Origin of the sequence: Kribbella catacumbae DSM 19601, from assembly GCF_000372465.1 — a bacterium.
GTDB lineage: Bacteria > Actinomycetota > Actinomycetes > Propionibacteriales > Kribbellaceae > Kribbella > Kribbella catacumbae.
This window is the reverse complement of the sequence record NZ_AQUZ01000063.1, coordinates 1-48,787: the sequence shown is the minus strand read 5'-3', so window position 1 is coordinate 48,787 and position 48,787 is coordinate 1. Positions and strand designations below refer to the sequence as shown.

Here is a 48,787-nt window from a genome sequence, read left to right as displayed (position 1 = left end):
CCCCAGCCAGTCCACCAAAACCCTCCAAAGCCGGCCCCGGCCGACCCAAAGGCTCAACCAGCACCCCAGCCGTCCGCCACGACGTGATCAAGAAAGCCGCCTGATTGTGTACCGACCGACAGGAAGTAGTCGACCGTTCGGCCGCGCGCCACGCTCACGCAGGCCGCGGCCGGCCGCAGAACCGGCACTACTTCCTGTCGGTCGGGACACAACGCGAACCCCAGACCCATCTCACAACAGGCTCTACAACGCGGCATCGGTAACAGCACCGGCCATCGGCCGCCAGCAACCCGGCGTACCCGGCGTGATGGGTGGCATCCGGCCCTGTTGGCGTCGGCGACCCCGGCCGTGCGCCATACCGACACGCGGCCCGCCGACCCATCCCCGTATGCCGTGCGCCGACCGCGTACCTCACCCCGATACGGCGTACCGGCACGCGCTCCGCCTCCGCGCCTCGTACGCGATGCCGGGGCATGCGTCACACCCGCCCACCCCCAAACCCCACTTTGGGCACCCACTGAGCGTTCTACTGGCGGGTAGGTGGCTTCCCGGTGCACAAGGTGGGATTGGGATGGCTCGGCCTGGCCGAGTACGCCGGTGTGCTGCGAGCCGTGAGCACATTGCCGGGAGGGTCCGGACGCCCGTGCATACCCCTCTCCGGTCAGCAAGCGCTTCCCTCGGTGTGTCGGGGCATTGGTGCCGGGTAGTGCGTGCGCAGCCGTCCAATGTGTCGGGACCCCCGAGAGGGTGCGGCTCTCGGTGGGAGGGTCAGAAGCCGAGGGCCAGGCGGTGGTAGACCTGGTTCCAGCGGATCTCCTTCTGGAACTGGCGAGTCTCCGTCTTGGCGTCGATGGTCAGCAGTTCGGTGCGGAGCATCGTGGCCAGGTCGTCCAGTTCGTCGGAGGTGACCGATGACGACAACACGGTGTGGTGGGGTGCTCCGGCGGTCAGCCAGGATTCGGCCGACGTGCGGAAGTCCGGGCGGGGCTTCCAGACCGCGCGGGCAACAGGCAACCGGGGGAGCGGCTGGTCGGGCGCGACGACGTCGATCTCGTTGGCCACCAGGCGGAACCGGTCGCCGAGGTCGGCCAGACCGACCACCACGGCCGGGCCGGGGGCAGCGTCGAAGACCATCCGGACCGGATCCTCGCGGTCGCCGATGCCGAGCGGGTGGATCTCGATGGACGGCGTACCGGCCGCGATCGACGGACAGACCTCGAGCATGTGGGCGCCGAGAATCAGCTCCTCGCCCGGCACCAGGTGATACGTGTAGTCCTCCATGAAGGACGTACCGCCCGGTCGGCCGGCGCCGATGACCTTGAGGGTGCGGAGCAGGACCGACGTCTTCCAGTCGCCCTCGCCGCCGAACCCGTAGCCGTCGGCCATCAAGCGCTGGACGGCCATCCCCGGGAGCTGACGCAGTCCACCCAGGTCCTCGAAGTTGGTGGTGAAGGCGGTGAAGTCGCCGGCGTCGAGGAAGCCACGCAGGCCGGCCTCGAGCCGGGCGGCATAGCGCAACGAGTCGTGGCGATCGCCATCGGCACGCAGCTCGGGCGCGAGCCGGTACACATCGTCGTACTCCTTGACGAGTTCGTCGATGTCGCTGTCCGGTACCGCGTCGACCGCGGCGACGAGATCGTTGACCGAGTACGTGTTGACCGAGACCCCGAAACGGCGCTGGGCCTCGACCTTGTCGCCTTCGGTCACGGCGACGTCGCGCATGTTGTCGCCGAAGCGGGCCACCTTCATCGACCGCAACGCGGCCAGGCCGGTCGCGGCGCGGGCCCAGCCGCCGATCCGCGCGGTGACCGCCGGGTCGCTGACGTGACCGGCGACGGTGGTCCGCGGGATGCCGAGCCGGGTCTGGATGTAGCCGAACTCGCGGTCGCCGTGGGCGGCCTGGTTCAGGTTCATGAAGTCCATGTCCAGGTCGGCCCAGGGAAGCGCGGCGTTGGCCTGCGTGTGCAGGTGCAGCAGCGGCACCTGCAGGGCTTCCAGGCCGGCGATCCACATCTTGGCCGGCGAGAACGTGTGCATCCAGGCGATCACGCCGATGCAGTCCTCGGCCGCGTTCGCCTTCAGGAAGGTGTGCCGGATCGCGTCGGAGTCGGTGACGACCGGGTACCAGACGACCTCGGCGTCGAGCTCGGCCGAGTCGTTCAGGGCGGCGACGATCTGCTGGGACTGGACGGCGACCTGGTTGAGGGTTTCGGGCCCGTACAGGCCCTGGCTTCCGGTCAGGAACCAGATCTGCGGTCGGCGGGAGGGTTTCATGATGGCTCCAGGGCTCAGCGCTGACCGTAAACGGTCTGGTAGCGGGTGTAGAGGCTGTCGATGTGGCCGGAGTCGATCGGGGTGAGGTCCCCGCCCGACCGGGCGATGTGGACCGTGCGGGCGACGTCCTCGCACATGACCGCGGCCTTGACGGCGGCCCGGGGATCCTTGCCGACGGTGAAGACGCCGTGATTGCGCATCAGGACCGCCGGCGAGCGGGACCCGGCCAGCGTCTCGACGATGCCCCGGCCGATCGAGTCGTCTCCGATCAGGGCGAACGGTCCGACCGGGATCTCGCCGCCGAACTCGTCGGCCATCGCGGTCAGGACACAGGGGATCGGCTCGTTGCGAGCGGCCCAGGCGGTGGCGTACGGCGAATGGGTGTGCACCACTCCGCCGATGTCAGGCCTGGCCCGGTACACGTACGCGTGCGCGGCGGTGTCGCTGGACGGCGACATCTCTCCCTCGACCAGGTTGCCGTCGAGATCGCACACGACGATCGTGGCGGGCGCGAGGTCGTCGTACGAGATGCCGCTCGGCTTGATGACGAAGAGGTCCTCGCCGGGCACCCGGCCGGAGATGTTGCCCGCCGTCCAGGCGACGAGTCCGTACCTGACCAGTTCCGTGTGCAGGGCGGATACCTGGCTTCGCAGTTCGGCGACAGCTGCTGACGCACTCATCACCCGATCACCTCATTCTTGAGTTTGTGGAGGCGGTGCAGTACTCCGTTGCCGCCGTCCGCCTCACCGGCGAACCAGTCGTGAAGTTCGCGGTACTCGGCGTACAGCAGGTCGTAGCGGTCGGCCCGGGCGGTGTCGGGCCGGTAAGCGAACTCGAGCCGTCGCCCCATTGACGCCGCTGCCGCCGGCACGTCCGGATAGGTGCCGGCGGCAACGGCTGCATGGATGGCCGAGCCGAGCGCCGGGCCTTGTTCGGAGGCGACCACGGAGATCGGACGGCGGAGAACGTCGGAGTAGATCTGCATCAGCAGCCGGTTCTTCAGCAGGCCGCCCGCGACGATGAACTCCTCGACGGCGACGCCCTTCTCCTCGAACGCCTGGACGATGCGCCGGGTGCCGAAGGCGGTGCCCTCGATCAGCGCGCGGTAGCCGTCCTCGGGGCGCGTCGCCAGGGTCTGCCCGACCAGGACGGCCGACAGATCGTGGTCGACCAGGATGGACCGGTTGCCGTTGTGCCAGTCGAGTGCGATCAGGCCATGAGCGCCGACCGCCTGCTCAGCGGCGAGCTCCTCCAGATAGGTGTGCACGGAGACACCACGTCGCTCGGCCTCGGCGACGTACGCCGGGGGAACGCAGTTGTCCACGAACCAGCCGAAGATGTCGCCGACCGCCGACTGGCCGGCCTCATAGCCCCAGAGCCCGTCGATGATGCCGCCGTCGACCACGCCACACATGCCGGGTACTTCGGCCAGCTGGTCCGACGACATGACGTGGCAGGTCGACGTACCCATGATCGCCACCAACTGCCCGGGGCGCGTGGCATCGGCGGCCGCGGCCGTCACGTGAGCATCCACGTTGCCTGCGGCAATCGCTATGCCGGCCGGCAGACCGGTCCACTCCGCGGCTTGCGGGGTGAGTTGCCCGGCCAGTGCGCCGAGCGGAAGCAGTTCGTTCGCCAGCTTGTCCGTGAAGTCGGCGAAGGCCGGATCGAGGGCGATCAGATAGTCCCGGGACGGGTAGCCGTCCTCGGTCCGGATCCCCTTGTAGCCGGCCGTGCACACATTGCGGGACTCGGTGCCGGTGAGCTGCCAGATGATCCAGTCGGCGGCTTCGATCCACCGGTCGCTGCGCGTGTAGACCTCCGGCTCTTCCTGCAGCAACTGAAGGCCCTTGGCGAACTCCCACTCGGAGGAGATCCTGCCGCCGTACCGGGTAAGCCAGGACTCGCCCCGCTCCTCGGCGAGCTTGTTGATGAGGTCCGCGTGCGGCTGGGCGGCGTGATGCTTCCAGAGCTTCGGCCAGGCGTGCGGCCGGTCCGCGAGATCCTCCAGGTCGCACAGCGGCGTGCCATCGGCGAGTGTCGGCAGCACCGTGCAAGCGGTGAAGTCCGTCCCGATGCCGATGACCGCGGCCGGGTCCACACCGGAGACAGCCAGGGCCTTCGGTACTGCGCGGCGGAGTACGTCGAGCCAGTCCTCCGGCGACTGCAGAGCCCAGCTCGGCCCCAGCCGGACGTCAGATCCCGGCAGGGAACTCTCGATCACGCCGTGGGAGTACTCATGAACCGCGCTGCCGAGCTCCTCGCCATCGGAAACCCGGACGACGACAGCTCGCCCCGACAGGGTGCCGAAGTCGATGCCGACGACGAACTGCTGCGCCGGGCCGATCTTGTTAGCGTTCACAATCTACTCCCGCGCTGCGGTTGGGATGGACAGGGGACAAGGGCTCAGGCGGGTGGTGCCGCGGTACTCGCGCGCGGCATCAGAGTCGCCGGGACGACCACGCGTCGCTGCCGGACCGGCGGATCTCCTTGGAGCTGGTCGAGTAGCAGTTCGATGCTGTGCCGGCCGACCAGCGCGAAGTCCTGACGCACGGTCGTCAACGGTGGACTGAAGAACTCGGCCTCCGGCAGGTCGTCGAACCCGATCACGCTGACCTGCTCGGGGACCCGGATACCTCGTTCGGACAGCGACCGGAGCAAGCCGAGGGCCATCTGGTCGTTGGCGACGAAGACCGCGGTCGCCTCAGGTGGCAGCCGGAGTCCGGCCTGATAGCCAGATCGCGGACTCCAGTCTCCGGTCAATGCCTCGGGCACCGATCGGCCGGCCGCTTCGAGGGTCTCGCGCCAGCCCTTGAGGCGGCCTTCCGCCTCGAGCCAGTCGTCCGGACCTGCGACGTGCCAGACCGTCTCATGACCGAGATCGAGCAGATGCTGTACTGCGAGCCGAGCGCCGCCGACCTGGTCGACGCTGACGACCGGAACCTTCCGTGCCCGGCCGCCTTCGACAGCGACCGCCGGGATGTCGTCCGGCACGCTGCTCAGCGCCTGGGCGGCTTGCCGCTGCGGAGCCACCACGATGATCCCGTCGATGCCCTGGCCGAGAGGTTCCGGCGGTAGCCCAGCTCCTCGATCGCCCGCAGGATCCGCTTCCGGGTGTTCGGGTGGACGTTCGGCAGGTCGTTGAGAACCCGCGAGACGGTCTGGTGCGAGACACCGGCGACCCGCGCCACGTCGGCCATCACCGGCGGCCGTGACGCTCTCGCTCGCATCGATCAGTTCTCCTCGTCAGACGGCGTACCCGCTCAACTGTGAACGCTAACACCCGCTGGGTCAAGTCCCCTCGCCGGACCTGTTTCACAGAGTGGGAATCCGATTGCCCACGGGATCCACTAGTCCAGCCGGAGCATCCGCGAGCCGTGGGGTTCGAGTTCGAGTTCGAGGACAGGGGTGGCCGGGAGAAGTGTTTTGCCGGTCCACAGGTCGGTGATGGTGTCCGACGGGGTTGCGCCCATCGAGCGAAGTGGGATGGTCAGTTGGCGTGGTTGGTCGCCCAGCCAGAAGACGGCCGCGTAGCGAGATCCCGGGCGCGCGGTCGCGGATGCTGTCCAGACGATCAGCTCGCCGTCACGTAGTACCTCGCGATTGTCTTTTGTTGCCGACAGCACCTCGAGTACGTCGGCGTTGGTGAGCAGGTCGATCGTGGCCGGCGGGGATGTCGGCAGGTCGCCGCCGACCATCAGCGGGGACCGCGCGATCGTCCACAGGTTGATCATGGTTCGCTGCTCGGCCGGGGTCAGCCGGCACAACCGGTCGTCGCCGCGTTCGGCGCGGATGCCGATCCGGCCGAGGGGCAGCATGTCGGCGTCGGCCCAGCCGCCGGGTCCTGAGTGCAGGGCCCATCGGGCCAGGCGGGTGAACTGTGCTTCGAGGTCCTCCCAACGGTCCCAGAGGTCGTCGGAGATCCGCCACATCGACGAGTGCTTGCGCAGATGTGGGAGGTTGGCCATCGACAGTTCGCGGCCCGGCGACAGGCTCAGCTCGATCGGCCGCCCGGCTCGCTGGATGGCCAGGGAATAGGCCTCGATCTCCCTTGCCTGGTAGGGATACAGGAAGTCGTCGCCCTTGATGAAGTCGACGCCCCAGCTCGCCAGCAGCCGAACCTGGGCGTCGTAGTACTCCTGGGCCCCGGGATGGTCGTGGTTGAGGCCGTAGTTGTTCGGGTTCCACGGACACACCGACGCGGTATCGGCGATCTCGCGGGCGGTCCACGGCGTACCGGCGACGGGCAGGTCACGTTCGACCGCCTGGCGCGGGATGCCACGCATCATGTGGACGCCGAACCGCAGGCCCAGCTCGTGGATCTCGGCGGAGAGGGGCGCGAAACCCTTCCCACCAACGGCGGACGGGAAGCGGTTGGGTGCCGGGAGCAACTGACCGTGGTCGTCGAGGACAAGCACCGGATCATCGTTGTAACCGTGCGCCTTGGCCGCCGGTTCGTACCAGCAGATGTCGACCACCACGGTGTCCCAGCCGTACGGCAGCAGCTGCGAAGCCATGAACCGGGCGTTCGCGAGCACCTCCTGCTCCGTCACGGTGGATCCGTAACAGTCCCAGCTGTTCCATCCCATCGGCGGCCGCATCGCCGCGCTCACAGGTCCAGCTCGATCGTCGCGAAGGAGTGCGGCGGAAGTGTTACTCGGAGACCACGCGGGTCGGTCACGATCTCCGTCAACGCAGTCGGCACGACAACCTGCGGATCGCCGGCGGAGTTGTGAGCCTGCAGTTCAGGTGCCGTCAGCAACCGACCACGATGGTCGCGAACTGTCGCTCCCCGCAGATCCAGCACTACGTCCGCCGCCGCGGTGGGATCGAGATTCGTCACCGACACCAACGCCCGACCGCCCTTGACACTTGCCGATGCCGAGAGCAACTCCAGCTGCTTCCCGTCGAGCGTGTACGGCGCCTGGCGGTCAACCACGTGCACCGGCACGGCCGTGGCGTCGTGATGACCCTTGTTCATCTCGAACACGTGGTACGTCGGCGTGAGCACCAGGCCGGTGTCGTCGGTCAGCAGCATCGCCTGCAGGACGTTCACCGTCTGCGCGATGTTCGCCATCACCAGCCGCTCGGCGTGCCGGTGGAAGATGTCGAAGTGCAGGCTGGCCACCAACGCGTCTCGCAGCGCGTTCTGCTGGTACAGGAAACCGGGGTTCGTGCCCGGCTCGACGTCCCACCAGGTGCCCCACTCGTCGAGCACGAGGCCGATCTTGCGCTGCGGGTCGTAGGCGTCCATCACCGTCGAGTGTCCGGTGAGGACCCGGTCGATGTCCTGGGCCTTGATCATGGTCCGGTAGTAGTCGTCGAGACCGAACTCGGTAGCGCTGCCCTTGTGCTCCCACGTCCCGGGCACGGTGTAGTAGTGCACCGAGATCGCCTGGAAGAGGTCGCGCGGCGTGCCACCGAGCTTGCTGATCGACTTCATCAGGCCTTCGGTCCAGGCGAGGTCGTGGTCGGAGGCACCGGCGGCGATCCGGTAGAGCCTGTTCCCGTCGTGGTTCTTGCAGAAGGTGGCGTACTGGCGGGCCAGGTCGACGTACGCTTCGGCGGTCAGGTTGCCGCCGCAGCCCCAGGCCTCGTTGCCGATTCCCCAGAACGGCACCTGCCAGGGTTCGTCGCGACCGTTGGCCTTGCGGAGCCGGACCATCGGGCTGTCGCCGCCGCGGGTCAGATACTCGACCCAGTCGCTCATCTCCTGGACGGTCCCGCTGCCGACATTGCCGTTCACGTACGGCTCGGCGCCGAGCAGTTCGCACAGGGCCATGAACTCGTGGGTGCCGAAGTGGTTGTTCTCCACTACGTTGCCCCAGTTGGTGTTGACCATTCCGGGCCGGTCGGCGCGCGGGCCGATGCCGTTCATCCAGTGGTACTCGTCGGCGAAGCAGCCGCCCGGCCAGCGCAGGTTGGGGATGTTCAGCGCCCGCAGCGCCTCGACCACGTCGAGCCGGATCCCGCCCTCGTTCGGCAGGTCGGAGGACTCCCCGACGTAGAAGCCGTCGTAGACACAGCGCCCGAGGTGCTCGGCGAAGTGGCCGTACAGATGGCGGCTGATGGTCGGGCCGGGCACGTCGAGGTCGATCACGACCCGCGAGGCTGACGCGTTGGACAAGATTCGTCTCCTAAGACTGTGAGCGGGGCCGGCGACGGGTGATCGGGGTGCTCGCCGGGCTGGCCAATCCGAGCTGACCGAGGAACTGTTCCAGCGCGAAGGCCGCCATGCCGAGGGCGACCGGGTTGCCGGGGACACGGGATGACTCGACGGTGAGGTTCGGCAGGGATCCCGGCAACACGTGTTGCGGCAGCTCCTCGCGAACGGCCGGGACGATCCATTCGGCCAGGGCCGTCGTGGTCCAGCCGGTGAGGGTGATGGACGGGATGTCGAGCACGTTGACGAGATCGCCGAGCGCGGCTGCCAGGTAGTGCGACGTACGGGCCGCGAGTTCCGCCAGGACCGGATCGCCGGTGGCGAGGCCCTTCGCGACCGCCTCGATGAATCCGCGTTGCAACGGCTGCCGCAGCGCCGGGTGCGACGGGTCGATCTCCGCGAGCGAGGTCTCGATGCCGTGGACACCGAGGTACGCCTCGACGCAACCACGCCGGCCGCAGCGGCACTGCCGGCCGTCGAGCTGGAGCAGCGTGTGGCCCCATTCGCCCGCGTTGTTGTTGGTGCCGCGGATCAGGGCTCCGTCGATCGCGATCCCAGCGCCGACGCCGGTACCGAGGTTGACCACGGCCATGCTCTCCGATACCCGCCCGACCCCGAACCACATCTCGGACAGGGTGACGGCCTTGAGCGGGTTGTCGACGTACACGGGGATCCGCAGGCGTTGCTCGAGCAGCGCCTCGATCCGGACGTCGTGCCAGTCCCAGTTCGGGGCGAAGACCGAGACGCCGGCATCCGGGCTGACCTGCCCCGGCATGCTGACCCCGCTGCCGAGGATGCGATCGAGTCCACCCTCGCTGTCCGCGACGGCCGCCTCGACCGCGCGGACGATGCCGTCGACGACGTACGACTGGCTGTTCTCGTGCTCGTCCAGGGTCACCTCACCGTGACTGATCGGGTTGAGCGCGATGTCGTAGACAGTCGCGGCCACGTACGTCTCGGCGACGTCGACCCCGACGATGCGGCCGCGATCCGGATCGATCGCCAGCCGCTCGTAGGGCCGCCCGACGGTCCTCCGCTCCAGGGTGGCGATCCGCAGTACCCCTTCGGAGAGGAACTCGGTGACCAGCGTGGCCACGGTCGCAGTACTGAGTCCGGTGTGCCGGCTGATCTCCTGCCGGGTGGACGGACCCAGCTCGAACAGCGCATGGAGAACCTCGAACCGGCTCTCGTTGCGAAGGTCACGTGACGTCTGCCTCGGCACCATTTCCCCCTCTGGATCTGGATGTCCCTAGCCTCAGCCTACGAAGCTCCGGAACAGCCGGACCGGCGACGCCCCGCAACAGGAGAGTTATGCCGGACCATCCAGCGGGCACCCACAACACGTCTGGGTCACCGCCGGAGAACCTCGGCCGGTCACCGGCCCAGATCCGGCCGAGACACTCTCCGGCGGCCCAGCCGGTCACCCGGAGCTGTGAAGCGTCTAGCCGGACCAGGCAGTCCTCGTCTCCAGCCGGCAGTTCGACGTCGAGCCAGACCTCTTCACCCGGTTCGAGGGTCAGCGGAAGCTTGAGATCCGTGACCGGGGCTTCGCGAGTGGCGAAGGCGGTCAGCAACTCGTCGTCCTGGACTGTGCACGTCCAGTCCCGCACAGGCTGAAGGCTGAGCAGTTCCGCGTGCAGTCCATCGCCGCTCGGATGATGTGGCAGCGTCACCACCACCTCGCCGGTCCCTGCCGGCAGCATCACCCACGGGTTCTCCCGATGGACAGTGACCGCCTCGCCGTCCACAGTCACCCGCACCGGCTGATCAACTCCACGCAGATGAAGGGCCGCCATGGCCGGCAGTTCGAGACGGCGTACATAGGTGATCGGTACGCCGACGCGCGTGCTGCTCCAGCCGCCTAGCGAGCGAACCGGCGCCGGCTCACCGGCCCAGTGACCGTCGACCCGCCACGAGGCATCGAGATCCTGAACGCCTTGCACGGTCCACAGCGTGCCGAGCCCGCGGAGTGCACCGAGGCGAAGGGCCGGCAGCCGCGAGTCGTCGAAGTTGGCGTGCCCCCAGGTCTCGACCGTCGCGTGGATGGCAGCGCGACCCGACTCAGCCCGTACGTCGATCCGCCGGGTCGCACCGAACCCGGCGATGGTCGGCTGAAAGCGCCCGGCGATCGACAGGTCCACCAGGTCGCAAGCGCCGACGAGCAGGAGTTCGTCGACGCCGGTCAGGTCGGCCGTCGACGAGTAGGTTCCACGGCCCCGATAGGCACCGAGCGACTCCAGCGACGGCGGCAGCCCATGCGTGCCGGCCCCCTTCGCAGGCGCCGTACCGGCTCGCCGTCGCACTTCCCGAACGGCGGTCACCGGACCAGGCGAACCCGCCTCCGGTACCTCGGTCAGCTCGACCGTCCCGTCGTCGCGAATACCCCCGAGTCGCACGGCATCCTCCGGAGTCAGTACGACGAGAGTGACCCCGTCGACGACCTCGTACTCGGCCTGGCCGGCCGTCGCCGGGATCTCGACCTGCGTCCGTCCGAGGACAACGGTCACCGGTACGGCGGAGGAGAACACCAAAACCTCGTCAGTCGACGCGACGAGATCCGCCGAGGCAAGGGTCAACATCCTTCCCTGCAAGGGCAAATCGACCAGCATCAGCGGGCACGAGTCCGCCGCGACCGCCACGGACACCCCCGCCACGACTGCACAACCGGGAACGTCTCCAAGATTCGGTACGGCGATCAGCTGCCCGCCACCGACGAGGTCCAGCGCGGACAACGACGAGCTGGTGGGGAAGTCGCCTGCCACCTTCACCCGGGGCATAGTGGAGGTGGCAAGCGCCAACCGCGATCCCAGCGCACTGATCACGCGCGCCAGGAGCTGTGCTTCGGCGTACTCCGGCCTTTCGGCGCCGGTGGGAGAGACGTAGCCACCGAAGTCGTAGTCGTGACTCATGAAGTTGCCTGGGTCACCCCAGTTCCCGGAGGACGGGCTGTAGCCGAAGTTCCAGCCGGACGACTGCAGGTAGGGGGCGATCAACGACGCCCCACTGGCCAGCAGCCGTCTCAGCGTCCGGTGCCGCCGGTTGGTCTCGGTGACCAACAGGGGAAGGTCGCGATCCGCGAGCAGCGCGGCGTAGTGGCGTACCTCCTCCTCGATGTGCGGCGAGTCGTCGTTGGGATAGAAGTTGCAGGCAGCAACGATGCCCGGAACGTCGCCAGTGGCACCGGCGATGTCGCCCTGCCCGGCACAGGCGATCAACGGCACCGTGATCCCGTGGCTGATCGCCTGGTCGCGCAAGGCGGTGAGATAGCCCGGACGGTCTTCGCAGTCGAAGAAGTCCAGCTCGTTCTCCAACTGGACCATGATGACCGGGCCGGCCGGATACTGGCGCTCGGCAAGGATCGGCAGTGCCTGGTCGAACCAGGCCGCCACCTGCGCGAGGTACCGCGGCTCGTTCTGGCGGACCCGTACTTCGGGATCGAGACCCAGCCAGGCGGGAAGCGCGCCACCGTCCCACTCCGAGCAGATGTACGGTCCCGGCCGGGCGATGACGGACAGGCCGGTCTCGTGCGCGAGATCCAGGAAGGCCGCGACGTCACGGCGCCCGTCGAACGACCACCGGCCCGGCGCGACCTCGTGGAAGTTCCACGGCAGGTAGACGTCGATGCAGGTGTAGCCCGAAGTACGGATCTGCTCGAGGCGTGCCTGCCACTGCTCTCGCGGCAGGCGGAAGTAGAACAGGGACGCGCAGAGCAGCAGCTCCGGACGGCCGTCGATCCGGATGCCGTGGGCATCCAGTTCGACACCGGTGCTGAGGATGGTGGATGAGCTCACTTGACCCCCGCGCTGCCGCCGCTGATGTCCATCTCGTACAGGTACCGCTGGCCGAGGTAGTAGACCAGGATCATCGGCAGCGTGAGCAGGATCGAACCGACCATCACCAGGTTCCACGGAGGAGCCTGGAGCGCCTGCGAGGTACTGGTGATGTACTGCACGCCCAGCGCCAGTGGCATCTTCGACTCGTCGTTCAGGTAGATCAACGGGCCCATGAAGTCACCCCAGGTCGCCGTCAGGGTGAAGATGCCGATCGCGATCAATACCGGCGCGAGCATCGGCAACATGATCCGGCGGTAGATGCCGAAGAAGCCGAGCCCGTCCACCATCGCGGCCTCGTCGATCTCGCTCGGCAGCCGGGAGACGAACTGCCGGACCAGGAAGACGTTGAAGGCGTTGGAGAAGAAGTTCGGCACGATCAGCGGCAGGAAGGTGTTCACCCAGCCGAGTTCCTTGAACAAGATGAACTGCGGGATCATCGTGATCTGGGCCGGGATCATCATCGTCGCGAGCACGATGATGAACAGCACGTTCTTGCCCGGCGCGCGCAGCCGGGCGAACGCGTAGCCGACCAGACCGCTGGACAGCATCTGGCCGATCACGGCACCGACCGAGATGATCACCGAGTTCAGCAGGAAGCGCTGCATCGGCAGATCGGTGCTGAACACCCGGGTGAAGTTCTCCCAGTGCCACTCGCGCGGGAGGATCGTGAAGGTGTTCGCGTTGACGGTCTGGTCGCTGGACAGCGCGATCGACACGACGAACACGAGCGGTACGCAGAGCACCGCCGAGACGATGATCAGCGTGGCGTAGCTGAACGGCGTCGCCCGATTGGCCCGGACGACACGTTCGGTACTGGGTGGCCGCCGCCCTGGTGGCGCGGCGGTGGGCGGTTGCTGCCCGGGGGCGGCGGTGGACAGAACGGTAGCCATCACTTCACCTCGGTCTCGTAGAACACCCAGCGCCGGGCGGTCCGGAAGGCGACCAGCGTGAACACCAGGATCACGGCGAACAGCAACCACGAGATCGCCGACGCGTAACCCATGTGGTAGAAGGAGAAAGCCTCGTTGAACAGCAGCGGCACCATCATCTGGCTGGCGTTGTCCGGGCCGCCCTTGGTCAGGATGTAGACCTGGGAGAACACCTGGAACGCCCCGATCAGCCCCATGATCAGGTTGAAGAAGATGATCGGGGTCAGCTGCGGGATGGTGATGCTCCAGAACTGCCGGACCGGCCCGGCGCCGTCCACCTCGGCCGCCTCATACAGCTCGCGCGGAATGCCTTTCATTGCCGCGAGCAACAGAACGGTGGCCGCGCCGGCGCCCCAGACCGACAGCAGGATCAGCGCGGGTTTGACCCACATCGCCTCCAGCAGCCACGACGGTCCGGGGATGCCGAACACTCCCAGCGCGCCGTTCAGCGGGCCGGACGGGGCGAGCACCATCTTGAAGATCATCGCGGTCGCGACCAGCGGCACCAGCGTCGGCAGATAGATCAGCGTCCGGAACAGCTTGCGGAAGCGAACCCCCTTGTTCAGCAGGTTCGCCAGCCACAAGCCGATCACCAGGCCGAGCGGGACCGAGACGGCCGCGTAGTAGAAGGTGTTCCACAACGCCTTCCAGAAGACGGGATCCTCGGTCAGCAGCCGGGTGTAGTTGTCCAGCCCGACCCACTTGGGCGCGGTGAAGGAGTCCCAGTCCGTCAGCGAGATGTAGATCGACGCGATCATCGGGCCGAGCAGGAACACCACGAACCCGATGATCCACGGCGACGCGAACAGGTAGAACCAGATCGCCTCCCGGCGCCGGAGCCTCGACATCGTCGCCTACCCCGCGGGCTTGACGATGGACTCGAGCCGCTGCTGGATCGCGGTCAGCGAGCTCCGGGCGTCCTTCTTGCCCAGCCAGAAGTCGGCCAGTCCGTCGTCGAACGCCTTCTGCATCTCGTTCCAGGCGGGGATGAACGGGGCCCGGTAGACGAACGCACTCGACTCGGCGAAGACGTCCATCTGCACCGGCTTGGTCATCCAGGCGGGTTTGAGGAAGGCGTCGCTCTTCTGCACCTCGATGCTGGCCGGCACGTCCTGCCCGGTGGCGATGATCTTCTGCTGCGCCTCGGCCGAGGTGAGGAAGTCGATGGCCTTGAACGCGGCGTCGGGGTTCTTCGCCGTCCGGGAGATGGCCAGCCCGCTGCCGAAGGCCGTCACCGCCTGCTGCTTGCCGCGCCACAGCGGAGCGATGTCCCACTCGATCTTGGACTTCGTCAGGCCGCTGATCCCCCAGAACCCGGTCGTGTTGACCGCGACCTTGCCGTTCGCGAAGGCGCCGTCACCGCCGACGTCGGCGCCCATGTCGGCGTACTGCTTCTTGGTGGGGACGACGCCGTGCTTGAAGACCAGGTCGCCGGTCCACTGCAGTGCCTCGATGACCTCGTCGGTGGCGACGGCCGGCTTGCCGGCGTCATCGATGATCTTGCCGCCGTTCTGATAGACGAAGCTCCACCACTGGGCCCACCAGCCGCCGCCGGAGTAGCCCCACTGCTTGCCGGGAATGGTGAGCTCCTTGAACGCGGCCAGCGCCTCGTCCCAGGTCCACTCCGCCGTCGGGGCTTTGATGCCCTTGGCATCGAACATGGTCTTGTTGTAGTACGCGATCATCGCGCCGGACCGGTCCGGGATGGCGTACAGCTTGTCCTGGTAGGAGTAGATCTTGCCGATCGACCCGAACCGCTTCTCCAGGTCGACGCCGGCCTTGGCGGCCAGCTCGTCCAGCGGCAGGATCTGGTTCTTACTCGAGTAGACGTTGACGCTTTCGGCCACCTGCATGATGTCCGGGCCCTTGCCGCCGGCAATCATCGTCTGCACCTTCTGGGCGTAGCCGTCACCAGGGATCAGCTGCAGCTTGACCTTCAGCTCGGGGAACTTCTTCACCAGCAGATCGATCCGCTGCTGGTACGTCGTCTTGTCGGTCTCCCCGCCCCACACCGTCATCACCAGGTCGGCGGCGGTGGAACCGGAGCCCGAGGCCTTGTCGCTGTCCGAACCGCAGGCGGTGAGTGTGATCACGCCGGCGGCGACTCCCATGCCGAGAAATCCCCGGCGACTCAGTCGCGTCTTGTCGACCATCGCGCTGTCCTCCATGCTCTCCGAACCTCGCAGTGGGCGGTCCGGAGCGGGCCGCGTGGGTTCGAGTGGGGGTTAAGTTAACCCTCAGAATAATTATCGGCAAGACCTCGGCGGCCCCGAATCCGAACCGTGACCCCAATCGCGACATCCACGCAATAGCAAGGATGTTAACGTAAACAGAGAGTCACCAGCGGGCCGCTGACCCTTTTCCAGGTGGCCAGCGGGACGTGGGGACGCCGGGCGGGGCGCCCCCACGTCGTACGGGTCAGGGGTTGAGGAAACTTGCGTGGGGTGGCTGGTTGTAGCCGGTGTTCTGCCATGCGACGGCCAGCCGGTACATGCGATCCTGCATCAACGTGACGTGCGAGACGCTGGTCGAGTCGGTCGTCGAGTAGATCCGTAGCTTGGTGTCGTCCGAGGTCGCCCAGATGACCTCCTCACGCCAGTCGCCCAGGATGTCCGCCTGCAACGCCGGCGTGGCCTTGGTGCCGTTGTTGGAATGAACGCCGCTGGCCGTCAGCAGCCGCGTGTCGCCGCCAGTGCCGTACTTGTCGATGTGAGTGCCGTCGAGCAGTTCGCGCTGACGGTCGCCGTCCCACCAGATGACGAAGTTCGTCGACCCGGGTTTGCGGCTGGCGACCTGCGAGCCATTGGTTGCCGAGCGCAACCCACCGACCGCCGAGGACCACACTTCGGCACCCGCGTTGCCGGACCAGATGTCGTCGGCCACGCCACGGCCGTTGTCGCAACCGCAGGAGGCAGCTCGCCAGACGGTCTGGCCGGTCCGCGCGTCCGCCACCCAGTCGGCCGGCTTGGAGCTGTCTTCGGACGGCTTGAACACCTCGAGGCCGGCGCGGCTGGGGATGAGGTCGCCGACGTGGTACGCGTCGCCATGGCCGAGACCGTTGACCCACAAGCCGTATCCGTTGTCGTCGATCGCCATCGCGCCGTACATGATCTCGTCGCGGCCGTCGTTGTCGACGTCGGCGATCGACAGTTGGTGGTTGCCCTGTCCGGTCCAGGCCGAACCGTTGGATGAGCTGTTGCTGTCGAAGGTCCATCGCCGGGTCAGCGTGCGGTTCGAGTAGTCCCAGGCCGAGACGACGGAGCGGGTGTAGTAGCCGCGCGCCATGATGATGCTCGGCTTGGAGCCGTTGAGATACGCCGTACCGGCCAGGAATCGGTCGACCCGGTTGCCGTAGTTGTCTCCCCAGGAGGAGACCGTGCCGCGCGGCGGGACGTAGTCGGCGGTCGCCAGCACCTCACCAGTGGTGCCGCTGAAGACGCTCAAGAACTCCGGGCCGGTCAGGATGTAGCCGGACGAGTTGCGATGGTCGGCACTGGAACTGCCGATGACCTGCCCGGTACCCGAGCGGGTGCCGTCCGCGGTCTTCACCACCACCTCTGCTCGATTGTCTCCGTCGTAGTCGAAGACCTGGAACTGCGTGTAGTGCGCGCCGGCCCGGATGTTGCGGCCGAGGTCGATCCGCCACTTGCGGGTTCCATTCAGCTCGTACGCGTCGAGGTACACGTTGCCGGTGTACCCGGCCTGGGAGTTGTCCTTGGCGTTGGTCGGATCCCACTTGAGCACGATCTCGTAGGCACCGTCGGCATCCAGGTCGGCGACCGACGCGTCATTGGCGGTGTAGGTGTAGGCGACGCCGTCCGGAGTCGTGCCACCGGCGGGTTTCTGGATCGGGACGTCCTGGCTGGTCGCCAGCGTCGAGACCTCGCCGTCGGCAGCCTCGGCGGCCCGGGTCGCCGCCTCGCCGGTGGTCGGACGCACGGTATAGCGGGCGTCCGCGGGAGCGCCTACGTCGGTGTAGTTGGTGACCGAGGTGGTCGCGATCCTGGTCGTCCCGCGATAGACCGCGAACTCGGCGCCCGCGGGATCGTCGTGCAGCAGGCGCCAGGACAGGAAGTTGCCCTTCCCGGTCCGCAGGCTGATCAGGCCGCGGCCGAGATTGGCAGTGTCGGTGGGGACCTTGGAGCTGAGCGTCGGGGTCGGCTCGGTGGCAGTCGTTGGCGTTGCCTGTGCCTGTACGGCGGTGAGGCCGGCACCGAGGATGGCGATGGCGACAGCTGTCGCCAGGGGCGGATTGACTCGTTTCATCGAAGACCGTCCAGCGTCGGGCGCAAGAGCGCGAGGTGAGATGGGGCCCGATCGCCTTCTGTGCACGGAAAGCGTTTCCCAGAATGTAGAGGTCACTGCGGACGGTGTCAATGGCACTACGAAGGGTGAATCGATTCAAATGCGAGCGCTAACAATCAGGCCGCGAAGGGGTTGGACGGCGGGTAACGTTAGCGCTAACATTCAGCCCTGTTCATATAGGGAGGAACTGCTGTGATCGGTGCCGCTACCGGGTGGCTACCACATCACCCCCAGTGTCGTGGTGGCGCTGGTGGTCTTCGCGGTCGGCGCGTGGGTGCTGCACATGACCCGCTTCGGCCGCACGGTCTACGCCGTCGGTGGCAGCGAGAGCTCGGCACACCTGATGGGGTTGCGGGTCGCTCTGGGCAAGGTCGGGGTCTACACGATCAGCGGCCTGTGCTCGGCGATGGCCGGCCTGCTGTTCGCGGCGTACACGCTGTCGGGGTACAGCCCGCACGCCGTCGGGATGGAGCTTGACGCGATCGCGGCGGTCGTCATCGGCGGCACCCTGCTCCTGATCTTCGTAGTAGTCCAACGCCTCCTAACCAGACGCCAAACCTAATCGCTCGACGACCCCGATCGGTGTGCTTAACCCCGCCTGCGGGGGATCGCCCACTGGTAGAGCAGTGGGTTATCCCCCAGACGAGGGGCGAACCCCTCCGTAGTACCGGTCACCCGGCGCAGCGGTTCACGGCGGTTAGCCGGCGGAGTGTTCGTGGGCGCGAGGTGGGGGCGGACCGCCCCCACTACGGAACCTGGCGGCAGTGCCTCGACACGCCGGGGGAAGCGGTTGCTGGTGGGGTTTGTTAGTGGGGGCGGTCCGGCCCGTGCTCGGCTTGGGCGGGTGATCAGGTGGTCAGGGTGCTCTGCCGCACGATCAGGGTGGCGGCGATCTGTTCGCTGTCCGGGTGGTGGCCGTTCATCTGCTCGGACAGCAGGTCGAAGGTCCGGCGGCCAACCTCGTTGAAGTCCTGGCGCACGGTGGTCAGCGGCGGGTTGAAGAACTCGGCCTCCGGTACGTCGTCGAAGCCGACGACATGGATGTCCGCGGGCACAGCGATCCCGGCCTCGGCGAAGGCGCGCAGCACACCCAGAGCCATCTGGTCGTTGGCGACGAACACGGCTCCCACGGTGGACCTCCGAGCCAGCGACTTGCCGGCCTCGTACCCCGACCGCGGGCTCCAGTCGCCTTGGATCAGGCGAGGTGCGCGGGCGCCGTGGGCCGCGAGCGTCTCCCGCCAGCCGCGCTCCCGTTCGGCTGCTTCGAGCCAGTCGGACGGTCCGCTGACGTGCCAGACCGCTGAGTGGCCGAGCGAGAGCAGGTGCTCCGTCGCGAGCCGCGCGCCGTCGTACTGGTTGACCGAGACGGTCGGTATCGGCGGAGCCGCGCCGCCGACTGCGACGAGCGGGATGTCCTGCGGCGCGAACTCCAGTGCTTCGGCCGTCGCGACATGAGGGGCGATCACGACGATGCCTTCGACCGCTTGCCGTTGCAGTGATTCGACTGCTTCGGCGATGGACTTCCCGCCCGGCTTGCTGACGCTCGCGACCGTGATCGCGAACCCCGCATCCCGCGCCGCGCGCTCGATGCCGTAGAGCGTGCTGGCCGGGCCGTAGAGCGTGGAGTCCATGGTCACCACGCCAAGCGTGCCCGTGCGCCCGGTGACCAGGGCCCGGGCAGCCGTGTTCGGCCGGTACCCAAGGCTCTCGATCGCGGCCTTGACCTTGTCGCGGGTCGCCGGCCGGACGAGCTCGCTGTCGTTGATCACCCGGGACACCGTCATATGGGAGACGCCCGCGAGTACGGCGACGTCGGCCAGACTCGGATGGCGCCGTGGGGAGGACGCCGGCGCCACGGACTCGCGCTCGGTGCCTGAACCGTTGGACACGTTTCCAGCTCCCATCATCTCGTCGAGCTGAATTCTGCCATCCACCGCACTCTTGTCAGACTGTGACCGGCCCACTACTTTCGGGAATTGTCGCCAGCGCTAACAGAGTGGGCGGGCCTGAGCTTTCGCGGATCTGGAGGGTGGGTGTCGAGTACAGGTGGGCTTTCGGCTCTGCGCCCTCGAGGAGGTCGAAGAGGCGTTCGGCGACCAGTGCGCCGTACCCGACGATGTCGTGGCTCATCGCTGTCAGCTTGGGATGAGTGATTCGGCAGAGTGCTGAATCGTCCCAGGCGATCAGGGTGATGTCGTCGGGGGAGCGCAGGCCAAGGTCGCTGAGCACCGATAGCCCGGCGACCGCCATCAGGTCGTTGTCGTAGATGATGGCGGTCGGCCGGGGGGCGCAGGACAAAACCTGGCGGGTGCTCGCAGCTCCTTCGTCGCCGGAGAAGTCCGTGTGCGCGACCTGAGCGGTAAGGTCCAGTCGCTCAGTCACCGCCGCGAAGGCCTGGTCGCGGATCCAGACGTGTCCGTGGTCCGGTGCGCCGGCGACCCTGGCGATGTGGCGGTGGCCGAGGGCGGCCAGGTGCTCGACGGCTGCTGACATCGCGGCGGTGCTGTTCGTCCAGACGCAGGCCAGCCCGTCGGCCAGGCTCGGATCACCGACCGCGATGGCGGGCAGTTCAAGCGCCCGGAGCAAGGGGATGCGGGGATCGTCCACCCGGAGGTCGACCAGGATGACGCCATCCACCCGCTTCTCCGCCGCCCACTTGCGGTACGTCGCCAGCTCGTTGGCGACGTCGGGCACGACCTTCAGGGCCAGCGCATAGGAGCGCCCGCTCAGCACTGACTCCAGACCGCCGACGAAGCCCATGTAGAACGGCTCCTCGCTCAACGTCTGGGCGGACCGCGCCAGTACCAGGCCGAACGTCTCGGTCCGGGCGGCCGACAGCATCCGGGCGGCCCGGTTCGGCACCCAGTCCAGTTCCTCGGCGATCTTCAGCACCCTGGCCCGGGTCGCCGCGGAGACCCCCGGCTGACCGTTCAGGGCATAGGAGACCGCGCCCTTGGAGACGCCCGCCCGGCGGGCGATCTCCTTGATGGTGACTCGGGCCATCCGGGCTCCCTTCCAGGAAAAATTCCGGGGAGATTCGGTCTTTACAGTACTGAACCGGTCAAGTACCGTCCAGCCCAACGCACTGAACCGGTCCAGTAAATACCTCCGCCCGCGTGAATGCTGACCGAAGGATTGTGAAATGTACTTACCCGATTTCTTGCGTCGATCCCGTCCTGCCGCGCTGGTGGCGACCCTCGCGGCAGGCGCGCTGGCGCTGGCCGGCTGTGGTGACTCGGCCGGTGCCTCGAAGGCGAAGGGGGCCGGCGGTGAGAGCCGGATCTCCGTCTTCAGGGTCCATCGCCGAGAACTTCAACCCGTTCTCCCCGACGGCGCTGCAGCCCGCGCGAGGGATCATCTACGAGCCCTTGTACTACTACAACCTGATGTCTTCGGGCGACCCGAAGCCGATGCTCGCCACGGGCTACTCGTGGAACGCCGACGGCACCAAGTTGACGGTGACGACCAGGCAGGGCGTCAAGTGGTCGGACGGGAAGCCGTTCAGTGCGGCCGACGTGGCCTTCACGTTCAACATGATCGCCAAGACCGCGAGCATCAACACGAACGGCCTGGCCGCCACCGCTGCCGTGAAGGACGACCACACCGTGGTGCTGTCGTTCAAGAAGACATCATTCGTCTCCGGTCCGAGCGTGCTCGGCGACACCGCGATTGTTCCGGAGCATCTGTGGAAGGACAAGAATCCCGCCACCGACATCAATCGCAACCCGGTCGGCACCGGCGCCTACTCCGTGGCCACGTTTACCCCGCAGAGCTACGAGCTGAAACGCAATCCGGGGTACTGGCAGCAGGGAAAGCCGCAGATCGACAAGGTCCGCTACATCTCGCTGGCCTCGGCGGACGCCGCCACCAGCGCCTTGCTGGCCGGCGAGGTCGACTGGATGAGCGCCTACTTCCCGGGCTTCGACGGTCTGATGAAGGGCAAGAAGGAGCTGAGCTACGTCAACACTCCGGCTCTGACCACCAGCCTCTTCGCCTGCTCCAGCGCCAAGCTGGGATGCAAGGGTCCGCAGACCGACGTCGCCGTACGCCAGGCCATCTACGCCGCTCTGGACCGCGACCAGCTCAACAAGCTTGCCTTCAGCAACGTCGCGAATCCCGGCTCGCCGACCCTGCTGATCCCCGGCCGGGACGACAAGTGGATCTCGCCGTCGGTGGAGGCGAAGACTCCGCAGGGCGCCGACACCGGCAAGGCCGAGTCGGTCCTGACCAAAGGCGGCTGGAGCAAGGGCCCGGACGGGATCTACGTCAAGGACGGCCAGCGGCTGAGTCTGACCATCCAGGTGGTGACCGGCTGGAGCGACTTCATCTCGGCCATCGACGCGATGACCCAGCAGTTGCGCAAGGCCGGGATGGAGATCAAGTCCAGCCAGATGTCGTGGAACGAGTGGAACAGCCGTGAGCTGAAGGGCACCTACCAGTTGTCCCTGAACTCGATCGGCCTCGGCCCGTCCACCGATCCGTACTACACCTACGAGGGCAAGTACTCGTCCAAGAACACCGCCCCGGCAGGCCAGAACGCCAGCTCGAACCCGGCCCGCTATGCCAACCCGGCTGTCGACGCGGCGATCGCGGCGGCGGCGCAGACCAACGACGAAGCGGCAAAGTTGCAGCAGTACGCCGTGATCCAGGACAACATCGCCCGCGACCTGCCCTACATCCCGATGGTGATCGGTTCCACCCTCACCGAGTTCAACAACAGCCGCGCGACCGGCTGGCCGACCCAGGACAACCTCTACTCCTTCCCGGCGTCGTGGAAGGCCTGGGACAATGGCGTGGTTCTGCAGAACCTGACCCCGGTCAAGTAGATGCGGTACTACCTGCGCAAGCTGGCCTTCTACACGGTGGCGCTGTGGGCGGCGCTGACCCTGAACTTCTTGCTACCCCGCATGATGCCGGGCGATCCGGTCGATCTGATGATCTCGAAGCTGGCGGCGAAGGGGCCAGTCTCGGCCGAGACCCGGCGCAGCCTCGAGCTGTTGCTGGGCACGAAGTCCGACCAGCCGCTGGTCAGCCAGTACGTCGACTATCTGGGGAACCTGGCGCACGGTGACTTCGGCATCTCGGTGACGTTCTTCCCACAGACCGTCTCGACCACTATCGCGCAGACGCTGCCGTGGACGATCGCGCTGATGGGGATCGCCACCTTGATCTCGTTCGCGATCGGCATCCTGCTCGGCCAGCTGGCGGGATGGAAGCGGGGCTCCTGGCTGGACAACCTGATCCCGGTGACCACGATGTTCCAGGCGGTGCCGTACTTCTGGCTCGCGCTGGTGCTGTTGTACCTGCTGTCCAGCGTCACCCAGGTCTTCCCGACCAGCGGTGGCTACGACGTGTACAACGTGACACCGGGATTCAACCTGCCCTTCCTGCGCAGTGCCGCGTACTACGGAACGCTGCCGGCCCTGACGATCGTGATCTCGTCCATCGCCGGCTGGATGCTCGGGATGCGGAACATGATGGTGGCCACCCTGTCCGAGGACTACATCGTCACCGCCGAGGCCAAGGGGCTGAAACCGCGCCGGATCATGACCACGTACGCCGCCCGGAACGCGGTGCTGCCGTCGCTGGCCGGGTTCGCCACCACGCTCGGGTTCGTGGTGTCCGGCTCGATCATCACCGAGCAGGTGTTCTCCTACCCCGGCATCGGCATGACGCTGATGTCGGCGGTCCAGAACAACGACTACGCGTTGATGCAGGGCGTGTTCCTGGTGATCACGATCTCGGTACTCGGCGCCAACCTGCTCGTCGACCTGTTGTACGCCCTCATCGACCCGCGCACCCGTGCGCGGGCCTGACCGGAAGGAACTCAGGTGGCATTGTCCCCGAAGCTGGCGGTCGGACTGACGCTTTGCGGTGGGATCGCCTTGTTCGGGCTGCTCGGCCCGCTCTTCGTCGGCGATCCCCAGCGGGTCGACAACATCGGACTGCAACCGCCTGGCAACGGGCATCTGCTGGGTACCACCCAGACCGGTCAGGACGTCTTCGCCCAGCTGGCCTACGCGACCCGCGGATCACTACTGATCGGCGTGGTGGTCGGTCTGCTGGCGGTGATACTCGCGGCCGGCTTCGGCATCATCGGCGCCTACATCGGCGGCTGGGTGGACGAGGGATTCTCCTTGTTCAGCAACGTGATGCTGGTCCTTCCCGGTCTGCCCTTGATGATCGTCATCTCCAGCTATGTGCAGAACAAGGGCATCTGGCTGGTGGCCGGCGTACTGGCACTGACCAGCTGGGCCGGCGGCGCGCGGGTACTGCGTGCAGTGACGCTCAGCCTGCGCAGCCGGGACTACATCTCGGCCTCGCGGGTGGCGGGCGAGAAGACCTGGCGGATCCTGCTGGTCGAGCTGCTGCCGAACCTGGTGCCGTTGCTGGCGGCAATGTTCGTCTTCGCCGTGATCGGGGCCATCCTGGGTGAGGCGGGGCTGGCCTTCATCGGTCTCGGCGCCGGCGGCTCGTGGACCTGGGGCACGATGCTGTTCTGGGCCGGCAACGGCCTGGCGCTCCGGCTGGGAGCCTTGTGGTGGTTCCTCCCGCCCGGTCTGCTGATCACCGTGTTCGGGGCCGGCCTGGCGATGATCAACTTCTCGATCGACGAGATCATCAATCCCAAGCTGCGTGACCAGACCCGGCGGGCCCGGCGCCGCTGGTCGGCCTCGAAGCGACAGATCGCGGCCACCGAGGAGGCCACCCGATGAGCACGTCTGCCGGCCAGACCGGGACTGTACTCACCGTCGAGGACTTCAGCGTGGACTACCTCGGTGAGACCACCGTGCGCGCGGTCAGGCATGTCGACCTCAGCCTGGGCCGCGGCGAGATCCTCGGTCTGGCGGGGGAGAGCGGCTGCGGCAAGTCCACCCTGGCCTACGGCCTGACCCGGCTGCTGAAGCCACCGGCGGTGATCAGCTCCGGGCGGGCGGTGTTCCACTCCCGCGAGGGCTACGACATCGACCTGGGTGCGCTGCATGGCGAGGATCTGCGCGCCTTCCGCTGGGACAAGATCTCGATGGTCTTCCAGGGCGCGATGAACTCCCTCAACCCGGTCATCTCGATCCGGGCCCAGCTGGAGGACATCTTCAGCACGCACCGCCCGGAGTTGAGCCGTGCGGAGCGCAGACAACGCTGCGGCGACCTGCTGGAGCGGGTCGGGGTGGACCGGGACCGGCTGCGGTCCTACCCGCACGAGTTGTCCGGCGGGATGCGGCAACGGGTGATGATCGCGATGGCGATGGCCCTCGAACCACAGGTGATGATCATGGACGAGCCCACCACCGCGCTCGACGTGGTCGTGCAACGCGAGATCCTGCTCGAGATCACCCGGCTGCGCGACGAGCTCGGCTTCGCGGTCGTTTTCATCACCCACGACCTGCCGCTGCTGCTGGAGATCAGCGACCGGATCGCGGTGATGCGAGCGGGTGAGATCACCGAACTCGGTTCAGCCGCTCAGGTCTACAGTCAGCCCGAACACCCTTACACAGAACAGCTGTTGGCCTCGTTCCCGAGTCTGACCGGGCAGCGAGGCGACTTCATCCGGGCCGGCCTGGACGAGCGGCTGCTGGATCTCGACCCGGTCCGGGTCGCCGACGTCGACGGAGGAGCCAGCCGATGAGCACTCTCGAGGTCAGGGGGCTGGTGAAGAACTACCACCTGAAGCAGGGGTGGCGGGGACGCCGGCTCGTCGCGGTGAACGACGTCAGCTTCACGCTCGAGCCCGGCCGGACGGTAGCCCTGGTCGGCCAGAGTGGCAGCGGAAAGTCCACGGTCGCGAAACTGCTGCTCCAGCTCGAACGCTCGAGCGCGGGCGAGATCTTGCTCGACGGTTCGCCCGTCGCCCGGCGCGGCCGCGGGCTGGCGCAGTACCGGCGTACGGTCCAGATGGTCTTCCAGGATCCGTTCGCGTCACTCAATCCGTACCATTCGATCGCCCACCATCTGGCCAGGCCGTTGCGGCTGCATGGGCACGGCCGGACCGCGGCCGAGCTCGAAGAAGGAGTGCACAGGCTGCTCGAGCGGGTCCGGCTCACCCCGGCCGACGTGGTCGCGCGCCGGCGGCCGCACGAGCTGTCTGGTGGCCAACGGCAACGAGTCGCGATCGCCCGGGCGCTGGCGCCCGGCCCCGGCATCCTGATCGCCGACGAGCCGGTCTCGATGCTGGACGTCTCGATCCGTCTCGGCGTCCTCAACCTGCTCGCCGAGCTGCAGCGCGAGGAGAACCTGGGCGTTCTCTACATCACCCATGACCTGGCCACGGCGCGGCACTTCTCCGACGAGATCCTGGTGATGTACCGCGGCGAGATCGTCGAGCGCGGTCCTTCCGACCAGGTCATCCTCGATCCCCAGCACGACTACACCAAGCTGCTGTTGCAAGCGGCCCCCAATCCCGAGAAGCGGCTGGCCACGCTGCGGAGCGATCGATGAGCGGGTCCGGTGTTCAGGTGCGGATTAGCCTGATCGAGTGTGTTCGGGTGGTGGTGGGCTGAGGCTCGGATCGAGGAGGCTGGGCGGATGTCGATTCTGGGTCGCTGGCAGGCCTTGAGCCGGGGTGCGCGCGAGGACGCAGTACGGGCGGCTCGGGTGCGGGCGGGGATTCCCGATCTCAGGCAGCGGGACGTCTGGGAGAGCAGGGATTCGGTGGCGCGGGCGGCGATTCTGGCCGAGGCGGCGGCGGATCGCGGGCAGCCGTGGCCGCAGACGTTGGCCTCGGACTATGCGCGCTATTGGCGCGACGGGGTTCGGACGGCGTACGAGGGTCCTGCGGGGGAGCTGCGTCGGCGTACTAGTGCGGCGGTCCTTGCGGCGGCTCTGACGGGGGAGGACGAGCACGTCGACGAGGCCGCGGACGGCTTGATCCTGTTGTGCGAGCAGACCACGTGGTGCTGGGCCGCGCATGAGTCGTTCGCGATGGCCAGGCAGGAGGTGCTCGCGGATCCTGCCGAGCCGTATCTCGATCTCGGTGCCGCGGAGACGGTCGAGATCCTCGCCTGGGCCGATCTGGTGTTGGCGCCCGCCCTGGACGAACGCTTCCCCGGGCTGCGTCGCCGGTTGCGGGAGGAGGCTCGGCGCCGCGTACTGCGGCCTTTCGTGGCTGACCGGCGATGGCATTGGCTCGGCCTCGATGGCCATCTGCACAACTGGAACCCGTGGATCCATGGGCACGTGCTGGCCGCGGCACTCTTCCTGGAGACCGATCCGGACACCCAGACCCAGATCGTCGATCTCGTTGTCGACGGCCTCGATCGCTACCTGCGCTCTCTCCCCTCGGACGGTGGATGCGATGAGGGATACGCCTATTGGTGGAACGGACCCGCCCGGCTGGCCGCCGCGCTGGAGGTCATCGATCGGGTGACCGGCGGCGAGTTCGCCCCCTGGACCTGTACGCCGCTCGCCGAGCTGGCGCGCTATCCGCAGCGGATGGCGCTGGGCGATGGGTGGTACGTGAACGTCGGTGACGGTCCGGCGCGCCCGAGCCCCGAGCAGCCGTGGCACGTCCTGCACCGGTGGGGCCGGCGGATCGGTGATGAGGTGGTGCTGGCGCAGGCTGCCGCGTATCGGGACCAGCCCATCGCGCCCGCCTTCGGGCTCGGCCGTGCTTTGGCGGGACTGCTGGATGACGACTGGTGGGCGGCCGAACCGGGCCCGCTGCCGTTGCCGCAGTCGAGCTGGCTTCCCGAGGTTCAGGTTCTGGTCGCCCGAGAGAGCGCGGGCTGGACGCTGGCGATCAAAGGCGGTCACAACGACGAGAACCACAACCACAACGACGTGGGCTCGTTCATCGCCGCGCTGGACGCGACCCCGGTGCTGATCGATCTCGGCCAGCCGACGTACACGGCGATCTCGTTCTCCGACCGGCGGTACGAGCAATGGGTGACTCGCAGCGAGTGGCACAACGTCCCGGTGGTTGATGGGCAAGAGCAGCCGGCCGCTGCGGACTCGCGGGCGACAAGCTTCGTAGTACAGGACGATCGGGCCGAGGTGGACCTGTCCTCTGCGTATCCGGCCGGGGAACTGCGCCGGGTGGCGATGCTCGACCGGCAGAACGGGCAGATCCGGGTGGTCGACACCTGGGGTGCGGGCGCCGACGTCGAGGAACACTTCGTGATCGCGGGAAAGCCGATCGTGCACCAGCCTGGTGAGCTGGTGGTCAGCACCCTCGCGGATGGCCTGGCCCGGATCAGCTGGGATCCGGCGCTCGGGACGGGCAAGCTGGAGCAGCGGCCGGTGGATGACGACCTGCTCGCCAGTGTCTGGGGAGCTGTAGTCCATCGGCTGATCATCAACGCCACAACGGATCGGCGGAGTTTCGAGCTCACGCTGACCAGATTCGAGGAGAAGACCGGTGACTGACGCCGCGTATACCGGGCTGACTCGCGACTCGTGGGCCGCCGTCGCGGACAACCTGTTGCTGTCGCTGCGGCCATGGGCATCGCCCGACCACGCCCGGATCGAGCTGCCGGGAAAGTCGAGCGCCTACGGTGGCGACAGCGATTCCCTGGAAGCCTTCGCCCGGTCGTTCCTTCTGGCGGCGATCAGGTTGCGAGGTGACGACGGCAAGGACGCGCACGGCCTCGCCGACTGGTACGCCGAAGGGCTGCGGGCGGGGACTGATCCTGCGTCGCCGCACGCCTGGCCGCGCCCGGATCAACTGGGGCAGGCCAAGGTCGAGGCGTGTTCGATCGCGCTCGGGTTGCACCTGTCCAGGCCGTGGCTGTGGGATCGCTTGGACGACAGGGATCGCGAGCGTGTGGTGGCGTGGCTGGCGACCGTCGTGGGGGAGAAGTATCCGCCGATCAACTGGGTCTGGTTCCAGATCGTGGTGGAGACTTTCCTGAAGTCGGTCGGTGGTCCCTGGTCGCCTGCTGACATCGAGAGCGGGCTGGCGGTGCACGAGTCGCTTGCTCGCGACAACGGTTGGTACGCCGACGGGCCCGAGCGCGCCTTCGATCACTACAACGGCTGGGCGCTGCATGTCTATCCGTTGCTCTGGGCAAGTATGGACGAGAGCCTCTGCAGTCCGGAGCGGGTGCAGGTCTGGCGTGAGCGTCTCGCGGTCTTCCTGCGCACGGCCGTCCACCTCGTCGGTGCCAATGGATCGCCTTTGGCACAAGGCCGCAGCCTGACCTACCGCTATGCTGCGGCGGCGCCACTGTGGATGGGCGCGATCACCGGCGCCACTGACCTCGCGCCCGGCCTGTTGCGGCGTACTGCGTCCGGCATGCTCGGCCACTTCCTCGATCGCCGGGTGCCGGACGAAAGCGGCCTGCTCACCCTCGGCTGGTACGGCGAATGGCCGGCCATCGCTCAGTCGTACTCCGGCCCCGGATCGCCGTACTGGGCGGTGAAGGGCATGCTGGGCTTGATGCTGCCGCCCGAGCACCCGGTCTGGACGGCACCGGAGGAGCCGCTTCCGGTGGAGTCCGGTGACTTCACCCTGGAGATCCCCGAGCCGCGATGGCTCGTCAGCGGGACGCGGGCCGACGGCATCGTCCGGGTCGTCAACCATGGCACCGACCACTCCGTGCCGGGCGACCAGCGCGCTGACTCGCCGCTGTATGCGCGGCTGGGCTACTCGACTCACACGATGCCGCCGATGAGTGCGCCCTTCTGGGCGGAGGCGCTCGAGAACAGCGTTGCGGTCGTCCATCCTGAGCTCGGGGCGTCCCATCGCAACGGGTTCACTACGACCGGGCCGAACACCTCGGTGGCTGAGACTCATTGGGTGCGGACTGCTGAGGATCAGAGTGCTGAGCATGGGTCTGGTCGGGCTGGAAGTGTCGTTCCTGGTCCGATCGTCACGATGGGCTCGCTGCTGCGCGGGAGTCATGAGGTCCGGGCCGCGCTGATCGACCCGGATGCTGAGCTGGATCCGGGCTGGACAGTGGAGTTCACCGGCTGGCCGCTGTCAGCCGGCCATCCGTTGGCGGCGGCAACAGATCAGGTGACCGCTCGGGTGGTTTCGGGCGAACTCGTGTCGACGGTTGCCGGTGGCATGGGCTTCCAGGCGGCCGAAGTACGGCGCGCTGAGAAAGCCAGTGCCACTGGCAACCACACTGCCATTCCGTTGCTACGGACAACTGCCAGGGCGGGGCAGGTGTACGTCGCGATCGTGACGCTGTCCGGCCCGGATCCCGAGCCGGAACCGCTGGTACGCCTGGACGGCTCGACCGTGGTGGTCGACTGGTCCGACGGCAGCACCGGCGTACTGGCGCTGGAGTGACGGTCAGGCCCAGGTGGAGCGGACTGGGGTGGAGAGCGGCATCGAGGAGTCGCGGATGATCAGCTCGGGGGTGACGAGGACGCGCTGGATCGGGCGCCGGCGGCCCTCGGTCAGCCGGGCCACCATCAGCTCCACCGCCGTCCGGCCGACCATCGGCTTGGGCGGCCGGACCGCTGTCATCGCCGGTTCCGCGAGCTTGGCGACCTCGTCGTCATAGGCAACGATCGCCAGGTCGCCCGGGATCGTCATGCCGAGTTCGTTGCAGTACTGCGCGACCGACATCGCCTCCGGATCGGAGTGGATCACCAGCGCCGTCGCACCGGATGCCCTGCATCGGTCCAGCAGCTGGGCGATGAGCGCGCGATGCCCCGGCTCGTCCATCCGGACCGAGTCGCGGACCACCAGGCCGGCTGGGATGCCGAGGTCAGCACAGACCAGGTCCCAGCCGCGGGCGAGGTGGGCCGAGGTAGGGCTGCCCTTCGACAGCAGCAGACCGATGTTGCGATGCCCGTGGTCGTGCAGGTGCCGGACCGCGAGTTCGAGGCCGAGCGCGTGGTCACTGCGCACCCACTCCAGCTGGTACGGCGTCGGTGTCCAGCGGGGTGGTTGCCGTTCGACCAGGATCACCGGGACCGGCAGCTCGCCGATCCACCGGATCATCTCGAGCGAGTCGCCCTCCAGATTCGGCGCGAGCAGCAGCCCCTGGACTTGCTGCGCCTCGATCAGCCGGGTGATCTGACGCCGGTCCTCGGCCCAGTCGTACGTCGAGCCACGCAGCTGGATGTTGACGCCTTGAGCCGCCGCGGCCGAGCGTGCACCGCTGACGATCGCCGGCCAGTAGTAGTCCAGCGATGGGACGACCATGCCGATGGTGAATCGGGGCCCGACCGAACCACGGCGGCGGGTCGGCGCGGCTGGCGTGAGCTCGGTCGGCAAGGTCGCTCCGCCGTGCACCTTGGTGAGCAGGTTCTGCGCGGCGAGCGCAGCGATGTCCCGTCGGACGGTCAGCTCGCTGACGCCGAGCAACTCGGCCAGCTCCCGGACCCGGACGGCACCGTGCCGGCGCAGCTCGTCCATGACCCGCTCATGCCTCTGCAGCCCGAACATGCGGTCGTCGGACACGCCTGTTCACCTCCCATGAACGAATCTGAACGTTTCTGATCAAGCCCGTGCGAACTCTAGAGATCATGAATGACCAAGACATCTCATGTTCACATGATCGCAACGGTAACCGCTTGCCGGGCATCCCGCCCAGCCCTCAGGCGAACTAGTGCGCCGCGCCGGAGCACTAGATGACGGCGCCCACCGCCCTGGTGGTGATGAACCGGGATGCGTTCGAGGCGCACTTCGACCAGTCGAGGCTGGAGCTCTTGCACGGCCTGGTCGCCCTGCCGGAGCCGCTCTGGGTCGACCAGCTGGACTCGCCGGCTGCCCGCGCCCGGCTCGCCACCGCCGAGGTCCTGGTCACCTCATGGGGTGCACCGCGACTCACGGCCGAGCGGCTCGCCGTCGCGCCTCGGCTCCGCGCTGTCTTCCATGCGGCGGGCAGCATCCGCTCGCTTGCCGACGACGCGCTCTGGGATCGCCAGATCGTCGTCACCACGGCCGCGAACGCCAATGCCGTTCCGGTCGCCGAGTACACGCTGGCCGCGATCATCTTCGCCGGGAAGAAGGCGCCCTTCCTCGCCGCGAACGCGAAGACGGCGTACCGCGGCTGGAGTCACCCGCAAGGCTTCGGCGACTTGTCGAACCTCCGGCGCACGATCGGCATCGTCGGGTTCTCCCGGATCGGCCGTCGAGTGGTTGAGCTCCTGCAAACCCTCGAAGGCGCGACGGTACTGGTCGCCGACCCGTACGCCGATGCGAAGGCCGTCGCTGCCGCCGGTGGCCGGCTCGTCGAGCTGGACGAGTTGCTGCCGCTGGCCGATGTCCTCTCGCTGCACGCACCCGCGTTGCCCAGTACCGACCGGCTGATCGGCGCGGCCGAACTGGCCCAGCTCCCGGACCACGCGACCGTCGTCAACACGGCTCGCGGAACCTTGATCGACTCCGACGCGCTCGCGGCGGAATGCAGCACCGGCCGGCTGTTCGCCATCCTCGACGTCACCGACCCGGAGCCGCTGCCCCCGGACTCGCTGTTGCGGTCCGTGCCGAACGTGATGATCACGCCGCACCTGGCCGGCTCGCTGGGCACCGAGATCCATCGGCTCACCGACCACACCCTCGGCGAGCTGACCCGCTGGCTGGCAGGCGAACCCCTGCTCGACCAGATCACCGCCGACACCCTCCCGCTCAGCGCCTGAGCCCCCGACCCCGCAGTACCCCGTCCGCAGTACCAAGTTCAAGGAGTACGTCGTGAAGCGACACCTCGTCCCCACCCTCGCCGCCGCGGCGGCGCTGGCCCTGCTCACCGCGTGTGGTGGCAGTGGCTCGTCCGACCAGCCGGCCGACGGCGCCCAGACCATCAAGGTCGCGCTCTGGAACTACGCCACCACCCCGGAGTTCAAGGCGATCATCGACGGTTTCCAGCAGGCCAACCCGACGATCAAGGTCGAGCCGGTCGACATCCTGGCCGATGACTACGCCGAGAAGGTCACCACGATGCTGGCCGGCGGTGACACCACCGACGTCCTGACGATGAAGAACGTCATCGACTACTCCCGGTTCGGCACCCGCGGTCAGCTCCTCCCGCTGACCGACGAGGCGAAGAAGCTCGATCCCGCCAAGTACTCCGGTCTCAGCGCCTACGACCTCGAAGGCAAGTACTTCGCGTTGCCGTACCGACAGGACTTCTGGGTCCTCTACTACAACAAGGCGCTGCTGAAGCAGGCCGGTGTCGAAGAGTCCAAGCTGCAGAACCTGACCTGGGATGGCTACGCCACCCTGGCCAAGAGCCTGACCAAGGGCGACGGCGGGACCAAGGTTTACGGCGCCTACCAGCACACCTGGCGATCGGTCGTCGAGGCGACCGCGGCGGCGCAGACCGGTGGCGACCTGCTAAGTGGCGACTACGGGTTCTTCAAGGACCAGTACTCGATGACGCTGGACCTGCAGAAGAACGGCACCTTGATGCCGTGGGCAACGGCCTCCAGCCAGAAGGTCACCTACAACACGATGTTCTCCACCGGCAAGGCAGTGCTGATGCCGATGGGCACCTGGTACGCCTCGACCCTGCTGGCCGACACCAAGTCGGGCAAGACGAAGGTGGAGTGGGGGATGGCGCCGCTGCCGCAGCGGGCCAGTGACGGCAAGGTGACCACGTTCGGATCGCCGACGGCGTTCGCGGTGAACAAGAACTCCAAGCACTCCGACGCGGCGAAGAAGTTCGTCGAGTGGGCCTCCAGCGAGGCAGGCGCGATGGCAGTCGCCAAGGCCGGCGTGACGCCCGCGCTGACCAGCCAGCAGATTCTCGACACGTACTTCGCGCTGCCCGGCGTACCGAACGGTGAAGTGGCCAAGCAGGCGTTCAAGCCCGACAAGGTCGTGCTGGAGATGCCGGTCAGCGACAAGTCGTCCGACGTCGACCAGATCCTGACCGAGGAGCACGAGTTGATCATGACGGGCGAGAAGTCGCTGGACGACGGCCTGGCCGAGATGTCCAAGCGGGTCAAGAGCGAAGTCCGCTGACCATGGCAACGACCCTGTCCGCCGCCGGGACCGGCAGGCGCCGCAGCAGCACCTGGATCGGCTGGAGTTTCATCCTGCCGAACTTCCTCGGGTTCGCTGCGCTCACGCTGGTCCCGGTGATCGCCGCACTCGCGTTGTCCTTCCTCGACTGGGATTCCTACAGCACCCCGCGCTGGGTCGGCCTGGACAACTTCGAGCGGATGATCCACAACGACACCTTCTGGACGGCGCTGAAGAACACCGCGTACTACGCGATCGGTCACGTGCCGCTCACGCTGTGCGCGGCGCTCGGCTTCGCCGTACTGCTGAACCAGAAGTTGCGCGGTGCCCGGTTCTTCCGGACCGCGTTGTTCTTCCCCTACATCACCTCGCTGGTCGCGGTCGCGGTGGTCTGGAACATGCTGCTCAGCCCGGACCTCGGCCCGGTGAACCAGTTCCTCCGGGCGATCGGGATCGACAGCCCACCGGGCTGGACCACCTCGACGACCTGGGCGATGCCAGCGGTGATCGTGGCCAGCGTCTGGCGGGATCTGGGCTACTACATGATCCTCTACCTGGCCGGTCTGCAGACGATCCCGGCGGAGCTGTACGAGGCTGCCGAGGTGGACGGGGCCAATGGCTGGCAGCGGTTCTGGAGCATCACTGTTCCTTCGTTGCGGCCGACAACCTTCTTCGTGCTGATCATGCTGACCATCTCCAGCTTCAAGGTGTTCGACCTGATCCAGGTGATGACCGAGGGCGGTCCGGGCCGGTCGACGCTGGTGTTGTCGCAGGTGATCTACCGCGAAGGGATCGTCCAGGGCCGGTTCGGCTACTCGTCGGCGGTGTCGATGGTGCTGTTCGCCATCGTGCTGACGATCACGCTGATCCAGTTCCAGTTGCAGCGCAGGAGCGAACGATGACACTGACCGTTTCACCTCCGGCGCCGGTGCAGACGCCGGCGAACCCGCCGAGCCGGCCACGGAAAGCAGTCCCCGTACGCCGGGCGCTCGCGTATCTGCTGCTGAGCGTGTTGTCGGTGGCAGTCCTGGTTCCGTTCGCGTGGATGGTGTCGGCGTCGCTCAAGCTCGACGCCGACGTGTTCAGCGTGCCGATCCAGTGGATCCCGGCCGAGTTCCACTGGGAGAACTTCACCAACATCTGGGAGCGCATCCCGCTGCTCACCTACCTGCGGAACTCGGTCTTCCTGAGTCTGACCATCACGGCGCTGCAGGTGTTGACCGGGAGCTTCGCGGCCTACGGGTTCGCCAAGGTGCGGTTCCCCGGCCGGGATGCACTGTTCCTGGCCTACATCGCCACGATCGCGGTGCCGTGGCAGGCGTACATGGTGCCGCAGTACATCATCATGCAGAAGGCCGGCCTGGTGAACACGCACCTCTCGCTGATCCTGCTGCAGGCGTTCGGTGCGTTCGGGGTCTTCCTGATGCGGCAGTACTACCTGACGATTCCCGACGAGCTCTGTGAGGCCGGCCGGCTGGACGGGCTGAGCGAGTACGGGATCTGGGCCAGGATCGTGCTGCCGCTGTCCAAGCCGGCGCTGGCCAGCCTTGCCCTGCTGACCTTCGTCAACACGTGGAACGACTACATGGGCCCGTTCATCTATCTGACCGACAACAAGCTGTGGACCATCCAGTTGGGGTTGCGTTCCTTCGTCGGGCTGTACGACGCGGAGTACGCGATGATCATGACCGGCTCGGTGCTGTCGGTGCTGCCGATCCTGGTGATCTTCCTGCTCGGCCAGAAGTACTTCGTCCGGGGCATCGCGACGAGTGGGCTGAAGTGATGGCGTCGCCGCTGGCCCGGGTCAATGTCCGGGCGGACGCCTGGGAACTGATCTGGTCGTTCGCGCAGCGCGTGCTGGTGGTGAATCTCTGCTTGGCGCTCGGTGGTTTGCCGCTCATGCTTGGGCTCGCCCTGGTCGCCGAGCCCTGGCGCTATCCGGTCTTCTTCGGCGTCTTGGCGCTGCCGCTTGGTTCCGCGGTGGCCGTGGGCTTCGGCTACCTGGCTGATCTTCCGCTGCTCGCCTCCGTTAGGAAGGTAGCCAAGTCCGCCGTGCTGGTTTGGGCGTTCACGCTGGCCGCGGCCGGAGTACTGCTGGCTGATATCTCGGTTCTGTACGACGCGATGCCCGGTGCCGCGCTGGTTCCGCTGCTGGCGGTGCTGACGGAGCTGGTCTTCGCCGTCGGCCTTTGCTCATTGGTGCTGTTGGCAACGGAACCTGGCTTGGCGCCTCGGGCTCGGCTTCGAATGGCCGTCTATGCGACCGTCCGGGGCTGGCCATTCACTCTGCTCAGCTTGGGGGTTCTCGCCGCGGCGGTTGTGCTCGTCTCGCTGCATCCCCTTGCCGGACTGGCGACCGTACCGGGCTGCGGCCTGTGGGTCGTGCTGACGAATACCCGCCTGCAACTCGCCAAAATCCTAGGAGAGTCATGAGATCACGTGTCCGGCTCGGCGCCGCGCTTGCCGTGGTGGGACTGTTCCTGCTGTCCCTGATCGCAGTGCCCGCCTCGGCCGACCTCGGTACGGCGTACACCTCCTTCCGGCCCGGACAGGAATGGCGCGACACCGCGGGCAAGGTCGTCCAGGCCCATGGCGGTCAGGTCGTGCCCGCTACTGACGACCGCGGCAGGCGCATCTGGTACTGGTACGGCGAGGATCGCAGCAACGGCTACTACGACAGCCCTGGCGTGCACATGTACTCGTCGTACGACCTCTACAACTGGAAGGACCAGGGAGTCGTCCTGCGGTCGATGAGCTCGAAGGACCAGTTCACCGACGACAAGTACTTTGCCCATCTCTACAAGGGGTACAGCGCCGCGCAGCGCGAGGTCGTCTGGCGTGACCTGTCGACCAACAAGGTCCGCACCGACGGATGGGCCGCGCCGTCGATCCTCGAGCGGCCGAAGGTCATTTACAACCAGGAGACCGGGCAGTGGGTCATGTGGGTGCACTCCGACGGGCCGACGACGCCGGAGATGACCTCGACCTATGCCCGCGCGGAAGCGGGTGTCGCGGTCTCGAACTCGCCGAAGGGGCCGTTCCGGTGGATCGACTCGTACCGGCTCAATCGCGTTCCCAGCGACTCGGTCCCGTGGTGCGGTACATCGCCCGCCTTCGACCCTGCCGGCGATGTTCAAGTCCGAGGGGACCTACTATCTGGTGACCTCGGGAGCGACCGGGTGGGATCCCAACCCGGCGCGGTATGCGACGGCCAAGAGCATCCTCGGAAGTTGGGCTGACCAGGGCAATCCCATCCCGGGGTCTGGTGCCGCGAACACCTTCCGGTCGCAGAGCACCTCGGTGATTCCCTACGACCGCGCGAACAACAAAGTTCATCTTCATGGGTGACCGGTGGACGCCGAGCGACCTGGGCAACTCGCCGTACGTGTGGATGCCGATGACGTTTGGTGAGGGCGGCAGTCTCACCATCGGCTCGGACGCCGAGTGGAACCTGAAGGATCTGCAGCCCTACCAGCGTTGGACTGTCGAAACTGTTCTTCCCGACCATGTGTGGTTGCGGGACACCAGCAACCTCCCGGCGAAGGTCGCTGTCACCACCGGTCGGCAGACACAGACGCTTGCTGTCACGTGGGACGCGTCGACCGTTGCCCAGCCGGGACCGGCCAAGGTGCGGGGGACTCTCGCCGATGGGCGGACCTTCACGCGATCCATCCTCGTCGTACCGCACAACCTGCGGTACGTCGTCAACGCGGGCGGCGCGGCCACGGCCGACTGGAAGCGAACCGTCGAGGTAGCCGCAACTGAAGGCACTGTCCTCAACTCGGTACCCGAGCAACCAGTCGGCGTCGACCCGAAGACCGCCACGACGTGGGGCTTCACCGGCGCAAGCGGCACCTACGGAGGTGCCGCTGACGGCCTCTACAACACCCTGCGCTGGGCGAAGAACAAGGAAAGCCTCGTCTACGACTTCACCGGCCTGGAACCAGGCACCTACACAGTCCACGCCGGCTACTGGGACCCCTGGCCCTGGGCCAACCGCGCAGCCAGCGTCTCCATCAACGGCACCGTAGTCGACCCAGAACGCCTCTTCACCACCACCTACACCGCCGCCGAATACCCCAACCAGATCCCCCGACATCCAACTAAGCTGGCTAATGCTCTCCAAAACCAGCTAGCGAAGTCACCGAGCACGCCAGAAGCCCAGGTCAGTTGACCTGGGCTTCTGTGGTGCTACGGAGAGGTGCTCAGTTCAGCGGGTGGAGGTCACTCGCCGACGAGTTGCGGGCCGCCGCTACCGGTGAGCAGGTAGTGGACTGAGGCGTCCTGCGGTGCTGCGAAGCTGCCAATGGTGTTGATGACGGTCTGTGTGCCGACCGCCTTGCTCATGGCGTACACGGTGCCGGTGTTCGTGGCGTTGTTGAAGCCGGTGAGCAGCGTGCTGCTCGCGCCGCAGCGCTGGGCGACGAGCTGGTTGAAGGCCGCGAAGCCGGTCGTGCGGACTACCTTCAGGGTCGCCTTCAGCGGCAACGTGGCGGGAACGCGGATCGTCCACAGCGCGCCCTGCTTGGTGGTGGCCAGCAGGGTGTCGTACGTCGCCGTCGCAGCGATCACCGTGATCGCCTTGAACGACTGGTAGCCCGGCGCGCTGCCGTTGGAGGCGACCGGACCGGTCGGGCCCTTGACGCTGTAGCGGTACAGCGAGCCGTTGGTGTGCAGACCGTACAGGTTCATGCGCCCCCGGCCGGTGGTCGGCTCGTAGTAGTTGGCGCTCGTCAGGGTGGTGAAACCGCTCCAGCCGGTGCCGAGCTTCTTCGAGCTGACCACTGGGGTCTCCGAGCCGTTCTTGTACGTCTCGGCCGCGGCATAAAGGTTGCCGCTCTGCGTCACGAAGCCGGCGAAGTAGTTCACGCTCGCGGACGGCTCCCAGTAGTACCAACTGGAGCTGGCGCGGATGCCGAACAGCTTGTATTGCGCTAACGGCTCCGCGGTCACCGGCTTGGTGGCGGTGATGTCGTAACCACCGCTCATCCCGGTCGCGGTCACCGCGCCGACCCCGACGCCGCAGGCCGCCGCGGCCGCCTGCGCGTTGGTCTGCGGCAACTTCGCAGCAGCCTTGCCCGCCGCCTGCCGGGTCGGCCGTGGCTCGCCCTGTACGTTCGCGCTGGCCTGCCCGGACAGTCCAGCCCCCGCGACCAGGCTCAGCCCGGCCACCGTCAGTGCAAATTGACGGATTCTCATCAAAATTTCTCCCTTGGTACTCGATGCCCCCCGAGGCCGTCTCGCACCGACGAATGTCGGGAGAACCTTACCTAGTCAGGGGCCTATACCAGAAAACAATTGCAGCTAGTTGCAAGAGCGGGCCGAGTGTTGCGGCCCGGGCAGCCGGTCGGCCAGTCCGCGTTCACCTCCGCTCCACCCGCAGCCCGGACGCTTTGATCAGCCCCATCGGCACGCTTCCCGTCCGATCCGTCCGAGGGACACCTGATGCACCCGCCTGTACTCCGCGTGCTCACGGCAGCACGCGCCGCCACTCGTGTCACCGCAGTAGTACTGCTCGCCGCGCAAAGCCTGGTCGCGCACGGCCTCACAGTGCACAGCCTCGCCCAGCACGGCCTGGTCGCTGCGGCGGCCGACGCGGTGGCTGCTGGCGATGCCCTTTGGGAGGTCAAGCCGGCGGCGAACATCTTCGGCCCGGATCGGCCGAGCTACAGCTACACCCTGCCCCGCGGCGGCCAACTCCGGGACTCCCTGGTGATCGTCAACCGCGGCAAGACCCCGCTCGTCCTGTCCCTGTACGGCGCCGACGCCTTCACCAGCGACGCAGGCAGGCTCGATCTCCTCGGCAAGGACGCGAAGTCGCAGGACGTCGGCGCTTGGGTGCAGCTCGATCGGACCACAGTGCGGGTCGCACCCGGCCGATCCGTCGACGTGCCGTTCCGACTCGCCCTCCCGGACAGTGCCGCACCCGGCGACCACCTGGGCGGCATCGTCACCGGTACTGCGAACAGTCGCCAGGCCATCAAGATCCGGCTCCGAGTAAGTGGCGAACTCAAACCAGGCCTAACAGTCGAGAACCTGAAGGTGCACTACACAGGCACGCCGAATCCGCTAGGCACCGGCAGCGCCACCGTCACCTACACCCTCCGCAACACCGGCAACGCAATCATCGCGGCTCGCCAAGCCGCCTCCGTCGCCGGTCCCTTCGGCGCCTTCGCGGCACACCCGGCCCAACTCGTCGACTCACCCCAACTGCTTCCCGGGGAAACCTGGCAGATCGCCGCGCCGATCCACGGAGTACCACCCGCCCTCCGCCTGACCGGCACGGTCACCGTCGTACCGCTTCTCAAAACCACGCCACTCGCCGCCACGGAGACGGCGCTGGCGGCAAGCTCCACCAGCCAGACGCCGTCCAGCGCCACCACTCACGCGGTCGCCATCCCTTGGTCCCTCCTACTCCTCCTGGCCGCCGGCGCAACCATCACCGCCTTCCTGATCACTCGTCACCGCCACAGGCCACGCCCCGCCCACGCCAGGTGAGTCACTCGCAAAGGCGGCGGACTGCCTCTAGCTCTGCGTCGACCGTCGCCAGCTGCTGGGTGACGGCATCCTCAGGCGCGTCCTGCGGGAACTGGAGGGTGAACTGGTACTCACTGCCGGTCCCGTTCGGCAGGACGCGGCTGTACGCGCCCTGACTGGGGTCGTCGGCGGAGAGGATGTCGACGGTGCCGTGCTCGCGGGAGGTGCGGACGATGATGCGCGCCTCGCCCTGATCGTTCTCGACGATCCAGTGGTCGCCGTCGGGACGGATCGCACGAGCGAACCCCGGCGCCCATTGAGGCAGCGTGGACGGGTCGGCCACGAGGTCGAAGACGGCCTGTGGCGATGCGGAGATCGAGATGGATCGGGTCTGGGTGACTAGCAGATTAGTATGCATGTGCCTATCATAGGCACATGCACATCATTGTCCAACACCTATCATCGCAAGCATGCAGCGCGAAGACCTGGGATCGCTGTTCGGGCGGATCATTCGCCGGCTCATCGCCGCCGAGAAGCCGTTGCTGGACGGCCACGGGCTGTCCATGTGGGGATACGGCGTGCTCACGCACCTGGCCAAACAGTCCGCCGCCAACCAGCTCGCGCTCGCCACCGCGATCGGTTACGACAAGTCCCGGCTGATCGCGCTCCTCGACGACCTCGAGCAGGACGGCCTGGTACTGCGTGAGCCGGATCCGGCGGACCGTCGCAATCGACGAGTCCGTCTGACGCCGGCGGGGAAGGCGCGGCTCGCCGCAGTACGGGCCGACATCCGCGCGATGGAGGACGACCTCCTCGCCGGATTCACCGCAGCCGAGCGACGCTCCCTGACCAGGATGCTGACCCGCCTGGCGAACGGTTAGGCATTAGCCGGTGATGTCATCGGCGAGTTTCTCTGCGTCCTTCTTGGTGAAGTTGGAGCTGATCTGGACCTTGCCGCCGGTGATCGGTGACATCACGGTGGGGGCGCTGACCACCCGGCCGTTGACCACGATCGCGAGCTGATTCTGCGGCGGGGTCTTGGCGGCGAGTTCGGTGGTGAGCCGGGCGAAGGACTGCGAGCCTTCGTCGTCAAGGCTCAGGTTGACGATCCACGCGGTGTCCTGGCCGGCGGCCGCCTTCACCTCGGTCACGCGGGCGCCGTCGAGCTCGACCTTGCCGAGTCGCAGGCGGTCTCGGCCGGCGCCGGGGTCGCGGTGCAGTCACCCCGCTCGGTTTTGATCACCGAGCGGAACTGCACCGCCTCCGGCGCTGACGGCCTGCCGCCGGCGTTGTCCGCCGACGGCTCCGAGTCGTCCTTACGCACCAACAACACAGCGACCACCGCCACCACGACGACCAGCACCAGCCCGAGCACGATGACCAGGATCAGCGGGCCGCGACTCCGCTGCGGCGGTGTGCCTCCGTACGGCGGCGACGGGTACTGGTTCTGCTGAGCCATGACAGCGATGCTAGGTGCCGACAGGTACCACCGCAGGCTGCTCTAGGTCGCGCTCGACGGCGACGGCGGGCAGAAGGCGGTCGAGCCATCCCGGGAGCCACCAGTTGGCGTCGCCCAGCAGCTTCATCGCGGCAGGGACCAGAACCAGCCGCACGATCGTCGCGTCGACGAAGATCGCCACGGCCAGGCCGAGTCCGAACATCTTGATCGTCGGATCGGAGCTCGGGACGAAGCTCAGGAAGACCGAGATCATGATCAGCGCGGCCGAGGTGATGACCCGGCCGGTACTGGTGATGCCGCGGATGACCGAGCCTTCGTTGTCGCCGGTGCTCAGATACTCCTCGCGCACCCGGGAGAGCAGGAACACCTCGTAGTCCATCGAGAGCCCGAACAAGATGGCGAACAGGAACATCGGGATGAACGAGACGATCGGCACGGTCGTCTCCAGCCCGATCAGACTGGCACCCCAGCCCCACTGGAACACCATCACCAGCACGCCGAAGGATGCGCCGATGCTCAGCAGGTTCAGCAACGCGGCCTTGAGCGGCACCACGACCGACCGGAAGATCAGCGTCAGCAACACAATGGACAGCAGGATCACCGCGCCGATGAACACCGGCAGTCGATCGTTGACCCGGTCACCGACATCACCGAAGCTCGCCGTCTGACCACCGACATGCGCCTTCGCCGGACTCTGAGCGAGCACCGCCGGAAAGACCTCCGCGCGGAGCCGCTTGACCGTATCCATCGTGGCGTCGTCCTGAGGACCAGTCGTCGGTACTGCGACCAGCGTCGCAACCCCGCTCGCGGTGTCGACCAAAGCCGGTGCGACGCTGGCGATGCCCTTGTCAGCCTTGACGGCGTCGGCGAGCGGCTGGACCACGTTCGGATCCTTCGAGATGTCGACTGCGATGACCAACGGGCCGTTGACTCCAGGACCGAAGCTCCCGGCGACGAGGTCATAAGCCCGTCGCTCGGTGCGGTGCTCAGGAAGAGCGCCTTCGTCAGGTGTGCCGACCCGCAACGTCAGTACCGGCGCGGCGACCGCGAGCAGCAGCAGGGTAGCGCCGATCGCATAGGCCTTGGCATTCCTGGACACGTGCTCAGCCCAGCGCTGCCAACCCGCGCCCGCGCCTCCCAGCCGGGCATGCCTGCGATGAATCCCGAGCCGGTTGATCCAATGCCCGGCCAGCCCCAGGAACGCCGGCAGCAAGGTGATCGAGGTGACCACCATGATCAGCACGATGAGCGCGATCGCGATGCCACCCGCGGTCATGAACGGTACGCCGGCCACCGCCAGCCCGAGGATCGCGATCACGACCGTTCCACCGGCGAAGACCACGGCCCGGCCCGCCGTGGCGACGGCACGACCGACCGACTCCTCGACGGCCAGCCCCTGCGCGAGGTACTCGCGATGCCTACTGACCAGGATCAGCGCGTAGTCGATGCCGACTCCCAGCCCGACCATGCTGCCGAGTACAGGAGCCCAACTCGGTACTTCGACCAGGTAGGCGACCAGCGAGAGCGAGCTGATCCCGACGGCGAGGCCGAACAGCGCCATCCCGATCGGCAGTCCCATCGCGATGATCGAGCCGAACGCCAGCAGCAGGATGACGATCGCGACGGCCAGGCCGATCGCTTCGCCGGCGCCGGTCGCGGGCTCCTCGAACGCGAAGAAGAGGTCGCCGCCCAGCTCGACCTGGAGGGGTGAATCCCGGCCGATCCGGTCGCCGAACGTCTTGAGATTCTCGAGATCGGCAACGGAGAGCTGCTCGGACGGCGGGTATTGGATACGGAGGAGGGCGACGCGGCCGTCGGGCGAAATGGCTCCGGCGTCCCCGGAGGCCAGCGCACCTGCGGGATCGCTGGTCCCGAGCACATGGGGGAGTGCGGCCGCTGCCGACTGGACCTGCGTCAGGGCGGCTCGCGCAGCTGGTGAGTTCACGAACGTCGCCTGGGCATCGCGCGGTGTCACGACCACCTGGGCAGTCAGTCCGACCTGGTCCGAACCGGCGGACGTCAGCAGGTCGGTCGCCTTCTGGGAGTCGACTCCCGGCGCCCCGAACGACTCCTCGAGTTTCTGGCCGAAGGCACTGGAGGTCGCGACCACGAGGACGGCCACGACGATCCACGCGCCGATCACCGTCCAGGGCCGGCGTGCGGCGTACCGGCCCAACCGGTAGAGGGAATTCGACATCATCTTTGGTCTCCTTCAGCGCTGAAATGGCCTGGCACTGAGCGTGGCGGGACCGCTGGGCAGGCACCTCGGGAGAAAGGCCGGAGTTCCCTCGTCCGACCGGCCGATCCACGACCCGTACTTTGGGCCGATCCGCCGGGCGGCCGGGCTCTCTACTCTGAGGTCATGTCGGGAAACGTCATCCGCCTGCTGCGGGCCGAACCACGGGCGCCACATGCCCCTCGGTGCATGTGGCGGGACTGTGTGCTCGCCGGCCTACTGCTACCGACGGCGATCCTCGAAGGCGTCCTCCGCGAGCACGTGGTCTGGAGACCCGTCGCGACCGCAGCCGCGGTGATCGTCATCTGCACGCTGCTGTGGCGACGCACCCATCCGCTCGCGACGGTGGCCATCGCCTTCGGCACCGTGATCGTGCTCGCCATCGCGGCGCTGATCGGCCCGGGCGAGACCATAGGCCTGAACACGACGATTGCCATCGTGCTGCTGCCGTACTCGCTGGCGCGCTGGGGATCCGGCCGTGAGGTCACGATCGGGCTGGCGATCATCGTCGTCGCACTCGTCATGGGCACCGCCAGCGACTACACCGGCGTCGTCGAGGCCGTGGCCGGCACCATCTTCCTGTTGTTCTTCCCGACGCTCGGCGCGACGGTCCGGTACTGGACGACATCGAGGTCGCGCGAGCTGGATCAGGTACGGCTGCGGGAGCGTGAGCAGTTGGCCCGCGAGCTGCATGACACGGTCGCTCACCATGTCTCGGCCATCGCCATCCGTGCGCAGGCGGGGCGAGTTGTCGCCGTCTCCCATCCCGAGGCCGCCATGGACGCGCTCACCGTCATCGAGAAAGAGGCTTCGCGTACTCTCGCCGAGATGCGCATCATGGTCCGCGGCCTCCGCGACGCCGAGGTACTCGCGCTGGCTCCGCAACCTGGTCTGGCCGACCTGAAGCGACTCGCCAGCAGCGATCTGCCGCGCGTCGAGGTGGAGCTGTCGGGTGACCTGGTCGAGTTGGGGCCGTCCGTCGAGGCGGCGATCTACCGCATCGCCCAGGAGTCGATCACGAACGCAGTACGGCATGCTCGGCAGGCGACCCGCATCGCGGTCGTCGTCACCGGAGAGAAGGACTGCGTGCGCCTGACCATCCGCGACGACGGCGCTACCGACTCGGCACCGCGAAACTCGCTGGGCTATGGCCTGGTGGGCATGACCGAGCGGGCGATGCTGCTCGGCGGATCCTTCGAAGCAGGGCCAGGGCCGGAGAAGGGCTGGGCCGTCGTCGCGGTACTGCCGAAGGCCGGTGCCGCCAGGTGACCGTCCGGGTGCTGGTCGCGGACGACCAGGATCTCGTCCGTACCGGTCTCTCGATGATCCTCGACGCCCAGCCCGGCATCGAGGTGGTCGGCCAGGCGGTCGACGGAATCGAAGCGGTGACAATGGCCCGGGTACTGCGGCCCGACGTGTGCCTGTTCGACATCCGGATGCCGGGCATGGACGGGATCGCGGCCACCCGCGAGCTGGCCGGAGCCGGAGTGGCCGACCCGATGGCGATCGTGGTGATCACCACCTTCGACCTCGACGAGTACGTGCACGGCGCACTCAAGGCGGGTGCCCGGGGGTTCCTGCTCAAGGACGCCGGGCCGGAGCTTCTGGTCCAGGCGATCCACGCCGCCGCCAACGGCGACGCCCTCATCGCCCCGAAGATCACGGCCCGGCTGCTCGCCGCGTTCTCCGACTCACACCTCGGCCGCCCACCGGTCCAACCCGTCGAACCGCTCACCGACCGCGAAGAGCAGGTCCTGATCACGGTGGCCCAGGGCCGGACCAACGCCGAGATCGCCACCGACCTCCACATCAGCCTCAGCACGGTCAAGACCCACCTGACCAGCGTGATGACCAAACTCGGCGCCCGCAACCGCGTCGAAATCGTCATGTGGGCTTACGAAACAGGCCGCGTCACCCGCACGAAGACCTAGTGACCGGCTCCTACTCACAGCCCAGGCCGGGCGCTAGGTATTCGGTCATGGTGGCCCTCATCGGGGAGTACCGTCCGCGGCGAGTGACAGCTTGCCGGCGAGGGCCGACTGCATTGCGGGGACGTCGACCCAGACCCGGAGCGTCAGCAGCTTCTCGTCCCGGATCTCGAGCAGATGGATCTCACGGACGTCGAACTGGTTGCCGTTCGCAAGAATCCGGCCGCGGGTGCGGCCGACCTGGACGACGGCGTCGCCGGCATCGAAGAGGTCTTCGACGTCAAGCTCGGTGTCCAGGTGGCCCAGGAGGGTGCCGAAGAATGCCGTGACACCGTCCTTGCCCCGATGGGTTCCGCTCCACGGGAGTCCGGGGGACTGCTCGATCACGGTCTCGGCCGTGACCGCTGCGAGGATCGTGTCCAGGTCCCGGCGGGCGAAAGCGTCGTACAAGGTCTGGCAAAAGGTGATACTGCTGGTGGTCATCGAGTTGTTCCTGTCTGAGGTCAACGGTCTGGTCCGCTGACCAGGTTGACGGCGACGCAAGCTTGGTGACCCAGGAGCAGTTGGCGGAACTGTCGGGCCTCAGCGCGAACGCGATCAGCTCGCTGGAAAGAGGCAGCCGTAGGTCTCCGTATCCGCAGACCGTCAAGGTGATTGCCGCCGCGCTTGGGTTGGAGGCGGCTGAGCGGGTGGAGCTGGAGAGCAGCGTGGCGCCTCGTGGGTCCACAGTGCGTGGCCGAGCAACTGGTCGAGCCGTTCCCCGAGGGTGTGGTGATGGTGCCGCTGGCGTCGGTGACCGACGCATCCTCAGTGGTCCAGACGATCGCCGAAAACCTTGGTCTGCACGAACTCGGCTCGCAGCCGATCGAGGACATGCTGCGGAGCTACCTGCAGAGCCGGCGGCTGTTGCTGGTACTGGACAACTTCGAGCATCTGACGGATGCCGCCGCGTCGATCGCGGATCTGCTGGAGTCCGCCCCTGGGCTCGCAGTACTGGTCACCAGCCGTTCTCCTCTGCGGGTCAGGGCGGAACAGATCGTCGTGGTCGAAGGACTGAGTCCTGCGGTGGCCAGAGAGCTGTTCATCGAGCGCGCCGGCCAGGCGGCCGTCAGCATCGCTGAGGCAGACGTTGCCGCGATCAACGAGATCTGCCGACGGCTCGACTGTCTTCCGCTGGCCATCGAGCTCGCGGCCGCCCGGACCAGGGCGTTGCCGCCGGCCAGCCTTCTCGATCGCCTCGACGCGGCATTGTTCAGCGCCGACCCGGGAGTTCGTGATCTCCCCGACCGGCAACGCACCTTGCACGACACTGTTGCGTGGAGCAACGACCTGCTGACTCCGGAGAACCAGACCCTCTTCAGCCGGCTCGGGGTGTTCTCCGGAGGCTGGAGCATCGATGCTGCCGCGGCGGTGAGCGGCATCGGCGAACCGGCGATCCTGGACCTGCACGCGGCGCTGATCGACAGCAGCCTGGTCGAACGCGATCGGAGCGCGCCCCTATTCCGGATGCTGGAGACGATCCGTTCGTTTGCGCTGGAGCAGCAGCGAACGAGCGGCATCGAGCTCGCCAGCAGGGATCGGCATGCCACGTACTACCAGCAATGGGGAGCCGCCGCGCTGGATGAGATCTGAATCAGCTGGACCAGGAACAACACAACCTCCGCTCCGCCTGGCTCCATCTCCTCCGCGCAGGCAGGCTCTCCGAGCTGGCCGACCTGTGCGTCGGTCTCATGTCCTGGTGGTTGATCCGCTGCCGCTTGACCGATGGAGAAGCATGGACCGCCGAAGCCTTGGCTTCACCTTCCTGTACTCCCGCCGATCGGGCGAAGATCCAGTTGGCCGCGGGACTCGTGATCTATCCGCGAGGGCGGCTCGACGAGGCCGCTGACCGGTTCGCGGAGTCGTACCGGCTGGCTCGCGAGACCGACGATCGGCAGGTGCTCGCTTGGGGGCAGGCCTGCTGGTCCAATCTCGAGGCGTACCGCGGCCAGTTGCCGAAGGCTCTCGAGCTCGCAGCCGGGGCGGAAGAGGCAGCCCTCAGCCCGAACGACCAACCCGCTCTCCTGGCGAAGCTCGGACGGGCCCATGTCGCGATCGCCTCCGGTGAGCTGGACGAGGCCGGCGCTTTGCTGGCGGATCTGGAACACCGTGCACGGCAACAGGGCTTGCTGTGGACAATTGGCGTAGCAGCCGGCACGCACGGCCGGGTGGCTCCGCTCCTCGGCAAGCCCGCCGAGGCAGAGATCATGCTCCAAGAGTCCGTGAGGCTCTTCGACCAGGTCGACGATCGCTGGGGCATGATGCACTCCCTCGTCCACCTCGCCGACGCGGCCGCGCAGCTACCCGACAGCCGCCGCGCGGCCACTTTGTACGGTGTCACCGATCAGTTGATGGAGCGAACCGGGGTCTCGATCTTCCCGGCCTGGCAGGAACTCAGCGACCACTGCCAGGCCCAGGCGATCACCGCGACCGGCCTCGAAACCTTCCTGGATCTCCGCCTCAAAGGCCGCCACCTCACCTGGGACGAAGCCATCGACCTCGCCCTGCGCCGAGAGTGACAGCGCGCTCCTGAAGCCAACACGTGCAAGCGCGCGGAAGACGATGTTGTCGTAATGCCGACCAGTAAGGATGCACCCACTGTCACACCCCAACAACAGCCGCGACGACATGGGCTGCAGAACCGCCCGGTACGGCGGCGACCGCCTGCACAGCACCACCGGTCGTAGTCGCGCCGAACGCTGCGCGGCTCCGCATTGCCATGGAAGCTCCTCACGCGATCGCCGTCGCCACAGACGGAACGGAGATCGTTGCCTCGGCCGGCGCGGACATCACCATCACACCGGCTGGGAGGGGCGTCACCTGGCTCCCCGCGTAGCTGGCGGTGCCGACTTCAAAAGTCGCAGGCTCACCCGTGCTGCCTTCCAGTGCAGGCGCGGGTCAGGGGTGCTCATCTTCGGGGATGGGGTGAGTGCCGGTGTGGTCGACGCGGAACTTGAAGCCGTGGCGGGTGGTCCATTCCGTGGCGGTGCCGTCGACGGGCCGGGACTTCCAGCCGGCGAAGGTCTTGACGCGGTGACTGCGGCGGCGGAGAGGTCTGAGGTTGGCGGTGCTGGTCTGGCCCTTCGGTCCGGCCGGATCGAACGGCACGACGTGGTCGATNTCGGTGCGGTTGGTGGTTTCGCCGGGGCCGTAGGGGAACTGTTCGACGGGGTAGGTGAGCTTGATGCGTTCCCGGAGTCGGGCGGGAATTTCGTAGGAGTTCTCGTTGATCTGATCGTGCAGGTCGATGACGGGCTGGACGATGATGCGGTCGTGCCCGACGAG

At 67.2% G+C, this 48,787-nt stretch carries 43 protein-coding genes and 1 pseudogene; 22 read left to right on the top strand and 22 right to left on the bottom strand.

Features of this window, described 5'->3' with window-relative positions; genetic code table 11:
* Positions 1–768 precede the first annotated feature (768 nt).
* From araA to A3ES_RS49995, 13 genes are all read right to left on the bottom strand, one after another.
* Positions 769–2,274 (bottom strand): L-arabinose isomerase, encoded by a 1,506-nt coding sequence (araA, locus tag A3ES_RS0139010; protein WP_020392274.1) that lies wholly within the window; start codon positions 2,272–2,274, stop codon positions 769–771.
* Positions 2,275–2,288: 14 nt separating this feature from the next.
* Positions 2,289–2,954, bottom strand: a complete 666-nt coding sequence (locus A3ES_RS0139005) for an L-ribulose-5-phosphate 4-epimerase (protein WP_020392273.1) — start codon at positions 2,952–2,954, stop codon at positions 2,289–2,291.
* Positions 2,954–4,636, bottom strand: a complete 1,683-nt coding sequence (araB, locus tag A3ES_RS0139000; RefSeq protein ID WP_020392272.1) for a ribulokinase — start codon at positions 4,634–4,636, stop codon at positions 2,954–2,956. Before araB ends, A3ES_RS0139005 begins: the two co-directional genes overlap by 1 nt.
* 44 nt (positions 4,637–4,680) lie before the next feature.
* On the bottom strand, positions 4,681–5,307 hold the full coding sequence (locus A3ES_RS50005; protein ID WP_237745177.1) for a substrate-binding domain-containing protein: 627 nt from the start codon (positions 5,305–5,307) through the stop codon (positions 4,681–4,683).
* Complete coding sequence (locus tag A3ES_RS56520) at positions 5,274–5,504, bottom strand: LacI family DNA-binding transcriptional regulator (protein WP_237745176.1); 231 nt, start codon at positions 5,502–5,504, stop codon at positions 5,274–5,276. The genes A3ES_RS50005 and A3ES_RS56520 overlap by 34 nt, the downstream gene beginning before the upstream one ends.
* A 120-nt stretch (positions 5,505–5,624) precedes the next feature.
* Entirely contained in the window at positions 5,625–6,827 is a 1,203-nt protein-coding gene (locus A3ES_RS0138990; protein ID WP_202806686.1) for an alpha-galactosidase, read from the bottom strand.
* 56 nt (positions 6,828–6,883) lie between these two features.
* Positions 6,884–8,401, bottom strand: coding sequence for an alpha-N-arabinofuranosidase (locus tag A3ES_RS0138985; RefSeq protein WP_020392270.1), 1,518 nt, complete (start codon positions 8,399–8,401; stop codon positions 6,884–6,886).
* A 10-nt stretch (positions 8,402–8,411) separates the two neighbouring features.
* Positions 8,412–9,662 (bottom strand): ROK family transcriptional regulator, encoded by a 1,251-nt coding sequence (locus A3ES_RS50000; RefSeq protein ID WP_020392269.1) that lies wholly within the window; start codon positions 9,660–9,662, stop codon positions 8,412–8,414.
* Complete coding sequence (locus A3ES_RS0138975) at positions 9,637–12,228, bottom strand: beta-galactosidase (RefSeq protein WP_020392268.1); 2,592 nt, start codon at positions 12,226–12,228, stop codon at positions 9,637–9,639. Before A3ES_RS0138975 ends, A3ES_RS50000 begins: the two co-directional genes overlap by 26 nt.
* Positions 12,225–13,160 (bottom strand): carbohydrate ABC transporter permease, encoded by a 936-nt coding sequence (locus A3ES_RS0138970; RefSeq protein ID WP_020392267.1) that lies wholly within the window; start codon positions 13,158–13,160, stop codon positions 12,225–12,227. The genes A3ES_RS0138975 and A3ES_RS0138970 overlap by 4 nt, the downstream gene beginning before the upstream one ends.
* Positions 13,160–14,047, bottom strand: coding sequence for a carbohydrate ABC transporter permease (locus tag A3ES_RS0138965; protein ID WP_020392266.1), 888 nt, complete (start codon positions 14,045–14,047; stop codon positions 13,160–13,162). The genes A3ES_RS0138970 and A3ES_RS0138965 overlap by 1 nt, the downstream gene beginning before the upstream one ends.
* 6 nt (positions 14,048–14,053) lie before the next feature.
* Positions 14,054–15,367 carry an ABC transporter substrate-binding protein gene (locus A3ES_RS0138960; RefSeq protein WP_020392265.1) on the bottom strand — a complete coding sequence of 438 codons (1,314 nt, stop codon included), beginning with the start codon at positions 15,365–15,367 and terminating at the stop codon, positions 14,054–14,056.
* A gap of 250 nt (positions 15,368–15,617) precedes the next feature.
* Positions 15,618–17,465: a rhamnogalacturonan lyase gene (locus A3ES_RS49995; RefSeq protein ID WP_020392264.1), complete on the bottom strand. Its 1,848-nt coding sequence runs from the start codon at positions 17,463–17,465 to the stop codon at positions 15,618–15,620.
* Between the two features lie 238 nt (positions 17,466–17,703).
* Between A3ES_RS49995 and A3ES_RS55280 the strand changes: the two genes are divergently transcribed.
* Positions 17,704–18,066, top strand: a complete 363-nt coding sequence (locus A3ES_RS55280) for an ABC transporter permease subunit (RefSeq protein ID WP_020392263.1) — start codon at positions 17,704–17,706, stop codon at positions 18,064–18,066.
* Positions 18,067–18,352: 286 nt separating this feature from the next.
* On the opposite strand, the gene A3ES_RS0138945 is transcribed toward A3ES_RS55280, so the two are convergent.
* Both A3ES_RS0138945 and A3ES_RS0138940 read right to left on the bottom strand, forming a co-directional pair.
* The gene (locus A3ES_RS0138945) at positions 18,353–19,393 is read right to left on the bottom strand and encodes a LacI family DNA-binding transcriptional regulator (RefSeq protein WP_020392262.1); all 1,041 of its coding nucleotides are present in this window, start codon (positions 19,391–19,393) and stop codon (positions 18,353–18,355) included.
* Between the two features lie 55 nt (positions 19,394–19,448).
* On the bottom strand, positions 19,449–20,507 hold the full coding sequence (locus A3ES_RS0138940; protein ID WP_020392261.1) for a LacI family DNA-binding transcriptional regulator: 1,059 nt from the start codon (positions 20,505–20,507) through the stop codon (positions 19,449–19,451).
* Between the two features lie 266 nt (positions 20,508–20,773).
* Between A3ES_RS0138940 and A3ES_RS49985 the strand changes: the two genes are divergently transcribed.
* The 7 genes from A3ES_RS49985 (at position 20,774) to A3ES_RS0138905 (ending at position 29,736) form a co-directional block, all read left to right on the top strand.
* Positions 20,774–22,330, top strand: coding sequence for an ABC transporter substrate-binding protein (locus tag A3ES_RS49985; RefSeq protein WP_020392260.1), 1,557 nt, complete (start codon positions 20,774–20,776; stop codon positions 22,328–22,330).
* On the top strand, positions 22,331–23,320 hold the full coding sequence (locus tag A3ES_RS0138930) for an ABC transporter permease (protein ID WP_020392259.1): 990 nt from the start codon (positions 22,331–22,333) through the stop codon (positions 23,318–23,320). It abuts the gene before it with no gap.
* Positions 23,321–23,335: 15 nt separating this feature from the next.
* A complete protein-coding gene (locus A3ES_RS0138925; RefSeq protein ID WP_020392258.1) occupies positions 23,336–24,220 on the top strand; it encodes an ABC transporter permease in 885 nt (294 codons plus the stop codon).
* Positions 24,217–25,131 carry an ABC transporter ATP-binding protein gene (locus tag A3ES_RS0138920; RefSeq protein WP_020392257.1) on the top strand — a complete coding sequence of 305 codons (915 nt, stop codon included), beginning with the start codon at positions 24,217–24,219 and terminating at the stop codon, positions 25,129–25,131. The genes A3ES_RS0138925 and A3ES_RS0138920 overlap by 4 nt, the downstream gene beginning before the upstream one ends.
* On the top strand, positions 25,128–25,940 hold the full coding sequence (locus A3ES_RS0138915) for an ABC transporter ATP-binding protein (RefSeq protein ID WP_020392256.1): 813 nt from the start codon (positions 25,128–25,130) through the stop codon (positions 25,938–25,940). Before A3ES_RS0138920 ends, A3ES_RS0138915 begins: the two co-directional genes overlap by 4 nt.
* Before the next feature lie 87 nt (positions 25,941–26,027).
* Complete coding sequence (locus tag A3ES_RS0138910; protein ID WP_020392255.1) at positions 26,028–27,866, top strand: heparinase II/III domain-containing protein; 1,839 nt, start codon at positions 26,028–26,030, stop codon at positions 27,864–27,866.
* Positions 27,859–29,736, top strand: a complete 1,878-nt coding sequence (locus A3ES_RS0138905; RefSeq protein ID WP_020392254.1) for a DUF2264 domain-containing protein — start codon at positions 27,859–27,861, stop codon at positions 29,734–29,736. Before A3ES_RS0138910 ends, A3ES_RS0138905 begins: the two co-directional genes overlap by 8 nt.
* 3 nt (positions 29,737–29,739) lie before the next feature.
* On the opposite strand, the gene A3ES_RS0138900 is transcribed toward A3ES_RS0138905, so the two are convergent.
* Positions 29,740–30,858 carry a substrate-binding domain-containing protein gene (locus A3ES_RS0138900; RefSeq protein ID WP_020392253.1) on the bottom strand — a complete coding sequence of 373 codons (1,119 nt, stop codon included), beginning with the start codon at positions 30,856–30,858 and terminating at the stop codon, positions 29,740–29,742.
* A 170-nt stretch (positions 30,859–31,028) separates the two neighbouring features.
* Between A3ES_RS0138900 and A3ES_RS0138895 the strand changes: the two genes are divergently transcribed.
* From A3ES_RS0138895 to A3ES_RS0138865, 7 genes are all read left to right on the top strand, one after another.
* Positions 31,029–32,039, top strand: coding sequence for a hydroxyacid dehydrogenase (locus A3ES_RS0138895; protein ID WP_020392252.1), 1,011 nt, complete (start codon positions 31,029–31,031; stop codon positions 32,037–32,039).
* A gap of 52 nt (positions 32,040–32,091) precedes the next feature.
* A complete protein-coding gene (locus A3ES_RS0138890; RefSeq protein WP_020392251.1) occupies positions 32,092–33,363 on the top strand; it encodes an ABC transporter substrate-binding protein in 1,272 nt (423 codons plus the stop codon).
* Between the two features lie 2 nt (positions 33,364–33,365).
* Positions 33,366–34,265: a carbohydrate ABC transporter permease gene (locus A3ES_RS0138885; protein ID WP_020392250.1), complete on the top strand. Its 900-nt coding sequence runs from the start codon at positions 33,366–33,368 to the stop codon at positions 34,263–34,265.
* A complete protein-coding gene (locus A3ES_RS0138880; RefSeq protein WP_020392249.1) occupies positions 34,262–35,146 on the top strand; it encodes a carbohydrate ABC transporter permease in 885 nt (294 codons plus the stop codon). Before A3ES_RS0138885 ends, A3ES_RS0138880 begins: the two co-directional genes overlap by 4 nt.
* A complete protein-coding gene (locus tag A3ES_RS0138875; RefSeq protein ID WP_020392248.1) occupies positions 35,146–35,796 on the top strand; it encodes a hypothetical protein in 651 nt (216 codons plus the stop codon). Before A3ES_RS0138880 ends, A3ES_RS0138875 begins: the two co-directional genes overlap by 1 nt.
* Positions 35,793–36,602, top strand: a complete 810-nt coding sequence (locus A3ES_RS0138870; protein ID WP_026163603.1) for a glycoside hydrolase family protein — start codon at positions 35,793–35,795, stop codon at positions 36,600–36,602. Before A3ES_RS0138875 ends, A3ES_RS0138870 begins: the two co-directional genes overlap by 4 nt.
* 101 nt (positions 36,603–36,703) lie before the next feature.
* Positions 36,704–37,537 (top strand): Ig-like domain-containing protein, encoded by an 834-nt coding sequence (locus A3ES_RS0138865; RefSeq protein ID WP_020392247.1) that lies wholly within the window; start codon positions 36,704–36,706, stop codon positions 37,535–37,537.
* Between the two features lie 50 nt (positions 37,538–37,587).
* On the opposite strand, the gene A3ES_RS0138860 is transcribed toward A3ES_RS0138865, so the two are convergent.
* Positions 37,588–38,562 (bottom strand): hypothetical protein, encoded by a 975-nt coding sequence (locus A3ES_RS0138860; RefSeq protein ID WP_157630981.1) that lies wholly within the window; start codon positions 38,560–38,562, stop codon positions 37,588–37,590.
* A 246-nt stretch (positions 38,563–38,808) separates the two neighbouring features.
* Between A3ES_RS0138860 and A3ES_RS49980 the strand changes: the two genes are divergently transcribed.
* Positions 38,809–39,861 carry a hypothetical protein gene (locus A3ES_RS49980; protein ID WP_020392245.1) on the top strand — a complete coding sequence of 351 codons (1,053 nt, stop codon included), beginning with the start codon at positions 38,809–38,811 and terminating at the stop codon, positions 39,859–39,861.
* A gap of 1 nt (position 39,862) precedes the next feature.
* On the opposite strand, the gene A3ES_RS0138850 is transcribed toward A3ES_RS49980, so the two are convergent.
* Positions 39,863–40,258, bottom strand: a complete 396-nt coding sequence (locus A3ES_RS0138850; RefSeq protein WP_020392244.1) for an SRPBCC family protein — start codon at positions 40,256–40,258, stop codon at positions 39,863–39,865.
* Between the two features lie 52 nt (positions 40,259–40,310).
* Between A3ES_RS0138850 and A3ES_RS0138845 the strand changes: the two genes are divergently transcribed.
* Entirely contained in the window at positions 40,311–40,721 is a 411-nt protein-coding gene (locus A3ES_RS0138845; protein WP_020392243.1) for a MarR family winged helix-turn-helix transcriptional regulator, read from the top strand.
* Between the two features lie 3 nt (positions 40,722–40,724).
* Here the strand turns inward: A3ES_RS0138845 and A3ES_RS0138840 are convergent, their stop codons facing one another.
* The 3 genes from A3ES_RS0138840 to A3ES_RS0138830 are packed head-to-tail and all read right to left on the bottom strand — an operon-like array spanning position 40,725 to position 43,499.
* A complete protein-coding gene (locus tag A3ES_RS0138840) occupies positions 40,725–40,991 on the bottom strand; it encodes a SecDF P1 head subdomain-containing protein (protein WP_020392242.1) in 267 nt (88 codons plus the stop codon).
* Entirely contained in the window at positions 40,988–41,299 is a 312-nt protein-coding gene (locus A3ES_RS0138835) for a hypothetical protein (protein WP_020392241.1), read from the bottom strand. Before A3ES_RS0138835 ends, A3ES_RS0138840 begins: the two co-directional genes overlap by 4 nt.
* Before the next feature lie 10 nt (positions 41,300–41,309).
* Complete coding sequence (locus A3ES_RS0138830; RefSeq protein WP_020392240.1) at positions 41,310–43,499, bottom strand: MMPL family transporter; 2,190 nt, start codon at positions 43,497–43,499, stop codon at positions 41,310–41,312.
* A 162-nt stretch (positions 43,500–43,661) separates the two neighbouring features.
* Between A3ES_RS0138830 and A3ES_RS0138825 the strand changes: the two genes are divergently transcribed.
* Together A3ES_RS0138825 and A3ES_RS0138820 are read left to right on the top strand one after the other, a co-directional pair.
* The gene (locus A3ES_RS0138825) at positions 43,662–44,804 is read left to right on the top strand and encodes a sensor histidine kinase (RefSeq protein WP_026163602.1); all 1,143 of its coding nucleotides are present in this window, start codon (positions 43,662–43,664) and stop codon (positions 44,802–44,804) included.
* A complete protein-coding gene (locus A3ES_RS0138820; protein WP_020392238.1) occupies positions 44,801–45,466 on the top strand; it encodes a response regulator in 666 nt (221 codons plus the stop codon). Before A3ES_RS0138825 ends, A3ES_RS0138820 begins: the two co-directional genes overlap by 4 nt.
* A 57-nt stretch (positions 45,467–45,523) precedes the next feature.
* Here the strand turns inward: A3ES_RS0138820 and A3ES_RS0138810 are convergent, their stop codons facing one another.
* The gene (locus A3ES_RS0138810) at positions 45,524–45,946 is read right to left on the bottom strand and encodes a nuclear transport factor 2 family protein (protein ID WP_020392237.1); all 423 of its coding nucleotides are present in this window, start codon (positions 45,944–45,946) and stop codon (positions 45,524–45,526) included.
* 65 nt (positions 45,947–46,011) lie between these two features.
* Between A3ES_RS0138810 and A3ES_RS57325 the strand changes: the two are divergent.
* From A3ES_RS57325 to A3ES_RS0138800, 3 genes and pseudogenes are all read left to right on the top strand, one after another.
* Positions 46,012–46,149: pseudogene (locus A3ES_RS57325) on the top strand (helix-turn-helix domain-containing protein); the annotation flags it as partial.
* 46 nt (positions 46,150–46,195) lie between these two features.
* The gene (locus A3ES_RS55765) at positions 46,196–47,095 is read left to right on the top strand and encodes an ATP-binding protein (RefSeq protein WP_026163601.1); all 900 of its coding nucleotides are present in this window, start codon (positions 46,196–46,198) and stop codon (positions 47,093–47,095) included.
* A gap of 98 nt (positions 47,096–47,193) precedes the next feature.
* Positions 47,194–48,021 (top strand): hypothetical protein, encoded by an 828-nt coding sequence (locus A3ES_RS0138800; protein WP_020392235.1) that lies wholly within the window; start codon positions 47,194–47,196, stop codon positions 48,019–48,021.
* Positions 48,022–48,787: the final 766 nt, after the last annotated feature.

Coding starts and splice junctions, on each gene's coding strand:
- A3ES_RS0138885 (WP_020392250.1), top strand. CDS start 33,366: ATGGCAACGACCCTGTCCGCCGCCGGGACCGGCAGGCGCCGCAGCAGC.
- A3ES_RS0139005 (WP_020392273.1), bottom strand. CDS start 2,954: ATGAGTGCGTCAGCAGCTGTCGCCGAACTGCGAAGCCAGGTATCCGCC.
- A3ES_RS0138850 (WP_020392244.1), bottom strand. CDS start 40,258: ATGCATACTAATCTGCTAGTCACCCAGACCCGATCCATCTCGATCTCC.
- A3ES_RS0138965 (WP_020392266.1), bottom strand. CDS start 14,047: ATGTCGAGGCTCCGGCGCCGGGAGGCGATCTGGTTCTACCTGTTCGCG.
- A3ES_RS0138860 (WP_157630981.1), bottom strand. CDS start 38,562: ATGAGAATCCGTCAATTTGCACTGACGGTGGCCGGGCTGAGCCTGGTC.
- A3ES_RS0138930 (WP_020392259.1), top strand. CDS start 22,331: ATGCGGTACTACCTGCGCAAGCTGGCCTTCTACACGGTGGCGCTGTGG.
- A3ES_RS0138960 (WP_020392265.1), bottom strand. CDS start 15,367: ATGGAGGACAGCGCGATGGTCGACAAGACGCGACTGAGTCGCCGGGGA.
- A3ES_RS0138810 (WP_020392237.1), bottom strand. CDS start 45,946: ATGACCACCAGCAGTATCACCTTTTGCCAGACCTTGTACGACGCTTTC.
- A3ES_RS0138880 (WP_020392249.1), top strand. CDS start 34,262: ATGACACTGACCGTTTCACCTCCGGCGCCGGTGCAGACGCCGGCGAAC.
- A3ES_RS0138920 (WP_020392257.1), top strand. CDS start 24,217: ATGAGCACGTCTGCCGGCCAGACCGGGACTGTACTCACCGTCGAGGAC.
- A3ES_RS0138800 (WP_020392235.1), top strand. CDS start 47,194: ATGTCCTGGTGGTTGATCCGCTGCCGCTTGACCGATGGAGAAGCATGG.
- A3ES_RS0138970 (WP_020392267.1), bottom strand. CDS start 13,160: ATGGCTACCGTTCTGTCCACCGCCGCCCCCGGGCAGCAACCGCCCACC.
- A3ES_RS0138940 (WP_020392261.1), bottom strand. CDS start 20,507: ATGGCCCGAGTCACCATCAAGGAGATCGCCCGCCGGGCGGGCGTCTCC.
- A3ES_RS0138875 (WP_020392248.1), top strand. CDS start 35,146: ATGGCGTCGCCGCTGGCCCGGGTCAATGTCCGGGCGGACGCCTGGGAA.
- A3ES_RS0138830 (WP_020392240.1), bottom strand. CDS start 43,499: ATGATGTCGAATTCCCTCTACCGGTTGGGCCGGTACGCCGCACGCCGG.
- A3ES_RS0138845 (WP_020392243.1), top strand. CDS start 40,311: ATGCAGCGCGAAGACCTGGGATCGCTGTTCGGGCGGATCATTCGCCGG.
- A3ES_RS49995 (WP_020392264.1), bottom strand. CDS start 17,465: ATGAAACGAGTCAATCCGCCCCTGGCGACAGCTGTCGCCATCGCCATC.
- A3ES_RS50000 (WP_020392269.1), bottom strand. CDS start 9,662: ATGGTGCCGAGGCAGACGTCACGTGACCTTCGCAACGAGAGCCGGTTC.
- A3ES_RS0138825 (WP_026163602.1), top strand. CDS start 43,662: ATGTCGGGAAACGTCATCCGCCTGCTGCGGGCCGAACCACGGGCGCCA.
- A3ES_RS49980 (WP_020392245.1), top strand. CDS start 38,809: ATGCACCCGCCTGTACTCCGCGTGCTCACGGCAGCACGCGCCGCCACT.
- A3ES_RS0138895 (WP_020392252.1), top strand. CDS start 31,029: ATGACGGCGCCCACCGCCCTGGTGGTGATGAACCGGGATGCGTTCGAG.
- A3ES_RS0138870 (WP_026163603.1), top strand. CDS start 35,793: ATGAGATCACGTGTCCGGCTCGGCGCCGCGCTTGCCGTGGTGGGACTG.
- araA (WP_020392274.1), bottom strand. CDS start 2,274: ATGAAACCCTCCCGCCGACCGCAGATCTGGTTCCTGACCGGAAGCCAG.
- A3ES_RS56520 (WP_237745176.1), bottom strand. CDS start 5,504: ATGCGAGCGAGAGCGTCACGGCCGCCGGTGATGGCCGACGTGGCGCGG.
- A3ES_RS0138910 (WP_020392255.1), top strand. CDS start 26,028: ATGTCGATTCTGGGTCGCTGGCAGGCCTTGAGCCGGGGTGCGCGCGAG.
- A3ES_RS0138915 (WP_020392256.1), top strand. CDS start 25,128: ATGAGCACTCTCGAGGTCAGGGGGCTGGTGAAGAACTACCACCTGAAG.
- A3ES_RS0138865 (WP_020392247.1), top strand. CDS start 36,704: ATGGGTGACCGGTGGACGCCGAGCGACCTGGGCAACTCGCCGTACGTG.
- A3ES_RS0138835 (WP_020392241.1), bottom strand. CDS start 41,299: ATGGCTCAGCAGAACCAGTACCCGTCGCCGCCGTACGGAGGCACACCG.